Origin of the sequence: Sphingobacterium sp. UBA7038 (assembly GCF_002494055.1) — a bacterium.
Taxonomy (GTDB): Bacteria; Bacteroidota; Bacteroidia; order Sphingobacteriales; family Sphingobacteriaceae; genus Sphingobacterium; species Sphingobacterium multivorum.
Map to the genome: position 1 here is coordinate 288,357 of NZ_DLAV01000015.1, position 57,671 is coordinate 346,027.

The 57,671-nt window shown below is 38.8% G+C and carries 55 protein-coding genes and 1 tRNA gene (2 of these 56 cut by a window edge); 34 read left to right on the forward strand and 22 right to left on the reverse strand.

Translation table 11 applies throughout. The features are described 5' to 3' along the window. The 3 genes from B3H30_RS10305 to B3H30_RS10315 form a co-directional block, all read right to left on the reverse strand. Nucleotides 1-429: the 5' portion of a hypothetical protein gene (locus B3H30_RS10305; protein ID WP_070567781.1), read on the reverse strand. The gene continues 327 nt to the left of window position 1, outside the view; 429 of the gene's 756 nt are visible here — the first part of the coding sequence; its start codon is at nt 427-429; its stop codon lies beyond the left edge, outside the window. Between the two features lie 116 nt (nt 430-545). Beyond that, entirely contained in the window at nt 546-2,138 is a 1,593-nt protein-coding gene (locus tag B3H30_RS10310; RefSeq protein WP_070567778.1) for an OmpP1/FadL family transporter, read from the reverse strand. A gap of 70 nt (nt 2,139-2,208) precedes the next feature. Further along, nucleotides 2,209-3,399: a hypothetical protein gene (locus B3H30_RS10315; protein ID WP_083296034.1), complete on the reverse strand. Its 1,191-nt coding sequence runs from the start codon at nt 3,397-3,399 to the stop codon at nt 2,209-2,211. Nucleotides 3,400-3,577: 178 nt separating this feature from the next. On the opposite strand from B3H30_RS10315, the gene proS reads away from it, so the two are divergent. From proS to agaR, 3 genes are all read left to right on the forward strand, one after another. Beyond that, entirely contained in the window at nt 3,578-5,050 is a 1,473-nt protein-coding gene (gene proS / locus B3H30_RS10320; RefSeq protein ID WP_046675471.1) for a proline--tRNA ligase, read from the forward strand. 15 nt (nt 5,051-5,065) lie between these two features. Then, nucleotides 5,066-5,854 (forward strand): hypothetical protein, encoded by a 789-nt coding sequence (locus tag B3H30_RS10325; RefSeq protein WP_070567772.1) that lies wholly within the window; start codon nt 5,066-5,068, stop codon nt 5,852-5,854. Between the two features lie 220 nt (nt 5,855-6,074). Continuing rightward, nucleotides 6,075-6,836: a transcriptional repressor AgaR gene (gene agaR / locus B3H30_RS10330; protein ID WP_070567770.1), complete on the forward strand. Its 762-nt coding sequence runs from the start codon at nt 6,075-6,077 to the stop codon at nt 6,834-6,836. 108 nt (nt 6,837-6,944) lie between these two features. On the opposite strand, the gene B3H30_RS10335 is transcribed toward agaR, so the two are convergent. The 3 genes from B3H30_RS10335 to rpoN all read right to left on the reverse strand — a co-directional run bounded on the left by B3H30_RS10335 (nt 6,945) and on the right by rpoN (nt 10,533). Continuing rightward, nucleotides 6,945-8,021, reverse strand: coding sequence for an agmatine deiminase family protein (locus B3H30_RS10335; protein WP_070567768.1), 1,077 nt, complete (start codon nt 8,019-8,021; stop codon nt 6,945-6,947). Between the two features lie 89 nt (nt 8,022-8,110). Next, nucleotides 8,111-8,986, reverse strand: coding sequence for a carbon-nitrogen hydrolase (locus B3H30_RS10340; RefSeq protein ID WP_070567766.1), 876 nt, complete (start codon nt 8,984-8,986; stop codon nt 8,111-8,113). An 80-nt stretch (nt 8,987-9,066) separates the two neighbouring features. Beyond that, complete coding sequence (rpoN, locus tag B3H30_RS10345; protein WP_070567764.1) at nt 9,067-10,533, reverse strand: RNA polymerase factor sigma-54; 1,467 nt, start codon at nt 10,531-10,533, stop codon at nt 9,067-9,069. Nucleotides 10,534-11,051: 518 nt separating this feature from the next. Between rpoN and B3H30_RS10350 the strand changes: the two genes are divergently transcribed. Continuing rightward, a complete protein-coding gene (locus B3H30_RS10350; RefSeq protein ID WP_312352068.1) occupies nt 11,052-13,313 on the forward strand; it encodes a penicillin-binding protein 1A in 2,262 nt (753 codons plus the stop codon). 68 nt (nt 13,314-13,381) lie between these two features. Here B3H30_RS10350 and B3H30_RS10355 read toward each other — a convergent pair whose 3' ends face one another. Continuing rightward, nucleotides 13,382-13,705 carry a hypothetical protein gene (locus B3H30_RS10355; RefSeq protein ID WP_070567759.1) on the reverse strand — a complete coding sequence of 108 codons (324 nt, stop codon included), beginning with the start codon at nt 13,703-13,705 and terminating at the stop codon, nt 13,382-13,384. Between the two features lie 102 nt (nt 13,706-13,807). On the opposite strand from B3H30_RS10355, the gene B3H30_RS10360 reads away from it, so the two are divergent. The 4 genes from B3H30_RS10360 (at nt 13,808) to infB (ending at nt 19,786) form a co-directional block, all read left to right on the forward strand. Further along, entirely contained in the window at nt 13,808-14,584 is a 777-nt protein-coding gene (locus B3H30_RS10360; RefSeq protein ID WP_070567758.1) for an XRE family transcriptional regulator, read from the forward strand. A 237-nt stretch (nt 14,585-14,821) separates the two neighbouring features. Beyond that, nucleotides 14,822-15,286, forward strand: a complete 465-nt coding sequence (gene rimP, locus B3H30_RS10365) for a ribosome assembly cofactor RimP (RefSeq protein ID WP_070567756.1) — start codon at nt 14,822-14,824, stop codon at nt 15,284-15,286. 5 nt (nt 15,287-15,291) lie between these two features. Next, nucleotides 15,292-16,533: a transcription termination factor NusA gene (nusA, locus tag B3H30_RS10370; RefSeq protein WP_070567754.1), complete on the forward strand. Its 1,242-nt coding sequence runs from the start codon at nt 15,292-15,294 to the stop codon at nt 16,531-16,533. A 103-nt stretch (nt 16,534-16,636) separates the two neighbouring features. Then, nucleotides 16,637-19,786 (forward strand): translation initiation factor IF-2, encoded by a 3,150-nt coding sequence (gene infB / locus B3H30_RS10375; RefSeq protein WP_070567751.1) that lies wholly within the window; start codon nt 16,637-16,639, stop codon nt 19,784-19,786. Nucleotides 19,787-19,850: 64 nt separating this feature from the next. Here the strand turns inward: infB and B3H30_RS10380 are convergent, their stop codons facing one another. The 4 genes from B3H30_RS10380 to B3H30_RS10395 form a co-directional block, all read right to left on the reverse strand. Continuing rightward, nucleotides 19,851-20,243, reverse strand: coding sequence for a VOC family protein (locus B3H30_RS10380; protein WP_070567749.1), 393 nt, complete (start codon nt 20,241-20,243; stop codon nt 19,851-19,853). A gap of 89 nt (nt 20,244-20,332) precedes the next feature. After that, the gene (locus B3H30_RS10385) at nt 20,333-21,394 is read right to left on the reverse strand and encodes an NADH:flavin oxidoreductase/NADH oxidase (protein WP_070567747.1); all 1,062 of its coding nucleotides are present in this window, start codon (nt 21,392-21,394) and stop codon (nt 20,333-20,335) included. A 120-nt stretch (nt 21,395-21,514) separates the two neighbouring features. Continuing rightward, entirely contained in the window at nt 21,515-22,231 is a 717-nt protein-coding gene (locus B3H30_RS10390) for a 3-ketoacyl-ACP reductase (protein ID WP_070567745.1), read from the reverse strand. Nucleotides 22,232-22,289: 58 nt separating this feature from the next. Beyond that, a complete protein-coding gene (locus B3H30_RS10395; protein ID WP_236560231.1) occupies nt 22,290-22,877 on the reverse strand; it encodes an NUDIX domain-containing protein in 588 nt (195 codons plus the stop codon). A 22-nt stretch (nt 22,878-22,899) separates the two neighbouring features. On the opposite strand from B3H30_RS10395, the gene pyrE reads away from it, so the two are divergent. After that, on the forward strand, nt 22,900-23,550 hold the full coding sequence (gene pyrE, locus B3H30_RS10400; protein ID WP_070567741.1) for an orotate phosphoribosyltransferase: 651 nt from the start codon (nt 22,900-22,902) through the stop codon (nt 23,548-23,550). A gap of 19 nt (nt 23,551-23,569) precedes the next feature. Beyond that, nucleotides 23,570-23,968, forward strand: a complete 399-nt coding sequence (locus tag B3H30_RS10405) for an SRPBCC family protein (protein ID WP_070567739.1) — start codon at nt 23,570-23,572, stop codon at nt 23,966-23,968. Nucleotides 23,969-24,021: 53 nt separating this feature from the next. Here the strand turns inward: B3H30_RS10405 and B3H30_RS10410 are convergent, their stop codons facing one another. Further along, nucleotides 24,022-24,738, reverse strand: a complete 717-nt coding sequence (locus B3H30_RS10410) for a superoxide dismutase (RefSeq protein WP_070567737.1) — start codon at nt 24,736-24,738, stop codon at nt 24,022-24,024. 261 nt (nt 24,739-24,999) lie between these two features. On the opposite strand from B3H30_RS10410, the gene B3H30_RS10415 reads away from it, so the two are divergent. Together B3H30_RS10415 and B3H30_RS10420 are read left to right on the forward strand one after the other, a co-directional pair. Next, complete coding sequence (locus B3H30_RS10415; protein WP_070567735.1) at nt 25,000-26,046, forward strand: ferredoxin--NADP reductase; 1,047 nt, start codon at nt 25,000-25,002, stop codon at nt 26,044-26,046. 122 nt (nt 26,047-26,168) lie between these two features. Continuing rightward, nucleotides 26,169-28,097, forward strand: a complete 1,929-nt coding sequence (locus tag B3H30_RS10420) for an acetoacetate--CoA ligase (RefSeq protein ID WP_286709868.1) — start codon at nt 26,169-26,171, stop codon at nt 28,095-28,097. An 86-nt stretch (nt 28,098-28,183) separates the two neighbouring features. Here B3H30_RS10420 and B3H30_RS10425 read toward each other — a convergent pair whose 3' ends face one another. Further along, nucleotides 28,184-29,791, reverse strand: coding sequence for an acyl-CoA carboxylase subunit beta (locus B3H30_RS10425; RefSeq protein WP_070567731.1), 1,608 nt, complete (start codon nt 29,789-29,791; stop codon nt 28,184-28,186). A 153-nt stretch (nt 29,792-29,944) separates the two neighbouring features. Here B3H30_RS10425 and B3H30_RS10430 point away from each other — a divergent pair, with 153 nt between their 5' ends. From B3H30_RS10430 to B3H30_RS10440, 3 genes are read left to right on the forward strand one after another with little or no spacing between them, the layout of a single operon-like run. Further along, on the forward strand, nt 29,945-31,093 hold the full coding sequence (locus B3H30_RS10430) for an acyl-CoA dehydrogenase family protein (RefSeq protein ID WP_070567729.1): 1,149 nt from the start codon (nt 29,945-29,947) through the stop codon (nt 31,091-31,093). A gap of 3 nt (nt 31,094-31,096) precedes the next feature. Beyond that, nucleotides 31,097-31,939, forward strand: coding sequence for a hydroxymethylglutaryl-CoA lyase (locus B3H30_RS10435; protein ID WP_112376131.1), 843 nt, complete (start codon nt 31,097-31,099; stop codon nt 31,937-31,939). An 11-nt stretch (nt 31,940-31,950) separates the two neighbouring features. After that, entirely contained in the window at nt 31,951-32,727 is a 777-nt protein-coding gene (locus B3H30_RS10440; protein ID WP_070567727.1) for an enoyl-CoA hydratase/isomerase family protein, read from the forward strand. On the opposite strand, the gene B3H30_RS10445 is transcribed toward B3H30_RS10440, so the two are convergent. Next, the gene (locus B3H30_RS10445) at nt 32,728-33,204 is read right to left on the reverse strand and encodes a hypothetical protein (RefSeq protein ID WP_083296033.1); all 477 of its coding nucleotides are present in this window, start codon (nt 33,202-33,204) and stop codon (nt 32,728-32,730) included. Between the two features lie 720 nt (nt 33,205-33,924). On the opposite strand from B3H30_RS10445, the gene B3H30_RS10450 reads away from it, so the two are divergent. From B3H30_RS10450 to B3H30_RS10465, 4 genes are read left to right on the forward strand one after another with little or no spacing between them, the layout of a single operon-like run. Beyond that, complete coding sequence (locus B3H30_RS10450; protein ID WP_070567725.1) at nt 33,925-34,776, forward strand: ATP-binding cassette domain-containing protein; 852 nt, start codon at nt 33,925-33,927, stop codon at nt 34,774-34,776. Continuing rightward, a complete protein-coding gene (locus B3H30_RS10455) occupies nt 34,760-35,569 on the forward strand; it encodes a hypothetical protein (protein ID WP_139145036.1) in 810 nt (269 codons plus the stop codon). The genes B3H30_RS10450 and B3H30_RS10455 overlap by 17 nt, the downstream gene beginning before the upstream one ends. Before the next feature lies 1 nt (nt 35,570). Next, nucleotides 35,571-35,954: a GntR family transcriptional regulator gene (locus B3H30_RS10460; RefSeq protein WP_070567719.1), complete on the forward strand. Its 384-nt coding sequence runs from the start codon at nt 35,571-35,573 to the stop codon at nt 35,952-35,954. Next, nucleotides 35,951-36,796, forward strand: coding sequence for a hypothetical protein (locus B3H30_RS10465; RefSeq protein WP_070567717.1), 846 nt, complete (start codon nt 35,951-35,953; stop codon nt 36,794-36,796). Before B3H30_RS10460 ends, B3H30_RS10465 begins: the two co-directional genes overlap by 4 nt. A 95-nt stretch (nt 36,797-36,891) precedes the next feature. Here the strand turns inward: B3H30_RS10465 and B3H30_RS10470 are convergent, their stop codons facing one another. The 3 genes from B3H30_RS10470 to prmC all read right to left on the reverse strand — a co-directional run bounded on the left by B3H30_RS10470 (nt 36,892) and on the right by prmC (nt 39,225). Continuing rightward, nucleotides 36,892-37,929 carry a LacI family DNA-binding transcriptional regulator gene (locus tag B3H30_RS10470; protein WP_070567715.1) on the reverse strand — a complete coding sequence of 346 codons (1,038 nt, stop codon included), beginning with the start codon at nt 37,927-37,929 and terminating at the stop codon, nt 36,892-36,894. Between the two features lie 247 nt (nt 37,930-38,176). Further along, a tRNA-Lys gene (locus tag B3H30_RS10475) sits at nt 38,177-38,249 on the reverse strand. A gap of 115 nt (nt 38,250-38,364) precedes the next feature. Next, the gene (gene prmC / locus B3H30_RS10480; RefSeq protein WP_070567713.1) at nt 38,365-39,225 is read right to left on the reverse strand and encodes a peptide chain release factor N(5)-glutamine methyltransferase; all 861 of its coding nucleotides are present in this window, start codon (nt 39,223-39,225) and stop codon (nt 38,365-38,367) included. Nucleotides 39,226-39,259: 34 nt separating this feature from the next. Between prmC and ribD the strand changes: the two genes are divergently transcribed. Further along, complete coding sequence (gene ribD, locus B3H30_RS10485; RefSeq protein WP_070567711.1) at nt 39,260-40,306, forward strand: bifunctional diaminohydroxyphosphoribosylaminopyrimidine deaminase/5-amino-6-(5-phosphoribosylamino)uracil reductase RibD; 1,047 nt, start codon at nt 39,260-39,262, stop codon at nt 40,304-40,306. Nucleotides 40,307-40,370: 64 nt separating this feature from the next. Next, a complete protein-coding gene (locus B3H30_RS10490) occupies nt 40,371-41,654 on the forward strand; it encodes a DUF2851 family protein (RefSeq protein ID WP_070567709.1) in 1,284 nt (427 codons plus the stop codon). Here B3H30_RS10490 and B3H30_RS10495 read toward each other — a convergent pair. After that, entirely contained in the window at nt 41,651-42,301 is a 651-nt protein-coding gene (locus B3H30_RS10495; protein WP_070567707.1) for an ankyrin repeat domain-containing protein, read from the reverse strand. The two genes, B3H30_RS10490 and B3H30_RS10495, sit on opposite strands and share 4 nt — an antisense overlap. Nucleotides 42,302-42,650: 349 nt before the next feature. Between B3H30_RS10495 and B3H30_RS10500 the strand changes: the two genes are divergently transcribed. From B3H30_RS10500 to B3H30_RS10540, 9 genes are all read left to right on the forward strand, one after another. Further along, on the forward strand, nt 42,651-43,220 hold the full coding sequence (locus B3H30_RS10500; RefSeq protein ID WP_070567704.1) for a UbiX family flavin prenyltransferase: 570 nt from the start codon (nt 42,651-42,653) through the stop codon (nt 43,218-43,220). 215 nt (nt 43,221-43,435) lie between these two features. After that, nucleotides 43,436-44,704, forward strand: coding sequence for a dihydroorotase (locus B3H30_RS10505; RefSeq protein ID WP_070567702.1), 1,269 nt, complete (start codon nt 43,436-43,438; stop codon nt 44,702-44,704). A gap of 4 nt (nt 44,705-44,708) precedes the next feature. After that, entirely contained in the window at nt 44,709-45,383 is a 675-nt protein-coding gene (locus B3H30_RS10510; RefSeq protein WP_070567700.1) for a hypothetical protein, read from the forward strand. A 5-nt stretch (nt 45,384-45,388) separates the two neighbouring features. Next, the gene (locus B3H30_RS10515; protein ID WP_070567698.1) at nt 45,389-45,991 is read left to right on the forward strand and encodes a DUF4199 domain-containing protein; all 603 of its coding nucleotides are present in this window, start codon (nt 45,389-45,391) and stop codon (nt 45,989-45,991) included. A 98-nt stretch (nt 45,992-46,089) separates the two neighbouring features. Further along, complete coding sequence (locus tag B3H30_RS10520; protein WP_046674669.1) at nt 46,090-47,040, forward strand: glycosyltransferase family 2 protein; 951 nt, start codon at nt 46,090-46,092, stop codon at nt 47,038-47,040. A 6-nt stretch (nt 47,041-47,046) separates the two neighbouring features. Next, nucleotides 47,047-48,174, forward strand: coding sequence for a glycosyltransferase (locus B3H30_RS10525; RefSeq protein WP_070567696.1), 1,128 nt, complete (start codon nt 47,047-47,049; stop codon nt 48,172-48,174). A gap of 86 nt (nt 48,175-48,260) precedes the next feature. Beyond that, entirely contained in the window at nt 48,261-48,533 is a 273-nt protein-coding gene (locus B3H30_RS10530) for a hypothetical protein (RefSeq protein ID WP_070567695.1), read from the forward strand. Beyond that, nucleotides 48,530-49,297: an MBL fold metallo-hydrolase gene (locus tag B3H30_RS10535; protein ID WP_070567693.1), complete on the forward strand. Its 768-nt coding sequence runs from the start codon at nt 48,530-48,532 to the stop codon at nt 49,295-49,297. Before B3H30_RS10530 ends, B3H30_RS10535 begins: the two co-directional genes overlap by 4 nt. Nucleotides 49,298-49,375: 78 nt before the next feature. After that, entirely contained in the window at nt 49,376-49,531 is a 156-nt protein-coding gene (locus tag B3H30_RS10540; RefSeq protein ID WP_104382583.1) for a lmo0937 family membrane protein, read from the forward strand. 4 nt (nt 49,532-49,535) lie between these two features. On the opposite strand, the gene B3H30_RS10545 is transcribed toward B3H30_RS10540, so the two are convergent. Both B3H30_RS10545 and queA read right to left on the reverse strand, forming a co-directional pair. Further along, nucleotides 49,536-50,219: a 2-C-methyl-D-erythritol 4-phosphate cytidylyltransferase gene (locus B3H30_RS10545; RefSeq protein ID WP_070567691.1), complete on the reverse strand. Its 684-nt coding sequence runs from the start codon at nt 50,217-50,219 to the stop codon at nt 49,536-49,538. An 84-nt stretch (nt 50,220-50,303) separates the two neighbouring features. Next, nucleotides 50,304-51,353 carry a tRNA preQ1(34) S-adenosylmethionine ribosyltransferase-isomerase QueA gene (queA, locus tag B3H30_RS10550; RefSeq protein WP_070567689.1) on the reverse strand — a complete coding sequence of 350 codons (1,050 nt, stop codon included), beginning with the start codon at nt 51,351-51,353 and terminating at the stop codon, nt 50,304-50,306. Nucleotides 51,354-51,538: 185 nt separating this feature from the next. Between queA and B3H30_RS10555 the strand changes: the two genes are divergently transcribed. The 3 genes from B3H30_RS10555 to B3H30_RS10565 all read left to right on the forward strand — a co-directional run bounded on the left by B3H30_RS10555 (nt 51,539) and on the right by B3H30_RS10565 (nt 54,343). Beyond that, nucleotides 51,539-52,783 (forward strand): ABC transporter permease, encoded by a 1,245-nt coding sequence (locus tag B3H30_RS10555; RefSeq protein WP_175442026.1) that lies wholly within the window; start codon nt 51,539-51,541, stop codon nt 52,781-52,783. Between the two features lie 79 nt (nt 52,784-52,862). Continuing rightward, nucleotides 52,863-53,432, forward strand: coding sequence for a DUF2306 domain-containing protein (locus tag B3H30_RS10560; protein WP_236560230.1), 570 nt, complete (start codon nt 52,863-52,865; stop codon nt 53,430-53,432). Beyond that, the gene (locus B3H30_RS10565; RefSeq protein WP_070567683.1) at nt 53,429-54,343 is read left to right on the forward strand and encodes a YARHG domain-containing protein; all 915 of its coding nucleotides are present in this window, start codon (nt 53,429-53,431) and stop codon (nt 54,341-54,343) included. The genes B3H30_RS10560 and B3H30_RS10565 overlap by 4 nt, the downstream gene beginning before the upstream one ends. Nucleotides 54,344-54,436: 93 nt before the next feature. Here the strand turns inward: B3H30_RS10565 and hisD are convergent, their stop codons facing one another. Then, a complete protein-coding gene (gene hisD, locus B3H30_RS10570; RefSeq protein WP_070567681.1) occupies nt 54,437-55,726 on the reverse strand; it encodes a histidinol dehydrogenase in 1,290 nt (429 codons plus the stop codon). 22 nt (nt 55,727-55,748) lie between these two features. Next, nucleotides 55,749-56,600, reverse strand: coding sequence for an ATP phosphoribosyltransferase (gene hisG / locus B3H30_RS10575; protein ID WP_070567679.1), 852 nt, complete (start codon nt 56,598-56,600; stop codon nt 55,749-55,751). A gap of 579 nt (nt 56,601-57,179) precedes the next feature. Between hisG and B3H30_RS10580 the strand changes: the two genes are divergently transcribed. After that, nucleotides 57,180-57,671: the 5' portion of a phosphatase PAP2 family protein gene (locus tag B3H30_RS10580; RefSeq protein ID WP_070567677.1), read on the forward strand. 99 nt of this gene lie beyond the right edge of the window; only the first 492 of its 591 coding nucleotides appear in the window; the start codon lies at nt 57,180-57,182; its stop codon lies beyond the right edge, outside the window.

Genomic DNA, 57,671 nt, shown 5'->3' on the forward strand with positions numbered 1-57,671 from the left:
ATTTTTGCTTTCAATCAACATCGTTTGGAGATTCAAAAATAGTTGTAATCCCTCTGCTATTACTTTGGGTCTAATAAGTAGTCCTTGGTCAACCATATTGATAAAAGTATAGTTGAACCAGGTTTCTTGTTGTTGTGGATTGTAACAATTGATTAGTTGTATGCCTGCATCAATTGGTGAATTATGCGCAATCTTCTTTAGTATCAATTTTTTACATTGGATTCCGCCTAATACCCATTCTTTGGCAATTGCCTTGAAGTCCCGTAAAACGTAAGTTCCTTCAAAAGTAATCACATTAAAATAGGGCAGGGTATCATCTGGATTTCTTGTCTCTACCGCAATCAATTTATTCTCCGCATCGATTTCGATCCGCCAAATCGGGTATGTAAAAATGAAATTGAATGCTTTTGAAATTGTGTGATTCGCCATGTAATTTTCAACCAAGAGGGCAAATTTACTAAAAGCTTTTAAATTATGGTTGCTGGGATGGTGATTAATGAAAAACGTCCAGACAAGCTGGACGTTTTTTCTGAGAAAAGGATCTCTTAAAATTTAGAGCCAATTGTCAATACCACATTGGTTCGTTGATTTTTTATATTGGCTATTGGACTTGTATTGCCAAAGTACTGTTCATCTATAAGGTAAGGTCTTTCTTCATATTTTATGGCATTATAAGCTCCTGTCAAATCAATATACATTCCCCGACCGAGTTTCGCACCAATACCTAAAGAAGCCGTATAGTTGGTATAATCTACATCTTTATAAGGATTGCCACTATAATTGAAACCAGCTCGACCACTTAATACATTATCAAATAAAACTTCACCACCGATTCGCGCATTAAATGCACCTTGGTAAGTATCTTTAATGTTTTGGTTCATGTTCTTTTCTAAACTTTTACTGTAGTTGCCAACATCTTTAAAACGCATGGCGGCATAATCTACCCATTCAACATCTGCGGTTATTAATCCTCTTGAAAAAACTTGACTAGCACCTACAGACAATTTATAGGGTGTATTCATATTGTATTCCAGGTAACTATGTCCTGCGTCATCACTGGTTCTGTATTCCTTGAAAGATTTATCTTCATCCCGATTAAAATAGCGGAATTCCGAATTGCTATAAGTTTCATCCCGAATACTCATAAATGTTGGCGACTTGGCTGTAAAGCCCATACTGAAAGTAGGTGTGAACTTATAGATTACCCCTAGTTTGAAATCTACACCTGTACCATCAGTTACTTGTATATAGTCATCAAATAACTCATAATCCTTGCCAAGAATTTTATTTTTTTCGACGTTTTTTGGATCTAAATATTCAGAACCTGGATTACGTTTTGCCAAATTTTCGGCGTTCAATGTTCTTCCATATTCAGTATACCAACTTGAATTGTCATAACTATAGGCTGTAAATCCTAAAGCTGCCCCCAAATATAATTTGTTGCTATAGTTTGCACCAAAAGATAATACAGATTCGGATTTACTGCCTTTTTCCAAAATAGAATTTACCTGATCAAAGCCATCCTTTCCATTAAAATTATCAAAGTCAGTAATAGGGAAATATCTTCCGTTATTGCCTGTTTCTTTATCAAATAATAAAGAGTTATTATAAACTTCCTGGCCCCAGCCATTCATACCGCCAGGTGACGATAGCTGGTCAGAATAAGCGTCAGAGATCGAACTTGTGTTATTTACTCCTCGATATTCTAGCAGATTATTATAGACATAATTGCGATTATAAGCAATACCGACATTGAAATTTAACCAGCCTTTATCTAAGTTGCCTCCGTTGCGATAAGTTGGCAAGTGAAAAACAATTCCAGCATTATCCAAGTTGAAATTATTCTTACTGCTATTTGAATTTTGGCCAAAATAGTCGGTTTTATTTTTATTGTTAAGGTATCTGGCTGTTACCGATACGTCAGACTGATTGAAGTAGCCCAAGCCGGCGGGGTTACTCGTAATCGAACTAATATCTCCACCTAATGCGGTAGAAGCGTTTCCCATGGCTTTAAAACGAGCTGTTCCACCATTGTCCCCTTGGGAAAATAAAAGTACATCTTTCGTATATTGCGCTTGAGTAGTCCCTGCTGCACCTAAAACGAATGCAGTTCCAAAAAGTAATTTTTTGATTGTCATATGCTGAAATGTCGTCAATAATAATCAGTAGCATACAAAATGTTGTATGCTACTGTTCAAATGCTTTTAACTATCGAGTACGTCCTCCACTTGATCTTGAGCTACCGCCTCCGGAGAAACCTCCACCCGAAGATCTCGAGCTACCACCGCCAGAGAAACCACCACTAGAAGAGCGGGATGAACCACTATCATAGCTTCTTGTTGGAGGCGTATAGGTTGGTCTTGACGTCGAGCTTGGGTTGCTAGAACGTGTTTCCATGGAACGGCTCATCGGACGAGATACCTCCCCAGAGCTTGTGCGTGACCGCGTGCCATTATTATAGTAGCCACCTGTACTGCGTGTACTATTCGGGTAGGAACCGTTTACTCGCTCGGATGTTCTTGAACGCGTACCGTCTGAATAACCCCTGTTTGATATGCCATCGGAAGTTCTTGTTCTTCCTCCTGTTCTATCGTATGATGAACTACGCGATGAAACTGAACCATCCGTATTTCTCGATCTGCCAGTTACAGATGTGATTCTTCCTCTCGAATCACGCGCTACGCCAGTGCGATCATATCCGCCGGAATTTCGGGCAACGCCGTTACGGTCATACCCGCCTGAAGTCCGGGTTCTTGATGATGAACTTCGCGTATTATAGTTATCTCTGTATACAGATCTACTTGAAGCGTAACGAGGTCTCGAATTGCCCCAATAACCACCACCCCAGTATCCATTTCCGTACCAGCCTGATCCCCAGTAGCCACCGCCATACCAGCCACCCCAAGGTCTATAGCCTCCATACCAAGGAGATCCCCAGCCCCAGCTAGATCCCCAACCCCATCCAAGGCCGATCGACCACGATGATCCCCAACCAGAGTTCCATCCCCAGCCCATTCCAAATGATGGTCCGTATCCGTACCAACCACCGAAGCCATAGCCATACCATGGGTCAAAAAATGGGTCGAAATAGGTCATCCCTGGAGTTGCGTAATAAAAACGGTTGATACGATTAGCGTATTCGAGATCTTCATAGGAATCACTGTTGTAATCCTGATCGGAATATTCATCATCATAATAACCACCTTGTGCCTGTCCATTTGGTTGGGCCTGATCTGCATCCGTGTAATAATAATCTGGGCTTTGGTAAACCTTTTGTCTCGCTTGCCCACTATTGCCATAGACATCGTCGCCATAGATTTGCCTACTCGTACCGCAGGAACCCAGCATGAACGCTCCTGTTATGGCAAGTGCTCCGATAAATAATCTATTTTTTTTCATAATATCCTAAATCGTTATTTTCGATTATACAGCCTTATTTACTATCTTAGACGCAAATTTCTCGACGGGGTTTAATCGAAGTAATCAAAAATACAAATATTTTTTATTGAACGCTTTTCGTATTAGAATTGCAGACGAGATTTAACGTAAGAATGTTACAATAATTTATCAATTTCATATGAGTAAAGGAATAACAAGTCGTGCAGAAGATTATTCGCAATGGTATAATGAGCTTGTGATCAAAGCTGATCTCGCTGAAAATTCAGCTGTACGAGGCTGTATGGTGATTAAACCATACGGGTACGCCATCTGGGAACGGATGCAAGCGATCTTAGATAAAAGATTTAAAGAAACAGGTCATAGCAACGCTTATTTCCCTTTATTCATTCCCAAATCGTTTTTTTCAAAAGAAGCTGCGCATGTGGAAGGTTTCGCTACCGAATGCGCGGTAGTAACTCATTATAGATTAAAAAACGATGGTACAGGTAAGATCGTAGTGGATGAAGAGGCGAAATTGGAGGAAGAGCTAATTGTACGTCCGACTTCTGAGACGATTATATGGAATACCTACCGTGGTTGGATTGAATCTTATCGTGATCTTCCAATTTTGGTCAACCAATGGGCCAACGTCGTACGATGGGAAATGCGTACACGTCTTTTCTTGCGTACTGCGGAGTTTTTGTGGCAGGAGGGCCATACAGCTCACGCAACCAGAGAAGAGGCTATTGAAGAAACCGAACGTATGCTTGATGTCTATGCGGAATTTGCTGAAAAGATATTGGCTGTGCCTGTTGTACGTGGTAGAAAAACAGAAAACGAACGTTTTGCGGGTGCCTTGGATACCTATTGTATTGAAGCATTGATGCAAGATGGAAAAGCATTGCAAGCAGGAACTTCTCATTTCCTCGGCCAAAACTTTGCAAAGGCGTTTGACGTGAAATTTACGTCTAAAGAAGGAAAATTGGAGCATGTTTGGGCGACTTCTTGGGGTGTTTCTACACGTTTGATGGGTGCATTGATTATGGCTCACTCAGATGATCAAGGATTGGTATTGCCACCAAAATTGGCACCAATTCAAGTTGTCATTGTTCCGATTTTTAAAACTGATGCAGAAAAAGCACAGATCGATGAATTCGTGAATCAGTTGACAAAAGAATTACGGGTGAACGACATATCCGTAAAATACGACGATCGGGACACTCAACGTCCGGGCTTTAAATTTGCAGAATGGGAGTTAAAAGGTGTTCCTGTACGTGTCGCAGTCGGGGCAAGAGATATGCAAAATGGTACGGTAGAATTAGCGCGACGTGATACCCAAACGAAGGAAACGGTTGCTCAGGAGGGCTTGGCCGGTACTATTGTACAATTGCTAGATACTATACAAGAAAATATATACCAAAAAGCATTAAATTTCAGGACATCGCATTTCACTGAAGTGAATTCGTATGATGAGTTTAAAGAAGTGCTGGAAGGTAAGGGTGGTTTTATCTCTTGTCATTGGGACGGAACAACAGAAACAGAAAAACGCGTAAAAGAAGAAACCAAGGCAACAATTCGTTGTATTCCTTTGGATGCGAAAGAAGAGGAAGGTGTTTGTATCTTTACCGGGAAGCCTTCAAATCGTCGTGTACTCTTTGCAAAAGCCTATTAATAGTCTTATCAGAATATGAGGATACTCATTTTGGGATGTGGTTGGCTTGCAGAATCTTTTGCGCTACATATGAAGTATCAAGGCCATGAGGTTTGGGCTAGTACGACAACATCTGAAAAATACCATCGGTTGAATGCCGATGGTATTTTTTCATTTATTCTAGACTTTGATTATGAAAACTTTCCAGCAAGGATAGATTTACCTACTCAATTTGACTTCGTATTAAACAGTATTCCGGCAAGTCAGAAAAATAGTGTATCGATTCTTGAAAACAGATTTTCGAATATTAAATCATTTTACAGGCACATTACTTGGAAGAAACAAGTCTTTCTGAGCTCTATTGGAATTTATCCGGATAAAGATGCTGTATTTGATGAATTCTATGCAGATACAACCGAGCTCTCATCAAAACTCTTGCTTGCTGAAGCATGCATGTTGGGATTGGCTGATACCATAATTTATCGATTAGGAGGTTTGTTTGGTAAAAACCGTGTTTTTGCCAAATATTTTTCCGAACGTATTTGTACGACGGGTGAACAGCCAGCCAATTTTGTTCATATCGATGATGTGATCAGACTGTTAGAGGCGGCATCTTGCAATGTGCTTAAACATACTGTATACAATGTTGTTGCTCCCTTACATCCTAAAAAAAAGGACGTAATTCTAGCGTCGGCAAAAAAATATGGCTATATTTTGCCACTTGCATTCGAAGCAACTAATACGATTCAAAAAATAGTTAGGGGTGAATTACTTCAAGAGGAACTGGAATATGAATATGTCCTGCCTGATCCTTTGCAATTTTAATTCATTTTTATTTTAAAAAGAAAAATGAATTTGTGACTACCAAGGTGAAAAAATTAAATAATTTCATTATTTTAACATCAATTCTACTATGGGAAATTTAAGTAGGGGGTCATATTTGCGGGAATTTACCCATATCGAGAAATTTTTGCCAGATATTGGTGTTTTCCTTTGAACAAACCGATAATAGATTAGTATTTTAACAGCATATTATAATAGAGCCATGACAAATGTAGAGAGACATCAATATATCTTAAAACAATTAAAGGAAGTCGGCGTAGTTCAGGTAATTGATCTATGTGAGGAATTGGGCGTTTCCTCTGTGACCATTCGGAAGGATTTGACCTTGTTGGAAGATAGTGGATTGTTGTTTAGGACGCATGGCGGGGCAACACAATATAATCCTTATACGACTGATCGTACCGTATTTGAAAAAGAGAAACTTCGTTCGGATGATAAAAGCAGGATCGGGAAAAAAGCGGCTGAAATGATTGAGGAAAATGATTCCATCATTATAGCTTCAGGAACGACCATGCAGTCGCTAGCAAAGCAGATTGTTCCTAAAGGAAATATTACTGTAGTGACTTCGGCATTGAATGTTGCAATGGAATTGATCAAATATCCTTCGGTTGAAATCATGCAGATGGGGGGGACGCTTCGCAAGACCTCAACATCCGTAACGGGAAAGTATGCAGAAAATATATTACAGGATTTTTATTGCAGTAAATTGTTTTTGGGTGTAGACGGGATTGACCTGGAGTACGGGGTATCAACGTCAAGTGCGCAGGAAGCTCAATTAAATCGCATTATGATCGATACGGCTCAAAAAGTTGTCGTTCTTGCAGATTCTTCCAAATTTGGAAGAAGAAGTTTCGGACGAATTTGTGGTTTTGATAAAATTGATATATTAATTACCGATGACAAAGTAAATACAAGCTTTGTGGAATCGTTAGAAAAAGCTGGGGTAAACGTCATAGTTGTTTAACACAGTTTAACAAAAAAAACTCAAAACTATGCTCGACTTTTTATCATAAAAAATGTCCCCAAAAGAGTGTTTAACTTTTTGGGGACATTTTTTCTATGGATAGTTTTTTTAGCTCAGTGCCGGCTCCTGCTGGCTTAAACAGTGGAAACTTCCCAGCCCCCAAATAATGTCAACGGAATTTATACCGATGACTTTACGTGTAGGGAAACAGCCTTGGATAATATCCAGTGCTCTTTGGTCATTTTTATCGTTGAAGATCGGTACAACAACGATATCGTTTGCAATGTAGAAATTAGCATAAGAAGCAGGCAATCTTGTTTCGTCATAGATGACCGGTGCTGGCATTGGGAGCTCAATGATATGCAGTGGCTCGCCATTTAAGAGCCTAAATGAACGAAGTGTTGCTAGATTTTCTTGAAGTATCTCGTAGTTTTCATCCGTTGGATCTTCCTCGACAACTGTTAAAACGGTGTTTTCGTTGACGAAACGTGTGATATCGTCAATGTGTCCATCTGTATCGTCTCCAACGATACCGTCTCCAAGCCATAAAACCTGTTCCTGACCGTAAAATTCTTTTAAATAAGTTTCTATCTGCTCTTTTGTCAGGTGTGGATTTCGGTTTTTATTCAATAGACAAGCCGTTGTTGTCATGATTGTTCCTGCGCCATTAAACTCAACTGAACCGCCTTCCATGACGATATCAGGGACAAATAGAGGAAGGTTGAATGTTGTGGCAATACGTGTCGGAACAATATCGTCCAGGTCGAAAGGAGGGTATTTTCCACCCCAGGCATTATAGCCCCAGTCAACTACTGCTTTTTGATTTGTTGCTTGGTTAATAATAAAAGCGGGACCGTGGTCTCTACACCAAGCATCGTTAGTCGGATTAAAGTAGAATTCGATATTGCTAAAATCTGTTGTCACTTCTTTGAGTGCGGTAATAGCAAAATTTTGCATTTCCTCATTAGCGACGTTAATCCTTACTTTTTGCCCTGCTGCTACGGCTTTAATAAATTCGCAATAAGGTTTGTATATTGTTTCGATCTTCCCGGGCCAAGATTCCTCTTTATGTGGCCAGCTCAACCATAAGGCTTCTTGCTTTGCCCATTCTGCAGGAAAAGAGAAGCCCTGTTGTTTTGGGGAATTGTCAAAATAGTCCAGGGTGAATGTTTTTTTTTGTTCCATACTTATTTTAGCGGGATTAAAAAAGCCATTTCAGTTTGTTTCAGCACAGTGGTATGCCTTCGAAACTGAAATGGCTAGCATATCCAATATTAGTCTTCGTCAATAAAACGTTTGGTGATCGGCGCGTATGTTTCGATTCTTCGGTCTCTCAAAAATGGCCAATGTTTTCTGAAATAGTCCGATTCATTTAAATCTAGTTCGACGACCTCAATTTCTTCTTTGTCATGTGAAGCAAGGTAGAGTAATTTACCTTGTCCATTCGTCACGAAGCTTCCACCCCAGAATTTCATTGCACCATTTTGTTCAAATCCCACACGGTTAACGGATACAACAGGAACGCCGTTTGCAACGGCATGGGAGCGTTGTATTGTTTGCCATGCATTATATTGATCTTTGTTGGTTTCTTCATCTTGGTCTGTTGCCCATCCGATAGCAGTAGGATAGAATAAAATTTCGGCACCCATCAATGCGGTAATTCGAGATGCTTCCGGATACCATTGATCCCAGCAAATTAAGATGCCTATTTTTCCAAATTTTGTTTTGAATACTTTGTAGCCTAAATCGCCTGGTGTAAAATAGAATTTTTCGTAAAACGCAGGGTCATCTGGAATATGCATTTTGCGATATTTTCCTAAATAGGAACCGTCTGCATCCAATACAGCGGTTGTATTATGGTACAGTCCTTCTGCTCTTTTTTCAAATAATGAAGCGATAATGACGATACCTGCTTCTTTAGCAACAGCCGATAGGGCGTCCGTTGATGGACCCGGAATAGCTTCAGCCAGTGCGAAATTGTCATAATCTTCCACATCGCAGAAATATAAAGAGGTAAATAGTTCTTGCAGACACACAATTTGCGCACCTTTTGCAGCGGCTTCTTTTACTTTAGCGATAGCTTTTTCGAGATTCTCTTGTTTGCTTGCGGTACAGCTCATCTGTACAACTCCAACTTTTACTTTGCTCATTCTTTAATGCTTATTTTAATACAGCACAAAGATACTATTCTTAATTTGGATTTGGTCGGTAGGAAAAACAAAAAGAGCTCTTAGAGCTCTTTTCGTAATCTTGCTACCGGAATGTTCAATGCTTCCCGATATTTTGCAACCGTTCGCCGCGCAATATTGTAGCCTTTTTCTTTGAGAATCTCAGTGAGTTTCTCGTCAGCCAAGGGTTTCCGTTTATTTTCTTTTGCGATGCACTCCTCCAATATTTTCTTAACCTCTTTATTGGATACTTCTTCACCAGAATCCGTTTGAATAGCTTCAGAGAAAAACGATTTTAAGAGAAATGTTCCAAATTCTGTTTGTACGTATTTTGAATTTGCTACCCGCGACACAGTTGATATATCCATATCGATTTTGTCGGCGATGTCTTTTAATATCATTGGTTTTAGCTTACGATCATCACCTGTGAGGAAATACTCATATTGGTATTCCATGATTGCATTCATTGTTTTTAGTAGGGTTTGTTGACGCTGTTTTATTGCATCAATAAACCATTTGGCTGAGTCAAGTTTTTGTTTGACAAATTGCACAGCCTCTTTCATTTTTTTATCCTTTTGATCCGATTTCTCGTAATGTTCAAACATGTGTTGGTAATCACGACTTATGCGGAGCTCAGGTGCATTTCGGCCATTTAAAGTCAAATGCAGTGTTCCATCATTATTGCTGATATGGAAATCCGGGATAATATGTAGTTGCTTGCCTGCTACTGCGCCAGAATCTCCTGGTTTTGGATTAAGTTTTAGAATTTCGTTGACTACGTTTTTTAAATCTTCTGATGAAACGCCTAAAGATTTTTCTAATTTATCATAATGCTTTTTAGTGAATTCTTCCAGGTAATTCGCTACGACTTTAATAGCGAGTTTGATTGTGGGATTTTGTGTGTCCTTTTTTTGTAATTGGATCAATAGGCACTCTTGCAGATCTCGTGCTCCAATTCCTGCAGGCTCAAAATCTTGAATTACCTTTAGCATATCCAATACTTCCTGTTCATCGGTCATTACATTTTGGCCAAAAGCGAGGTCGTCGACAAGATTGATGATGGGCCGGCGTAAATAGCCGTCATCGTCCAGACTGCCAATAATTTGCTGGCCAATTAAAAAGTGCTTGTCATCTAAAGCTAAAAGGTCTAATTGTTGTTGTAACTGCTCATAAAAGGAGTGCTGAATTGCAACAGGCATTTCTTTTCGGTCGTCATCGTCATCTCCGTAGTCATAGCCATTGCCATAATCTTTGAAATCATCTTCCTGGATATAGTCTTCTAAACTAAAGTCTTCTGAATCGAATCCGTCTTCATTGTCAAAGTTGTCATCTGGATCTTTATCGGGGTATTCTTCTATAGGATCGGTCATATTAGTCAAGCTACCATCTTCTAACGCAGGGTTTTCTTCTAATTCTTCCTTGATTCTCGCATCTAATGAAACAGTCGGAACCTGCAACAATTTTATAAATTGTATTTGCTGCGGGGACAATTTCTGTAATAGCTTTTGTTGTAATGTTTGTTTTAACATGCTAATAGTTGACTTTTTTACATCTAAATTTAAACAAATATCATTATTATTTTAAAATAAAATCGATAATAAATAAAAAATGGGTATAATATTTGTGGAACGCGGGAAAAAGTTGCAAAGAAATTTGAGACTAGGCCTTTTTCTACCTATAGGTCTTTTGTTGTTTAATCGTGGCTGTAATTTCCAAAATCCACCCTTTCGAATTATGTCGTATTTTACAGTTGTTTGGCAGGTGTTTTTTATTGTTAAAAAATGTAAATAGTTGATTACAGCGATTTATTTAGTTGTATATTTAGCCCCTGAAAATAGATAAAAAGGCATATTGGACAGGTGTAAAACCTTTTGCTGGTCGGATGTGTTGAATATAAGATAAATTTCCATTTATGTTTAAACGTATTAAGAATAGGATTCTTCGTTATCTTGTTATAGCAGTATATTTTATCATTATATTGGTGTGTGCTATACAATTGAATTTTTTGTGGCTCTTTGGTTATTCTCCAACAAAAAAGGATATCGTTATGCCTAGTGTTAATATCTCTACGGAATTATACACGGCAGATAGTGTTTTAATTGGACGGTATTTCGACGAGGACAGAAATCCAATTCCATTTGATAGTATTCCGAAGTCTGTTACTAATGCGTTGATTGCAACTGAGGATGTTCGTTTTTATAGCCATAATGGTGTTGATTTTTTTGGTCTAGGATCAGGTATTATCTCTACATTAAAAGGGGATAAACGAGGCGCGAGTACAATTACGCAACAGTTAGCTAAAAATCTTTATCGTACTCGTTATAATAAGGCCGGTGGATTGTTGACGCGTCTTCCCGTGGCGGGTCTAGTGATCACGAAGTTTAAGGAGTGGATGACGGCTTATAAATTGGAGCAACGTTATTCCAAAAATCAGATATTGGAGATGTATTTAAATACAGTATCCTTCAGTAATAATGCCTATGGGATTGAGACTGCTGCAAAGCGCTATTTTTCGAAAGGAGCGAATCAATTGAATCAGACCGAAGCTGCTGTTTTGATTGGCATGTTAAAAGGTACGACTTTATATAATCCTATTCGTAATCCCGAAAATGCTTTTGTGCGAAAAAACACCGTTTTAAGTCAAATGTATAAAGGTGGTTTTCTGAAAAAAGAAGAGTATGATAAACTGGTTAAGGAGAAGATTGTTTTGAATACAAATAGTCAAGATCTTAATGCGGGTGGAGATTCTTACTTACGTGCTGCAGTAGCTAAATGGTTGGAAAAATGGTCTGAGGATAACAATTATGATATCTATACAGACGGTTTGAAAATTTACACGACGATAAATTCTAAACTTCAAAAGCATGCTGAAGAGGCTGTGGCGAAACAAATGATTGAATTACAGCAACGTCTAAATAACACCTGGGAGGGCCAGGAGCCTTGGCGTGATTTATCAGGTAAGGTTATACCCAACTTCTTGGATAATTTGGCAAAGAAAACTCCTTATTATGCTTTTTTGAGTAAAAAATATGCGAATACCCCTGATAGCATCAATTACTTCCTAAATAAAAAGAAGAAGATCGAAGTTTATAATTGGAAGGATGGTGGTAAGATCCAAAAGGATATGTCTACAATGGATTCTTTGAAATATTATGCCATGATGTTAAATGCAGGCATGATGTCTATGGATCCGTACTCGGGTGAAATTAAAGCATGGGTGGGTGGGATCAACCACCAATATTTTAAGTATGATCACGTGATGCAGGCGAAGCGACAAGCGGGGTCTACATTTAAACCTTTTGTATACTTGGCTGCTTTGGAGTCAGGGATGTCTCCGTGTGATAAGATTACGGATAAACCTGTTACGATCAAGATTGATAAAGGAGATTCTGTTGAAGTTTGGGAGCCTAAAAATGCAGATTGGAATTTTTCCTATCGTGAAATGTCGTTGCGTCATGCGATGGCGCGTTCCATTAATTCGGTTACGGTTCAGTTAACTGATATGGTTACGCCCGCGAAAGTTGTTGATGCGGCACATCGTTGTGGTATTACAAGTAAATTAAATCCTGTTGCCTCTGTGGGGTTAGGACCTAATGATGTTTCTGTTTTTGAAATGGTGAATGGGTACTCGACGATGATGAATCACGGTGAGCGTGTCTCACCTTTATTGGTGTCTAAGATCGAGGATCATGATGGTAATGTTATTGCCACTTTTCAGGCGGAGCGTAAACAAGTGGTGGATAAACAAGATGCCTGGTTGATGACGTATATGCTGCGGGGTGGTATGGAAGAACCTGGAGGTACATCTCAGGGATTGTGGGAATGGGATTTATTTGATAAGGAAAATGAAATCGGAGGAAAGACAGGTACTTCTTCCGAATATGTAGATGGTTGGTATATGGGAGTGACTAAAGATTTGGTGACAGGTGTTTGGGTTGGCTGTGACGAACGGAGTATTCACTTTAAAAATTCTCATTCGGGAGAAGGTTCTCGTACAGCATTACCAATATTTGGGGTGTATATGGAGTCTGTTTATAAAGACAAACAATTGGGATATACGCAAGGTAAGTTTCCTAGTCCTACTGTTGAAATTACGAAATCTTACAAATGCGAAACTCCGCGTTATAGTGATCCGGAACCAGAGCAAAGTGATTCGACACAAGTAGAAGAGCCCGCTGATGAAGGATTTATCGGGCCTGAGGAAGAGGGAACGGAGCATCCTGTTGAGCGTAATCATACTGAAGGTGCTGATAGCGGAACGAGTAGCGTGGGGTCATCCTCGTTGGAGGAGCTTGGTAGTCAAAACTGATAATAGTTAAAGATATATCTAAAAAATAAAGATGGCCGCCTAGTTTAACTAAGGTGGCTTTTTTTATGCTAGGCTGCGTGGTTGGAATCTCTCTTGGTGAACGTTTGGTGTTGCTGAGGGAAAAGATTATTCCAATTAGGATTATATTTACGGATGAGCCTTTCGACTTGCATGGTTGTAAAATGTTGCAGTTCACTTATTCTCTTATTGGCGGTCTCCGAATTTGTGAAAGATTCTGTGTAGATTATTCGATTTAAGCTAGGGCCCTGGTTGAAAATAAAATTATTGGACTGCTGTAGTTCCATTACTGTACTTAAGATGTTGGAACTGAGACCGATTTTAAAGTGTTTCCGATTGTTGTCAGTTGATATATATACAATAAAATTGTTCATAATGCTAAATTATTTGGACGTTTAAAATATATTTACTAATTTTATTGGCACAATATTACTAATAAAATTAGTTTTTGCAAAATATTTTTTTGAAAAAATAATATGTCAAATATTTCGTCCAATCTGAAATTCCTTCGAAAAGGAAAAAAAATCACCCAGCAACAATTTGCTGATCTTATGGAAATTAAGCGTGCGTCTGTCGGTGCATACGAGGAAGATCGAGCAGAGCCTAAATATGAGTTATTAAAGAAGATTGCCGAATTCTATGGTTTGACTATGGATGAGTTGGCAAACGATGTTATTGATGACAAATGGAAGCCGGTTCCTAAAAGCAATGCCTCAAATTTAAGGGTGCTTAGTGTGACTGTGGATGCAGATGATCGTGAAAATATCGAACTTGTTCCGGTTAAGGCTAGTGCGGGGTATTTAAATGGATATGGTGATCCAGAATATGTTGCTGAGTTGCCAAAGTTTTCGCTACCTATGTTTGGTCAGGGGACATTTCGTGCTTTTGAAATAAAAGGGGATTCGATGTTGCCTTTACCTTCTGGTTCTATTATTGTGGCCGAATACGTAGAAAATTGGCATGATATTAAACCAGGAAGTACCTATATTGTCGTGTCGAAAGAAGATGGTGTGGTGTATAAACGCGTTGCTTTTAAATTTAAAGAGGATAAAGGTTTGAAGCTTGTTTCTGATAATAAGACCTATGAGCCTTATTGGGTAGAGACTGCTGATATTCTTGAAGTGTGGAAGGCTAAGGCTTTTATCAGTACACAGCTGCCCGAACCTACTCCGGAGCCAACCATAGAAACCCTGACAAGCATGATGGCGCAAATGCAGAAGACGATTAATGCAGTGGTGGATGGTTCTAAATAGTGGAGAATTATCTACGTATTTTTATTATTTAGTCACGCTGTGAAGATGATTGCAAGGACTGAGGAGCGATCGATAGCTTATTTTTATAGGGACTGTAGGTATATTGAATATAAAAACAATCTATCTAAGTTTGTTTTTTATTTTATAAAATGCTATATTTGCATATCTGAAAGGAAGGGGGCTCGTATTGCCCCCTTTTTTTAATTCAATTAATTTAGCATTTCTAGAAACAGAACAATGCAGCATATAGAAAAGAGAGTTATTGAACTCATCGCGGAAAAAATTGCAGATCGCGAGGATTTGTTTATCGTCAGTGTGAAGATGCGCCCAAATAAAATTCTCGAGATTCTTTTGGACGGAGATAATGGTGTGAATATTGATGATTGCGCACAGGTGAGCCGTCATGTTGGTTTCCACTTGGAGGAGGAAAATGTAGTTGATGATGCTTACCGTTTAGAGGTTTCATCTCCAGGTATTGATGCTAATTTTGTTAATATCCGACAGTATCAAAAGAATATAGGTCGTACAGTTCAGGTAAAGTTGAACGATAATACAAAAGTTGAAGGTACATTATTGACCGTAGACGAGATGAAGATCAATGTTCTTCAAAAGATAAAAGAAAAAGGTAAAAAAGCACAAGAGGTAGAAAAAGAACTTCCTTTTGATCAAATAAAAGCAACAAAAGTGGTAATTTCATTTTAATAATAATGAGTAACAGCAACATCAATCTGATAGACTCTTTTCAAGAGTTTAAGGAGTTTAAGAATATCGATAGACCTACTGTTATTACAGTATTGGAAGAGGTTTTTCGTAGTATGATCCGTCGTCGTTTTGGTACGGATGAAAATGTGGATGTTATCGTGAATCCAGATAACGGAGATTTGGAGATTTGGAGGACGCGTGTCGTTGTTGAAGATGAGTTTTCAGAAGATGATGACCTTGAAATCGAATTAGCGGAAGCTAGAAAGCATGATGAAGATTTGGAAGTAGGTGATGATTTTATTGAACAGATCACATTGGAAAGCTTTGGTCGTCGTGCAATTTTAGCGGCACGTCAGACGCTTGTATCTAAGGTTTTGGAATTGGAAAAAGACGAGGTCTTTAAGAAATATAAAGATAGAGAAGGAGAGTTGGTCATTGGTGAGGTCTATCAGATTTGGAAAAAGGAGATCTTGGTATTGGATGAGGACGGGAATGAATTAATTCTTCCTAAATCAGAGCAAATCCCAGCTGACTATTTCAAAAAGGGAGATGGCATTCGCGCAGTTGTGCATAAAGTAGATATGATGAATAATAATCCGAAGATTATTATTTCACGTACTGCACCTGCGTTCTTACAACGTTTATTTGAACTTGAGGTTCCTGAGATTTTCGATGGTTTGATTACGATCAAGAAAATCGTTCGTGAGCCAGGGGAAAGAGCAAAGGTTGCTGTTGAGTCTTATGACGATCGTATTGATCCTGTAGGAGCTTGTGTTGGTATGAAGGGGTCTCGTATTCATGGTATCGTTCGTGAGCTGCGTAATGAGAATATTGATGTAATTAATTTTACAACAAATCATTCGTTGTACATCGCTCGTGCTTTGAGCCCTGCAAGAATTAGCTCAATCAAAATCGATGAAGAAAATAAGACTGCGGCTGTATATTTAAAATCGGATCAAGTTTCTTTAGCCATTGGACGTGGGGGACATAATATTAAATTGGCTGGTAAATTGACTGGTTATGAAATAGATGTTTATCGCGAAAATGACGAGTTTGATGAAGATGTCGATATCGAAGAATTCAGCGATGAGATTGAAAGCTGGGTTATTGATGAATTGAAGCGTGTCGGCTTGGATTCAGCGAAGTCGGTGTTGTCTCTTAGCGAGGAAGAGCTGGTTAGACGTACCGATTTGGAAGAGGATACTGTTCGTGAGATTGTACGTATTTTACAAGCTGAATTTGAATAAAATTCAGCTCGTTAATTTTTTTCTATCTAACATTCGGAATAAATTGTTTATGGATGGAAAAAAACATATTTTTGTAATTATATTAAAATAGTTTATATTATAGATGACTGAAGGAAAAGGAACAAACTTGCTTAAAGCAGCAAAGGAACTCAACATCGGGATACATACCGCCGTGGAATGTTTAGTGAAAAAAGGATATGATGTAGAAGCAAAGCCTAACACTAAATTGAGCGGAGAGATGTATGGTGTGCTGTTAAAAGAGTTTCAGGGAGACAAATCACTGAAAGATGAAGCTAAACAAATTGTGATTGGCAAAATTCGTCGTGAGGAGTCGCCGTCCTCTTCTCCTAAGGAATCATCTAAGAATGAGGATTTCGAAGATCATGATGAATCCAAGGAAATCTTGGTCAAGAATACAGTAGAAATCCCTTCTGTTAAGGAAACTACTCCTGCAAAAGTGGAGGAGCCCGTTCATCAAGGTGGTATGAAGGTGGTTGGTAAGATTGATCTTGACGCATTGAATAGAGGCGGAAGTAAGGTCAAGAAGGAAGAACCTGTTAAGGAGGAACCAAAAACCATTAAAGAAACGCCTGTAGAGGCTAAAGCTGAAGCTAAGGTGGAAGAAAAGAAGGAAGCCGAAGTCAAAGCGCCTATTGTTGAAGCGAAAAAAGAAGAACCAAAGGTTATTGAAAAGAAGCCGGAAGTTGTTGTACCAAAAGCTGAAATAGAAAAACCCGAAGTAAATAAAACTGAAGTAAAAGCAACTCCGGTTGTAGAGACAAAAACTGAACCTGTGAAGGTAGAAGACAAGAAAAAAGAAGAAACAGCGCCGAAAGCTGTGCCAGTAACTCCAATAGTGGAGCCTGCGAAAAAACAAGGAGATGAAATTATTTCTGCTCGTGCGGAAAGATTGACAGGTCCTAAAGTCATTGGTAAAATTGAATTACCATCTGCTAGACCTTCCCACAAACCAGTGGCTTCATCTTCAAATGCTGGAAATAATAATGAGAAACGTAAGCGTAAGCGTACGAATCCAAATGGTCCAGTAAACCCAAATGCGGGGCAAGGTCAAGGTCATAATAATCAAAACCGTGGACCGCGCGATGGTAACAATCCCAACAACCGGGACCAACAAGGAGGTAACCGAGGTGGGAATCATGGCCCTAACAACAACCCGAACAATCGTCAAGGGCAAAACAACAACCAACACCCAGGTAGACCGGGACAAGGAGGTAACAACCAACACTCAGGTAGACCAGGACAAGGTACGAGACCGCAACACGGTAATCGTTTTGACAATAGAGGTAAGGGAAGACCTGTTGAGAATAAGGAAGAACCTACTGAAAAGGAAATCCAAGATCAAATCAAAGCAACACTTGCTCGTTTGAGTGGTGCAGGTAAATCTGGTAAATTTGCGCAACGTGCCAAATTGAGACGTCAGAAACGTGATGATGTTGCTCAACATGCGGAAGAAGCTGCAATGGAGCAAGAAATGATGGCAAAAGTATTGCGTGTTACAGAGTTCGTAACTGCAAACGAATTAGCTAATTTGATGGACGTTCAGGTAACCCAAATTATTGCAACTTGTATGAGTTTGGGTATGTTCGTGTCAATTAATCAGCGTTTAGATGCGGAAACTTTAACCATTGTAGCGGATGAATTTGGTTATCAGGTAGAGTTTATCAAACCTGAGGATGAGGAGACTGCTGAATTGGAGGAACCGGATACAGAAGAGAACTTGATTTCAAGAGCGCCTATTGTAACGGTCATGGGACACGTCGACCATGGTAAGACCTCTTTACTGGATTATATCCGTAAGGCGAACGTTACTTCTGGTGAGGCGGGTGGTATCACCCAACATATCGGTGCATACGCGGTGAAATTGGAGGATGGTCGGAAGATCACTTTCTTGGATACTCCTGGTCACGAGGCTTTTACAGCGATGCGTGCCCGTGGTGCCAAAGTAACAGATATTGTTATTATTGTTATCGCAGCTGACGACGCCGTCATGCCGCAAACAAAAGAAGCGATCAACCACGCGCAGGCAGCAGGAGTTCCAATCGTATTTGCATTTACTAAAGTAGATAAACCGGGAGCAAATCCTGATAGAATCCGTGAGCAGCTTTCTGCGATGAATATCTTAGTTGAAGACTGGGGCGGTAAGTTCCAAGCGCAAGAGATTTCAGCAAAAACGGGGGAAAATGTTGACCTATTATTAGAGAAAGTTCTATTGGAAGCTGAGATGTTAGATCTAAAAGCTGATCCGAAAAAACGTGCTGTTGGTTCAGTAATTGAAGCAGCTTTGGATAAAGGTCGTGGTATCGTGACAACGGTGTTGATACAAAGTGGTACATTACGTGTTGGAGACCCTATTTTAGCGGGATCGCATTCAGGTAAGGTGAAGGCTTTGACTAATGAAAGAGGTGAACGTGTTAAAGAGGCGGGACCTTCTGTTCCAGTGCAAATCTTGGGTATGGCCGGCGCACCAACAGCAGGGGATAAGCTTTATGTTCTTGAAAGCGAGTCTGAAGCTAGAACTGTAGCTAACAAACGTCTTCAGTTACAACGCGAGCAAGGCATGCGTGCAACTAAACATATTACCTTGGATGAAATCGGTCGTCGTTTGGCTATCGGTAACTTTAAAGAACTTAATATTATCGTTAAAGGTGATGTGGACGGTTCTATTGAAGCATTATCAGATTCATTATTGAAATTGTCTACTGACGAAATTCAGGTTAATATCATTCACAAATCAGTGGGTGCAATCTCTGAATCAGATGTATTGTTAGCTTCTGCTTCCGATGCGATTATCATAGGTTTCCAAGTACGTCCAACACAAAACGCACGTAAGTTGGCAGAGAACGAGCAAATTGATGTACGTTTATATTCGATCATCTATGATGCGATTGATGAAATCAAATCTGCGATGGAGGGTATGTTGGCGCCGAAATTTGAAGAGAAAATCGTTGCTGAGGTTGAAATCAGAGAAACCTTCAAAATTTCTAAAGTGGGTACGATTGCCGGATGTATGGTTAAAGAAGGTAAGATCAATAGAAATAATGATATCCGCATAATCAGAGATGGTGTTGTAATTCATACTGGTAAACTGGCATCGTTGAAACGTTTTAAAGACGATGTGAAAGAAGTTTCAATGGGTTATGAATGTGGTTTGAATATTGACCGTTTCAACGATATTCAAGTAGGAGATATTGTTGAAGCTTACGAACAAGTTGAAGTGAAACGTAAATTGTAATCACTTAGTGGTACACTAATAAAACAGAAAGCGGCATTGATTTTAATCAATGCCGCTTTCTGTTTTAACGTTCGTATAGTTCTATTGGAACCTGATCAGGATCAAAGAAGAATGTAAAGCGTTTATTTGTTAACTCGTCTATTCTGATCCCTTCATGTGATACACCTGCTTTTTCGAGCTTATTTAATTCGATGTCGAGATTATCGACTTCGAATGCAAGATGTCTTAAACCGGCAGCTTCTGGAAAGCTGAGCCGATTAGGCGGTGATGGGAACGAAAAAAGTTCTATAATGTAATGATCGTTGAGTTTGAGGTCCAGTTTGTAAGAATCACGTTCCGCACGATAATATTCTCTAGCAATCTCCAGGCCCAGTATGCCCGTGTAGAATTTCTTTGAACGTTCATAATTGCTACAGATAATGGCAATATGATGTATCTTGTTGAGGTTTAATTTCATCTTTAAATACTTATCTCATGGCATTTGTTATATCTTTTGTCCGTTTAGGATATGGAGCATATACAGACTATTTTACCATGTCTCTCCTATTATTTTGCTCTTTCATATTGTTTAGGCCAAGGAACTTCAGCGTCTAATTCTTTGGCAAAATGTAATGGAAGGTGTGGATCATCAAGAAATCCCCGTGCGATTAAGATTAAATCTGCTTGCTTTCGCGTAATGATCTCGGATGCTTCAATAGCAGTTTTAATTAAACCTACAGTGGCAACGTTATTCTTGGTATTCTCCTTAATAGCGGTGGCGAAAGGGAGCTGATATGCTGGTCCTACATCTATTTTTTGATAGGAGACCAATCCTCCACTTGAAACATCAATCAGGTCTACCCCCAATGCATATAGCTGTTGTGATAAGGCTATGGATTGCTTTAAGTCCCAGCCGGCTTCGGCCCAGTCAGTTGCTGAAATACGTACCCATAAACTTTGGCTTGTTATTTCTTGTTTTACTCTTTTCACAATTTCAATAAGAAAGCGTATTCTATTTTCAAAGATCCCGCCGAAAGTGTCTTTTCGTAAGTTGCTCAGTGGTGAAAGAAATTGATGGATCAGATATCCATGTGCTGCATGGAGTTCAATAATTTCATAGCCGGCTTGGATTGCTCTTTTCGTCGCTGTTCCAAATTGTTCAATCAGATTTTCAATGGCGGAAACATCAAGTTCCTGTGGTTCATAATCTCCTGCATGGAAAGCTATTGCAGATGGAGCAACTGTTTGCCAGCCCTGAGGGTCCGTTGGTGAAAATTGATTCCTGCCAAGCCAAGGTTTATTGCTGCTTGCTTTGCGGCCTGCATGGGCAAGTTGTATGCCAGGTATGGAATTATTTGCTTTAATGAACTCGGTTATTTCTTTTAATTTTTCGATATGCTGGTCGTCCCATAAACCAAGGTCTCCATCACTGATTCGACCGTCAGGGCTAACTGCTGTTGCTTCTTGTATTACTGCTGCAGCTCCGCCGATTGCAAATTGGCCCAAATGAACCAAATGCCAGTTATTTGCAAAACCATCTTTTGCCGAGTATTGACACATTGGGGATACAACCAAACGATTTTTCAATTGTAAATTTCCGATGTTTACTGATGAAAATAATTGACTCATAATTGCTTGTTTATAGAAGATAGGAGCAATGAAAGCTCCTATCTTAATCAATTTCTTTGTATCATAAAAGAAAGCTATTAAAAGGGCTGTATTTGACCCTGATGAATAGCTATTCGATTATTAGGGATTTGTAGACCATAAAGAAGCTGATTTTAACATGGCTCTTCTTGGTAGTTTTAAATTAGCAATGATCAGCTCCGCGAAATCTTCAGGCTGAAGAACTTTTTCTGGATCACCATCGGTAAGTCCAAGATCTTTGGACATATCCGAGGCAATCGTACTAGGCATAAGTGTACATACCCGAATATTGTTTTTCCGTACTTCCCGCATTAAAGAATCGGCGAAGCCGATGACGCCAAACTTCGATGCACTATAAGCGGAAGTGGTGGCTGCGCCATTTAATCCGGCAGTCGAAGATACCATTATGATATCGCCTTGATTTTTTTCAATCAGTTGCGGAAGAATAGTTTTTGTAACAAAATATGTACCCAGGAGATTCGTTTGAATGATCGATGTCCAATCGGCAACATCCATGTCGAGCACAGTGGAAAACGATGCTACTCCCGCATTGTTAACTAATATGTCAAAGCTACCGAAGGTATTTTTCAATCGCTCGATCTCCTCCTGTACTGCACTATAATTTGATACGTCAAAGACGGCATAAGTGACCTCAGTGCCCAGCTCGGCAAGTTCCGTGGCCGTATCCTTTAAAGCAGCTTCATTTCTACCGGTAATCGCGATATGAACACCTTCTTTCGCTAATGCATAGGCAATCGCTTTCCCCAATCCTCGCGCACCACCCGTAATTAAGGCTCTTTTTCCTGTTATATTTTCCATAATATAAAAATAGGCATGATCTTTTTTATTCCTGTCAGATGATCCTAAGAAAGGCAATTTATTTTGCCTTTTTTAGGATATTTTCGATAATGGGGTAAGTATTGTTGCGTATGTCTTCAAATTGGTCCACATGACGCCATTCTGCTTTTGTGATATCTTCTGCAGTTTGCGGAATCAATTTAGGGACTTTGTTGACTCCCATTTCATACCAGTTCGTTGCTTTTAAGACGAATTCTCCATTTCGCAAAAAATAGGTATGGTATGATGTGGTGATTTTTTTTCCTAAGTAGTTGATTTTGATGCCACATTCCTCTTCAACTTCGCGTACAGCTGCTTCCCGCATTTTTTCATTTTCTTCCACTTTACCTTTCGGAAGATCCCATTTTCCTAATCGGTAGATAAAAAGATAGTCTCCATCACCATTTTTCACCAGCCCACCTGCAGCTTTAATGAGCTTAATTTTATTTTTTAAGTTTTGAAATACGGTTTCAAAATCCTTGTTGATGTAGAGATATGTTTTTGGAACTTTATCAATTTCAGATTGTTTGAAAAGTTTTTGGAGGTCAATCTCTTGAAAACTAATTGTTTGTGGGTTTTTGATTTTCGATGGAACAAAATCTGCTAAAATTAGCACGGTTTCGTTCATATAAATTTTATAAATTTGCGCCATGAATAATTTAAATGAGGTTGAACAAAAAGTTGCTGAATCCTTATTGCAAATTAAAGCAATAAAATTGCAACCTAAAAGTCCTTTTACATGGGCGTCGGGTTGGAAGTCTCCAATTTACTGTGATAACCGTATCACTTTATCTCATCCTGCGATTCGTACATACATTCGTCAAAAGCTTTCTAAGCTTATTCAAGAAGAGTTTGGATCAGTGGATATGATTTCTGGAGTTGCTACGGCAGGTATTCCACAAGGCGTTTTGGTAGCACAAGATTTGGGACTACCATTTTCTTATGTCAGAAGCTCAGCTAAGGATCATGGTCGTCAGAATTTAATTGAAGGTGAAGTAGTTAGCGGTCAACGCGTAGTTGTAATTGAAGATCTAATTTCGACAGGTAAGAGTAGTTTAGTGGCTGTAAAGGCGTTACGTGAGGCTGGCTGCAATGTTGTTGGCTTGGTGTCTATTTTTACTTATGGATTGCAACAAGCTACTGATAATTTTGCTGATGCAAAATGTCCTTATTTCAGTCTATGTAATTATGATGCTTTGATTCAGGTCGCTGCTGAAAATAGTTATGTATTGGAAGAGGATATTGAGATCTTGAAAAAGTGGCGATTGAACCCGGCTACTTGGGGCGACAATTTTCAATAAAGAGGATTAATTTATCGTTATGACTACTATTCAGAATACAACAGAAATCAACAAAAATGTCGGCGAGGTGTATGCGTTTTTGGCGGATCTCAACAATCATGAGCAGTTGATGCCTGAAAATATCTACAATTGGTCTTCGACTACGGACGAGGCGCGATTTACAATACAGAATATGGCAAAATTGGCTCTTCGCGTAGAAGAGCGTGTTGAGAATCATCTTATTAAGTTGACTCCTTTAGAGAAGGCACCTTTTGACGTAACTCTTCGTTGGGAATTGCAAGTTATTGCTGATACAGTGACAAAGGCAACCTTTATCATAGATGCTGATCTCAACATGATGATGAAAATGATCGCTTCTGGGCCGCTTCAAAAATTGGTTGACTTTCAGGTCAACAAATTAAAAGAAAAGCTAGGGTAGGTTGGTTCATAGCGAATATAAAAAAAGCTCGATTAGTAATAATCGAGCTTTTTTTATGCTAGTCTTTCATTGACTTTTTTCCAATTCACAATATTCCACCAATTTTTAATATAATCAGCTCTTTTGTTTTTATAGTGCAGGTAATAAGCATGCTCCCATACATCAAGACCTAAAATGGGAATACCTTTTACCTCTGCAACATCCATTAAAGGATTGTCTTGGTTTGGAGTAGAGCTAATTTTTAAGTTACCTGAGTCATCCAAAAGCAACCAGGCCCATCCCGAACCGAATCGTGAGGTTGCTGCAGCGGCAAACTGTTCTTTGAATTTGTCTAGAGAACCAAATGTCTTATTGATCATAGTCAATAATTTTTCGGATGGCTGGCTCGGCTTATCGGACAGACTTTCCCAAAAAAAGTTATGGTTCCAGGCTCCTCCAGCATTATTCCTTGCTTTTGGAGAGTACTTAGATATGTTTGCTAGAAGTTGCTCCTCTGAGGCTTCCTTGATGTTTTCAGCAAGAATGGCTTCGTTAACGGCATTAATATAGGCCATATGGTGCTTTGTATAATGGATTTCCATCGTCAACGCATCAATATTAGGCTCCAAAGCGGCATAACTGAATGGTAATTTTACTTGGGAAAACTTTAAGGTAGCGGCATGTAATTCAGTAGCTTTCGCGGAAGCAATATCTTGTAATATTGATCCAGATACAGCGATGCCTAGCGTAGCTTTTGCTGCATTTTGAAGGAAGTTTCTGCGTGTTTGCATATAATCTTATTGTGATTAGTTTTGATATAAATATAACGTGAAATTTTGCAAATATTGTCCAAGAATTGTCTGTTAATTGTAATACAACAAAATTGTTATAAATTCATCTGTAGAGCAGCATACTTTGTTTCGAATTTTGATGTACGGTAATTTTGCTACCCCTAATTTCTATTGTTTTAAAGGCATTTCATGGCAGTTATAGGACAGGTTGGCTAAAGAATTATAATTGTTTATAAAATCAAATTTAGCTAAGTTTGATCTATGTATACATTAAGGATTTCAAAAATCATCCCCCAACCTAATAATAACCTTACTTTTCAGCTTGAGTCTATAGCAGGAGACTATCCTTCCTATAAAGCTGGGCAGTTTATTACGCTTTCTTTTGTGTTTGGTGACCGTGAGGTACGTCGTTCTTATTCTTTTAATAGTTCGCCGGATAATAATGAGCCCTTAAGCATCACTGTTAAGCGTGTCGAAAATGGGGAAATATCTCGACTGCTCCACCATACTATTGTGGAGGGGGATATCGTCAACGCGATGGAACCTCAGGGTTTGTTTGTATATGAACCTGAACCGGAAAAGATTCGGACCTTATTTTTGTTTGCTGCTGGAATTGGCATCACACCCTTGTACGCTATTCTCAAAACAGCGCTTCTTGCGGAAAGTAAGTCTAAAATAGTGTTAATTTACAGTAATAGTACGCTGGAATTAACACCGTTTCGATCCGAATTGGAGGGTTGGGCAGACCGATTTCCTGATCGTTTAACAATTGTGTGGATTTACTCCAATAGTAAAAACTTGATGAAGGCCAGGTTGAATAGAGATTATATACATGCTATTGTTAACGATCATTTGTTTGGAAATAAGGAAGATGCCTTGTTTTATACCTGCGGTCCTGTGATTTATATGGATCTATGTCGTTTTACCCTTTTGGGGATGGGATTTGATTCCAATCAGATAAAACGAGAGACATTTCTATTGCCCCAAAATGAAGAGGATGATGATGACGAGACCGAAAAGGAAGTTGATACAACGACCTATGCTATCGAATTATATTTTCAAGGTAAAACCTATAATCTTGAAGTGCCATATAACAAATCTATTTTGGACATCGGGCTGGAACATAAAATTAAGTTGCCGTATTCTTGTAAATCCGGTATGTGTAGTACCTGTATTTCACAGTGTACAAGAGGTAAAGTAAGAATGGATTATAATGAGGTTTTAACAGATCGCGAAGTTGAACAAGGAAGGATACTTTTGTGCACGGGGCATCCGGTAGAAATGAATACGGCTATTGAAGTATTATAATTTAACATCTGTATTTAATCCGAAAATACAGTGTGTTGTTATAGGGCGTTATAGCTATTTAAAATTGCATATACACGTAAATTTACCTAAGTTTGAATATAACCGTTTTATAGCTAACTATTATGGGAAAATTACTCTGGAGCCCAACAGAAGAGCAAAAATCTCTAGCTGAGATCAATAAGTTTAAACAATATGTGGAGAATGAGCATGGCTTATTCTTTCCATCCTATCAGGACCTTTGGGCATGGTCAACGACGGAACTGGCTAATTTTTGGAAGAGTATAGCCGCCTATTTTAATTTAAAATTTCATTCAGCTCCTACAAACATTGTCGAGTTACCGGCAGATTCCACAAGCTTTATTGGGACAAAGTGGTTTAGTGGGGCTACTTTGAATTATGCTGAACACGTATTTCGGAACACAACGGAAAAGCGTCCTGCATTAATCTTTCAATCTGAACAGCATGCTAAAAGAGAGGTGTCATGGACTGAGTTGGAATCCATGGTTCTCAAACTCCAAGTCTATTTGAAAGAATTAGGTGTACAAAGTGGAGATCGTGTAGCTGGTGTATTGATTAATGGCATCGAAGCAGTTGCGTTATTTTTGGCTGCTAATTCCATCGGTGCGGTTTGGTCCTGTTGTTCGCCCGACTTTGGGGAGGCAAGTATTCAGGAACGTTTTGAGCAGATTGAACCCAAAGTACTCTTCGCAAATTCCAGTTATTACTATAATGGACGTCTTTTTGAAAAGGCGGAAAGTATTCAGCAACTTTCGCAGCGGCTACCATCATTAGTGGCTTGTGTTTTGATTGATGATCCTATTTGGGAAGAGATTCTGAAAAAGGATCTTACACAAGTTAAGCTCCAATTTACGGCAATGCCTTTTGATGCTCCAATATGGATTTTGTATTCTTCGGGAACTACCGGGAAGCCTAAAGCCATTACACATGGAGTTGGTGGTATGCTGCTGGAACATATGAAAGCACTTGGACTGCATCAAAATGTGCAAGACGGCGATCGATTTATGTGGTATTCTACTACAGGATGGATGATGTGGAATTATGCGCTTTCGGCCCTTTTAATGGGAAATACATTGTGTATATATGATGGAGCTACGAATTATCCCGACAAATTGAGTTTATGGAGGTTTGCACAAGAAAGTAAGGTGGATCATTTTGGCGTTGGGGCTGCTTATCTCATCTCCTGTCAAGATCAAGATTTAAAATCCATGGCTTATCAGCCGAAAACAATAGGGTCAACAGGCTCACCACTTCCGCCAGATGTGTTTGAATGGCTAAATGTACAGTTTCCAAAAAGTCAAATTGTCTCATTAAGTGGTGGTACAGACGTTTGCAGCGCCTTTCTTTCGGGGTGCACTTTGCGTGATGTTTATGCAGGAGAGATTCAATGCCGCACCTTAGGAGCTAAGATAGAAGCATTTGATGAGAATGGTCATCCACTTTATGGGGAGGTTGGAGAACTCGTTATTTTAGCTCCCATGCCCTGCATGCCCATCTATTTTTGGAACGATGGGGCGAATAAAAAATACTTCGATAGTTATTTTGATAAATATAGCGGTGTTTGGAGTCATGGTGACTGGATTAAGATTACTGACCATGATGGAGTAATTATGTACGGGCGTTCAGATGCAACTCTGAACCGTGGCGGCGTACGTATTGGTACTGCGGAGATCTATAATGTTTTAAATAGAACCGAGGGGGTCTTGGATAGTTTGGTTATTTGCGTAGATCATGAAAATGGATCATCTGATATGTTGCTTTTTGTTCAATTGGACACTGGCTTATTGAATGACATGTTAAAAAGTGAGATTAAACGGGTGCTTCGGCTGCAATATAGTCCGCGACATGTGCCTGACGATATTTTTCAAGTAGCGGCTATTCCTTATACGTTAAGCGGCAAAAAACTGGAGCTGCCTATTAAGAAAATCTTTTCGGGGATACCCGTAGAAAAAGCGGTGTCAGTAGACATTATGCGGAATCGAGAATCTTTGTTGGACTTTGAAGCGATTAGCAAAATCTGGAGAAGATCCTAAATATAGCTATAAAATAGCTAATTTAAAAACCCCTCAGATGACGAAGTTTGCCGTTTGAGGGGTTTTCGAATTTAACTTTACTCCACTCAGACCTGTATAACACCTACATTATACCGGTCTAAGATAGGTTTTTCGTTGGCAGCTTCAATTCCCATGCTGATAACTTTTCGTGTTTCTTCAGGTGCTATAATTCCATCAACCCATAGTCTCGCAGCAGCGTAATATGGGCTCAATTGCTCGTTGTACCGGTCTTCGATGGATTTAAGGAGGTCGTTTTTCTCTTCTTCATTAATTTCTTGACCTTTGGCCTTTAAAGCTGATTCTTGGATTTGAAACAGTGTTTTGCCTGCTGCGGCACCGCTCATGACTGCCATTTGGGCGGTAGGCCAAGCGTAGATTAGTCGTGGGTCATACGCTTTTCCACACATTGCATAATTTCCTGCGCCATAACTGTTTCCGACAATAAATGTAAATTTTGGGACTACGGAGTTGGCCATTGCATTGACCATTTTTGCGCCGTCTTTGATAATCCCCCCTTGTTCAGATCGGCTCCCTACCATAAAACCAGTGACGTCCTGAAAAAAAACAAGTGGAATGCGCTGCTGGTTGCAATTCATGATGAAGCGCGCCGCCTTATCTGCTGAATCACTATAGATAACCCCGCCCATCTGCATTTCCATGGTGTTGCCAGGTTTTTTGGCTTTAATGATCTCGCGTTGATTAGCAACGATCCCGACAGCCCAGCCATCTATGCGGGCGAGGCCGCATACAATGGTTTTTCCATAATCTGGCTTGTATTCTTCTAAAGTCTCTGCGTCTACAATTGCATTCAGGATATCCTGCATGCGATAAGGTTTTGTCCTGTCTTCGGGAAGAATCTCTACTATTTTACTCGGATCAGTTTTTGGGGGTAGGCTTATCTTTCTGTCGAAATTAGCTTTTAGATTTCCACCGATTTTATCGATAACATTTTTTATAGCATCTAAACAACTTTGGTCGTCGGGAAATTTATTGTCTGTTACGCCGGATATCTCCGAATGGGTAGAAGCTCCGCCGAGTGTTTCTGCATCTACAGTTTCACCTATCGCAGATTTGACCAAGTAAGGGCCTGCTAAAAATACAGATCCCGTTCCTTCGACGATAAAGGCGTAGTCGGACATAATAGGTAAATAAGCGCCACCTGCTACGCAACTTCCCATAATTGCTGCAATTTGAGGTATTCCCATGGAGGACATTCGGGCATTGTTACGGAATATACGTCCAAAATGTTCTTTGTCCGGAAAGATTTCATCTTGTAGCGGTAAAAATACACCGGCGGAATCTACTAAATAGATAATTGGCAAGTTGTTTTCCATAGCAATTTCTTGTGCGCGTAGATTTTTCTTGGCAGAAATTGGGAACCATGCCCCAGCTTTGACAGTCGCGTCGTTGGAGACAATGACGCATAGTTTGGATTTTACATAACCCAGTACCGCTGCGCATCCTGCGTTTATGCATCCACCATGTTCTTTGTACATTCCTTCGCCGGCAAACATGCCTATTTCAAGATACTCACGGTCTGGGTCCAGTAGATATTCTATTCTTTCCCAGGCTGACATTTTGCCTTTTTCTTTCAGTTTTTTTATTTTATCGATGCCGCCACCGAATTTTAAATTTTCTCTTTTTTGGCGAAGTAATGCGAGTAGCTCCTTCATAATTTATAATCTTGGTTTTAAAAACTGTTAAATTAAGAATTTCTTATTTTTAGATAAATTTAAAATAAAATTTTAAAATATTTGCAATTTTATTCCTAAATATTTTGATATATTTGAATTGAATTACCGATTGTAAATTTAATATTCATGCTTATGTTTATTGAAAATAAACAACAAATGGATATGATCAGACAAAGTGCACGAGATTTTGCACAGTATCATATCAAACCTTATGTGATGGAATGGGACGAAGCCCAAATATTTCCAATAGAAGTTTTTAAAAAGTTAGGCGAACACGGTTTTATGGGAGTAATCGTTCCTGAAGAATATGGCGGATCAGGGCTCGGGTATCAGGAATACATTACCGTTTTGGATGAAATCTCCAAGGTATGTGGTTCAATCGGACTTTCTGTGGCGGCGCATAATTCCTTGTGCACAAATCATATATTAAGCTTTGCCAGTGAAGAACAGAAGAAACGTTATCTTCCAAAGTTGGCGACAGCTGAATGGATCGGTGCCTGGGGGCTTACAGAAACCGGTTCCGGTTCTGACGCCGGTGGAATGACGACATTTGCGGAGAGAGATGGTGATCATTACGTGTTAAATGGTTCTAAAAATTTTATCACGCATGCCATCAGTTCTAGTGTTGCTGTCGTTATTGCACGAACTGGGGCTAAGGGGGATAAAAAAGGGATGTCGGCTTTCATTGTTGAGAAAGGTACACCTGGATTTACTGCGGGAAAGAAAGAAAATAAATTGGGGATGCGTGCCTCAGAAACTGCCTGTCTTTTTTTTGATAATTGTCGGATTCATCGGGATCAACTCATCGGTGAGGAAGGACAGGGCTTTGTACAGGCTTTAAAATTATTGGATGGCGGACGTATTTCGATTGCGGCACTTTCTTTGGGTATTGCCCGCGGAGCTTACGAGTGTGCGCTGAAATATGCACACGAGCGTGAGCAATTTGGGAAAAAGATTTACGAATTTCAGGCAGTTTCTTTTGCACTTGCAGATATGGCTACACAAGTAGAGGCAAGCGAATTGTTAACGAGGCAGGCGGGCTATTTAAAGGATCATGGGGACCGTGTTTCTAAAATTGGAGCGATGGCTAAACTTTATGCGTCGGAGGCTGCTGTTAGTGTCTCGAATGAATCTGTGCAGATCTTTGGTGGTTATGGATTTACAAAGGACTATCCTGCCGAGAAGTTTTTTAGAGATGCTAAACTATGTACCATAGGTGAAGGGACTTCAAGTATTCAGAAAATGGTGATCGCCAGAGAGATTGAGAAAGATATTTTATAGCATATGATGAGGGATCAAGTTGTATTGGTTGATTGCCCAAGAGACGCTGTTCAAGGGCTTCATAACTTTATTGAGACAGATAAGAAAATTAAACATATCAATACGTTAATCGAAAGTGAGCTGTTTGATGTTATTGATTTTGGATCTTTCGTTTCGCCGAAAGCAGTTCCGCAGTTGGCGGATACAAAAGCAGTCCTGGAAGGAATCAGAAAGAATGAAAAAGTGAAGTTATTGGCGATTGTCGCCAATCTTCGGGGAGTAGAAGAAGCCGTTCTAGAGGAAAAAATCGACTTTTTAGGGTATCCATTTTCAATATCGGAAACATTTCAACGTCGAAATACCAATATGGGCTTGGCGGCTTCTTATCAGCAAGTAAAAGAAATGAAACTTTTGGCAGACGCTAATCATAAATCTTTAGTTATTTATATTAGCATGGCTTTTGGGAACCCATACAAGGATCCGTGGTCCCCACTTTTGGTAGAAGAATGGATTGGGAAATTATACGATCTGGGTATCCGGGAATTTTCTTTGGCAGACACAACTTCAGAAGCCGATGCGAATCAGATTTCAGCATTATTCACTTTTGTTAAAGCCAGTTTTCCAAAACTGGAAATAGGTGCACATTTTCATGCGAGGCAAGCGGAGAGTCTTGCTAAGATTGAAGCCGCTTATCTCGCAGGTTGCCGTAAATTTGAAGGCGCATTGCTTGGTTATGGCGGTTGTCCATTTGCAAAAGATGATTTGGTTGGCAATATACCTTCAGAACTCTTGTTGCGTTATTTTGGACGAGGAACTGATGCTGAAATACTCGGATTGGAGCATAGCTTCAGGCAAATGATTTTGTAGGGATTTTTGAGATGGAAAAACTGAATTTTATAAAGGTGCACGTTGAGCAGCATGTGTTCAATTTGACGCTAGCTCGTTCGGATAAAAGAAATGCTTTTAGTCCGACTATGGTGAACGAAATTGCCTATGCATTGAATCTGGCGAATAGCAATCCCGATATTCGTTTAGTACAAATAGAGGCTGAAGGTCCGGTGTTCTGTGCGGGTATGGATCTTAAAGCTTTTGAGGATCCTACAGTAGATATTGGTAATCCGGCAATTCCAAAGGTTGAAAAGTCTTTGGCAGAAATATTTGCCTGTTTAGATAAGCCTTCAATCTGTGTTGTTAGGGGAGATGTTATTGCAGGTGGTTTTTTGATTGCATTATCTTGCACTTATTTGTTTGCACTGCCACATGTACGTTTTTCTTTGCCAGAAGTAAAAATCGGACTCTTTCCATTTCAGGTGTTGGCCTTGCTAATGGAATATATGCCTGAAAGAAAAGCGATGGATCTTTGTATCAGGGGAGATTCTTTTTCTGCGGGAGATGCGCTGGATAAGGGTATTCTGTCCGGAATTTTGGATGTTGAAGAAACTGCCTTGGTTGAATTGAGAGAAACTATTCTTAAAAATGCTCCTTTGGCTATATCGAGAGGTTTTGTTGCACTGCGAAGGCTAAAAGAGCAAGATTATGATGATAAGTATAACTTTCTCTTAGAGAGCTTGGCAGATTTGCGTAAAACCAATGATTTCAAGGAGGGAATGGATGCCATGCGTAATAAAAGAAAAGCCAACTGGAAAAATAGCTAATTAAAATGATCGAAAACTCGGTCTGCTTGTCAAGGGAGAGAATTCCCAAGGAATAGAACTAAGGATAATCAGTAAAGCTAGTCCAAACCAGATTAATAATGTTTTAAAACGTCGATCGTTTGTATCGGCGTTTTTGCTTTTATGGGCACCCAATGTCAGGCAAATTGCAGCCATAATCATCATGCTACTGTGCTCCATACTGAAGAAGCGAATTTGCCTCAGGTGGACTGCTTCGTCGAAATGTCGTAGGAAGTACTGTGTGATGGGGCTCAGTATATAGAGATTAATACCTAAAACTAGCTGAATATAGAAAGAAATAACCGTGGTTTTTACAAGAAATTGATCGATAGGGGAGAATAGAAGCTGCTGTTTTTTCTTATAAAAAAAGGTTGAAAGACTAATTGCTAGTATAATCAGTACTTCCCATCTCCATAAAGAATGCATCGCTAGAATGAAGGGATAAATGTAATTCATCATGAAAACAAAGATGGTAATAAAATAGATTTAAAGCTATTTTAAACTATACCAGCTTATAGAATAGATGCTGGTTTTTCATTAATTGTCTACGTCTTCTGATCAAAGGACTTGTATTTATATGTATTTTTACTTTATATAAGTACTTTATTGTTTTGGTTATTAGGTTGCTTTGTGTTGTTTTTAACTCTTGGTTAATGCTGTTGTTATGTGTAATTTGCCGTTTATCTATCAGGCGGAGAATAACGATTAGCTGGACCAAATAGGCCGTCCAAATGATCGAGAACGAAGGTATTCGCTTGTGAATAACTAATGATCGTCTGTATGCTTTATTTTTAGTTGTTTTTAGCCTCTCTGAGGTGATGTTTGTCATTCCCGAAGGGTTTGTGTGGTTTTGATTTGTTTTAGCTGAGAATGCGGCTATTTCGGGTTTTTGAAGGTGGTTGCGATTTGCGTGTTGTTTTTAAGGATAATGCACATCGATAAAAATGATGTTTTATTCGATTACGAATTTCATAATTTATTATAATAACAATTTGTTTATCATTGCATTATGTTTATTACATAGATTGAGTGTTTATGTTGTCCTATGCCCGATTGGCGCTATTAAAATAAAGTAATGCCTGAGCGTAAGCAAAGCCCTGCCTGTATTTTTTTAAAATATTTTTGGAATTATATAAAATTCGTTTCTATATTAGTGTATTAATTAAATAATACAGTAGTATGGTTACTATCCAAAATCTAAATTTCAGCTATAGTAAATCAAGGCCACTCTTTCTTCATATGGATCTTGAATTGAAGCAGGGGCATATCTATGGCTTGTTGGGGAAGAATGGTGCTGGTAAATCAACTTTGCTTAAGAATATTGCCGGTTTGGTATATCCTGTTTCGGGGCGAGTTGATGTGCTGGGGCATAACCCTAATCGAAGGGAACCTTCCTTGTTAAGAGAGATTAGTTTTATTCCGGAAGAGTTTTATCTCCCTGCCGTAAAATCGGAACAGTTTCTGAAGGCTAATGCAGGGTTCTACCCCAACTTCGATCAGGTATATTTCGATCAGCTTATTCGTGAGTTCGATATTCCTATTGAGCAAAAATTAGCAAACATGAGTTATGGACAGAAAAAGAAATATATTATTTCTTTCGGTTTAGCGTCTAACACGAAAGTGATCATCATGGATGAGCCAACGAATGGTTTGGATATTCCTTCTAAGGTTCAGTTTCGAAAGATCATGGCTTCTGCCATTACTGACGATCGATGTGTAATTATCTCCACACATCAGGTGCGTGATCTGGATAATCTTATTGATGCTGTTATTCTGCTTGATGATCATAAGGTTGCACTCAATGCTCCGATGCATGTGATTACTGATCGTTTATGCTTTAAAAAAGTAAGAGAATTGCCTTTGGATACACTCTATTCCGAAGAAGGAGTAGGCGGTTTTAATGTTATTCTCCCAAACTCGGTGGTAGAAGATTCGAAACTGGATTTGGAGTTGTTATTTAATGCTGTGTTACAGTGCAAGGAAAAAATTACGGACCTTATTAAACTTGATGAATATGTCAAATCTATTTAATGCTACGCGTTTTTTTGGACTGATTCGAAGACAATGGATTGGTTTTGGACGAATTTATCTGATGTCAATAGGGATTATTGCCGGGGTAATTTTTGGTTTTTATGCGGTTAATTTGGGGTCAAATTATGATGACATCAAAAAGAATACTGTTTATTCGTTGCTAAATTTCAGAGCACCGTTGTTTTGTATCTTGGGACTCTTTTTTGTAACGGTTATCTCGAGCAGTTATTTTGCTGATTTAGGGAAAAAGACCCGGGCGATTTTTGAGCTGATGATTCCGGCGTCACAATTGGAAAAGTTTCTGGTCAGCTTATTCTATACGGTTGTCGTGAGTATTGGTTCATACTTATTGGTCTTTTATTTGATCGATCTGGCATTTGTTTCTTATTTGAGGAGCGTTGGTTCTGTGGTTGTAAATGAAGTGCAGCCATCAGGGGAGACGGTCAGTGTGGATCTATGGCAGTACTTTTTCAAGATTCAATACCCTGAACCGGCTTATTATTTTTGTTTTATACCAATTCTTCTAAATGCAATTTTCTTACTTGGTGGGATCGTCTACCAAAACTATCAATATGTAAAGACGGCTATTTTTCTTGTGCTTTACTGTGTTGTTTGGATGTGTCTTTTTGTTTACTTAATGAAGACTCAGACCCAGGATACCGTAGGTACAATGGATAATAACTATTGGTCTGATTCAAATCATATTTTTGCATTGATCGGCGCTGTAGGAGTGTTACTTACCATAATGATTTGGGCGGTTGCTTTTTTAAGGTTAAAAGAAAAGGAGATTTAATATGGAGTTCAATGCAAATAAAGCCATTTACCTTCAGATTGCTGAGTATGTATGTGATCATATTTTGCTAGCGACCTGGAAAGTGGATGAAAAACTCCCCTCAGTAAGGGAATTGGCAGTTCAGATGGAGGTTAACCCCAATACTGTTATGCGGACCTACGATATGTTGCAGCAGAAAGAAATTATAGCCAATAAGCGCGGGATCGGTTTTTTTCTGACACAAGAATCGGTGAAGAATGTGAAGTTATATAGAAAGGCAATTTTTCTAGAAGAAGATCTTCCCTTGTTTTTTCGTAATATTTATTTATTGGAAATCGGTCTGGATGAGTTAGAGCAACGTTATAGACGGTTTGTAAGTCAGAATTTTAATCAAAATGAGTCATGAAATTAAGTACAAAAATAATAATGGGATTAGCAATAGGCTTATTCGCGGTTCCGATGCTTGTCGCGTCCTACCTTGTTCGTATAAATCGAGTGGATGCGAAAAAATATAATGCTGATGTTGAGCAGGAGGTATCTAAGCCAGGTGCGAAGGATGTTTATTACCGGTCGTTCCCCTTGGCAGCTTTCGATAAGCTTTATATTGTAGGTGCCAATGCAAGCGGTGTAGGGTTGTACTGGGTGAAAAGCGATAAGTTTATGGTTAAAGTTAATAAAAGTCAAGCCGACTTTGTGAAAGCGAATGTTGATCAATCTGGCAATCTTACCTTAGATCTTTTATCAGGAGGAGAGGGGTTTTATAAGTCAATCTATATTTTTTCACCTGATCTTAAGGTTTTAAAATTAAAAAATGCGGGTATTAACGAGTTGTCGGCCAAGTTGAACGAGTTGACTGTTGTAGGTGATAGCGTTGAGGTATTTTCCCTTGCGGAGAAATCCGTTATAAATACGTTGAACCTGAACCTGACAAATTCCACTATTGATGATCTTGGCGGGACGGACAGTAAGGGGAATTCTCTTGTTGGTCGTTTATTTGTTAACACGACGAATAGTGTTTTGGGACTTCCGCGTACGAATTATCAAAGTGCAGATATTGTGGCAAACAATTCAGAAGTTTATTTCAATAGGAAAGGACCTGAAGCCAAAGTTGGTCTTCTGAATATCAAAACTGAAGGGAAATCATCTGTCCGTTTAGATAGTTTGCAATGGGGAACATTGAACGGGAATCTATCCAATGATACTAAAATAGATTTGCCTGTCCATGCATTGCGATCATTGATTAAGTAAGGTTTAATTGGTGGATGTTGCGGTCGATCGTTAATAGTAGAGATCGGTATTTTCTGAAAAGGTCAAAATTCCGCTATGGAATTTTGACCTTTTCTTTAAAGGGATGATGTGGATTTTCGGTGTTCGATACTGCAGTCCAAAAAATACGTCTCGAATTCGAAATAATTCTTTTTGTTCTTTTTCTTTAACATCTGCAAGAGGAGTTCTACCGATTTTTCTGCCATAAGCTGTGTTGGTTGGGTGATTGTTGTTAGAGATGGATTGAGACTGTTGGCAAAAGGGGTGTTGCTAAAGCCAATTAAGTTCATGTCATCAGGAATTTTCACCTTCAATTTATTTAATATGTGCAAAACTTTTAGTGACAAGGTGTCTGTCGTTGAGAGGAGCGCATTTGGTGCTAGTGGCCCGTTTATTAGTGTGCTTATTTTGCTTTCCAGTTCATCATCGATATTGTCCTTGGGACTGGAATAAGAAATTTCTATAATATTTTCTTCTTTAAAGGGTACGCCGGCGTTGAAGAGTGCATCTTTATATCCTTTTATTCGGCTTACATTGCCACCGATATCTTTACATAGTAGAAGGATGATATTTTCTCTTCGGTTTCTGATCATTTCTTCTGTTGCCTGGTAGATGACCTTATTGTTTTGGATTCCGATTTTGAATGTGTCGAGCTGATGGTTTATTCGGTCGAAGATAATAACAGGACAAATCTGTTCCATCATATAAAACAAGAGTGATAAACTTGAATCATTTTTTACAGGAGAAATGATTACACCTTCGATATTGCTTTGTATACAAAGTTCTAGGGCTTCTTTTTCTTTTTTCTCATCGTTAAAAGTCTGTAATAGGATCAGTTTATAATTCGTCTGCGACAGGATGTGGGAAATCTCTTCATAGAAATCAAAGAAAAATGAGCTTGAGATAAACGGAACAATGATCGCTAATGTGTTTGAGCGCCCCGTCTTTAGGCTTTTTGCAGAGAAATTTGGTATATAATTGATTTTTTTTGTAAAATCTAAAATTAGTTTTTTTGTTTCTGCACTTATTTCATGGCTGTCGTTTAATGCTTTGGAAATGGTTCCTGGAGATAGGTTTAGCTGTTGGCCAATCTCTTTTAACGTAAATCTCTTCATGTGCTCGATCCTCTTTCATTGATTTCAAATGTTCTAGCGTTACTTTGATGGTGAAATAGCGCCAGAATTATTTTTGAATTATCGGTTGCTTTTTTGCTGTACTTAGTCCGTAAATTCTTGAAATTATAAAGATAAGATAAAAAACATGTTTTCAAATGGAGATCAAGAAAAGCGTTGTTGATGAAAAAGAAGTTTTCCGCAAGTGTTAAACAAAAAAAAGCTAATCCTGCGATTAGCTTTTCTTTAGTGATCCCGCTGGGATTCGAACCCAGGACCCATACATTAAAAGTGTATTGCTCTACCAGCTGAGCTACGGAATCCTTTCTGTTTTTGAAAGTGATGCAAAGGTAGAATTTCTTTTGATATATGCCAAATTATAGCATGCAAATTTTGACGAAAAGGCCTTAACTGTTAATAAATAAACGGATTATTTTTTTATCGCGCTTTTTTTGCATGGATTATTCGGTCTGCTCCATTGATATCTTTTATGAGTTTGACCTGTTCAAATCCTTTTTTGACCATAAGTTCCTTCATTTCTGGACCGAGATATTGATTGATTTCAAAATATAGATCTCCATCTGGGGTTAAATGTTTCAAAGCAAAGGATGAAATAACATCATAAAAAATCAATGGAGCGCTTTCTTCAATGAATAATGCGAGCTCAGGTTCATAAGCCAATACGTTTTGATTCATGTGCTGCTTTTCTCCCGGGGTTATATAGGGCGGATTGGATACAATGATATTATAGTGTTGGTCGGAGAAAATGTATTCCCATTCAAATATATCCGCATTGATAAATTGAACCTGAGTTTTTAAATTCTTAGCATTTTCTTGTGCTGTTTTTATCGCCTCTTTTGAGATGTCTATCGTTGTTACTAGGGCATTATTGAGATGCTTTGATAAGGTGATCGGGATGCAGCCAGAGCCAGTTCCGATATCTATAATTTTTAGGTTTTGAGAAGATTTGTGGTTTTTGATGATCAGATCGACAAGTTCTTCAGTTTCCTGGCGTGGAATGAGGACCGATTCATTGACCTGGAAAACTTCACCATAAAAATCTGCTTTATTGAGTATGTACTGTATAGGTCTGTGCTTTTTTAGATTCTGAAGGATGCTAAGTACTTCAGCCTTATCCGCCTCCTTGACGATATCTGTTTTTCTCAATTGATAATTGGTTCTATTTAACCCAAACTTTTCGGCAACAACCACTAAGAATATTGCTTTTATTTCATCCTCATCATATAACCCCTGAAGCTCATGTTGAAATAATAATTCGAAATCTTGAAGTATTTTCATGTGTCAAAGGTACGATTTTCATAGATTTGTATCCATGGATATGCACAAGCAATATATGCATCGTTGTTTGGAACTGGCCCAAATGGGCGCGGGTTCAGTGAGTCCCAATCCAATGGTTGGGGCTGTCATTGTTTTGGACGGTAAAATTATCGGTGAAGGATATACTTCTCCATATGGTGGACCACACGCTGAGGTCAATGCGGTACAGCAGGTTGTACAAAAGTATGGGGAAGAAGCAAAACGGCTTATCGAGGGAAGTATTTTTTATGTTAGCCTTGAACCTTGCGCGCATTATGGAAAGACACCGCCATGTGCCAATATGATTGCAGAGCTAAAACCCTTAAAAGTCTATATCGCTTGTTTGGACCCTTTCGCCAAGGTGAATGGCAAGGGAGTTGAGATACTGCGCGAAGCAGGTATTGAAGTTGAAATTGGTTTACTGGAAAAAGAGGCTGTATGGCTCAACCGTCGGTTTTTTACACGTATTGGTCAATTCCGCCCCTATGTTATTCTAAAATGGGCGCAGTCGAAGGACGGTTTTATGGGGATGCAAAATAAACAAATTTGGTTAAGCAATGCTGCTAGCCGACAGTTGGTTCACCGCTGGAGATCAGAGGAAGATGCTATTTTGGTCGGTACAAATACCGCAGTTGTAGATAATCCCAGTCTGACCGTAAGAGAATGGCAGGGTAACAACCCATTGCGTATTCTTTTAGATAGAGATCTTGCCATTCCACTAGATGCCAATATTCTAGATGATCAAGCTGATACAATCGTCTTCAATGCTAAAAAGACAGATTGGACATCAAATGTTAAGTATATTGAGCTTGAAAATTACGGGTTGTATCTGCCGCAGAATATTCTTTATCAACTATATTTAATGGATGTTCAGTCAATCATCATTGAAGGAGGGCGTGCTACGCTGCACATGTTTATCGATGCGGATCTCTGGGATGAGGCGAGGGTGTTTGAAACCGAAACAAAGCTATTTAATGGAATTACGGCTCCACAATTTAGTGGACAATTGCTTGAAAGTAAATTGGTTTCCAATGATCTTTTAAAGATCTATAAGAAACAGTGATTATTAAATTGTATATTTAGGGAATTAAGCCATAGCCGGTTAATTTAATTCTTAAATTACAATTATGTTAGTTACAGAAAACTTAATGCAGTTTATCTGGAAACTTCGGCTATTCCGTGCAAATGGGTTGCATTCTACGGATGGTGAACCCTTGGCCGTTGTTCATGTGGGGCAATACAATACAGATTCAGGCCCCGATTTCCTCATGTCACATATTAGGTGTAAAGATAATGATTGGTTTGGTCATGTCGAGATGCATATCCAATCTTCGGATTGGGATCGACATTGTCATCAAGAAGATACCGTTTATAATAACGTTATCTTACATGTGGTTTGGAGAAACGATAAAGTTATTTACCGAAATGACGGTACATCAATACCGACATTGGTGCTTTCGGAATATGTCGAACAGCATCTGTTGGAACGGTATTCAACGATGATGAACGCAAAAAGTTCGATACCTTGTGAGTTTCAGCTTGGTTCAATTGATCTTTTTAAAAAATCCATGTGGCTGAGTACTTTAGCTGTTGAACGCCTAGAAATGAAGGTTCAACAAGTTTTGTTGATTTTAGATCAATTTAATACGGATTGGGAAAAAACGTTATGGGTATGGATTTGCAGATGTATAGGATTAAAAGTTAATGCCGATACATTTCAGGAGCTTGGGGAGAAATTACCTTGGAACATTTTACAAAAATATCGTTCAAACCTATTTAAAATAGAAGCTCTTTTCTTTGGGGTTAGTGGGTTGTTAATTCAGGAGTCAGGAAGCGAGTATATGAAGCAGTTAGCCGGTGAATTTGAGTATCAAAAGCATATACACGGTATAGAGGTTGTTTATGGGGTTTGGAAGAGGATGAGAATGAGACCATATAATTTTCCCGAACGGCGAATTGCTCAATTAGCTGTCTTGTTTAGCAAGAACGAGTTGGGCGTTGCCAAGATTTTGGCTGTCGATGATTTGGAAAGAGCTCGAAAATTATTTAAGATAGCGTCTCTAAGTGATTATTTTGACGGACATTTTTCCTTTGGTACAAAAACGAAGATAAAAGAAACACTTCGGTTGGGTAATGAAACTATTGACACGCTTGTTATTAATGTGATTATTGTTTTTCTTTTTTCATACGGTAAATATTTCAGTATTCAGACCTATATTGATAGGGCCCTAACTCTTTTGGAGCAGCTTCCTTCAGAAAAAAATATGGTTGTGAGACAGTTTGCCCAATATGATTGGCAAGTTCAAAGCGCATTGCAAAGTCAGGGGATTTTACAATTAAAGAGATTTTACTGTGATCGGAAACGCTGCCTTCATTGCAGAATCGGATGCGAAATTTTAAAAAGAAATTAATTTTTTAAGATCTCTGCGATCTCTTTATGGCCTTTTTCAAAGGCCAGGTCCATTGGAGCTAACCCTGAAATATTGATGATTCTGGTGTCGGCTCCATTTTCGAGTAAGGCAACAATAAAATCGATATTACCATATTGGGCAGCGAAATGAAGTGGAGTTTCGCCAGTCGCTTGAATGGCATTGACATTAGCATTGGCCTCGATTAGCAACTTACCGATCTCTTCATTGTTGTTTGCAGCGGCAATATGTAGCGCAGTGGTGAGTTGTTCATTTTTGGTTACGACATTCGGATTGACTTTTTTGGACAGTAAAAGACGTACAATGTCTGTTTTGTTGAAATATGTTGCTAAAGTTAATGGCGTAAAGCCCTGTGACGACCATTCATTGACAACAGATGGTGCTTGCGAAATAATGGCCTCCAAGTATGAAGTTAACCCAGCCGCGCAAGCCTCATGGATAGTCATGGATTTGGTGTGTTGTAAAAGTATCCGTATGATCTGGGGTTTGTTGTAATAGCAAGCCAATAGTAGGGGAGAAATTCCATGACTCGTTGTTTCTTGTAAAAGTTCGGGATTCCCAATCAATAATAAGTCGATATCATGGCTTTTGCCTTCTTCAATATATTGTTCTAAAACGGAAAGGTTCATGTCTTAACAAATTGTCTAACGTTGTTACTAAAATAGACTTTATTGATGAGAATAAGCGTTTGATTTGCGAAAATATTTGTATTTAATTTTCCTTTGGATTGAACTGAAATTTGGAAGAAGTTTTTTTTTGCGGGGTGAATTGGATCTTAAAATCTGGGAAAAAGGAATTTTTAGGGTATTTTATATACACAAATGTGTAGTAATGCGCATAATGTTTTTGTAAATTAAAAAGTAGATGTACTTTTGTTAAGCCCCTCCCAAGGGCATGTTTTTCATAGGTAGATGTAGGGTCGGGTGTTTCTCACTACGACCCTTTTTTTATAGCTTTGTTTTTATTATTTTAAAAGAGATGTCTAAGAGAAAAATTGTTGTTGCCATTACTGGAGCTAGCGGCTCAATCTATGCTAAAGTTTTACTTAAAAAACTATTGGTATTAAAAACACAGATCGCAGAGGTTGGGATTGTGATGTCGAATAATGCGAAGGATGTATGGCGTGCGGAGTTGGGCGATGAGAGTTATCAGGATGTGCCGTTCAAGTTTTATGACAAGGGTGATTTCTTTGCTCCTTTTGCATCAGGATCGGCTCGCTATGATACGATGATTGTCTGTCCGTGTTCAATGGGGACATTATCAAGGATAGCCCACGGTGTGTCTTCTGATTTGACAACCCGAGCGGCCGATGTCGTGCTAAAAGAACGACGAAGATTGATTTTGGTTACCCGTGAGACACCACTAAGTATTATACATATCCAGAACATGAAATTGGTGACAGAGGCCGGAGGTATCATTTGTCCGGCATCACCTTCATTCTATAGCTTACCAAAGACTTTGGACGAAGTCGCAGAAACCGTGGTTGATCGGATTTTGAGTCTTGCTGGGTTTGAATTTAAACATTATCAGTGGGGAGAAAATGCCTAGTTATTCCTCGTTGAAATCTATTTTTAATGTTCTATAATAAATTTGTATTTTGTAACTTTGTTTCTCGAAATGAAGCAATCACGAGCATCACGCGAAAAAGTTATTTATAGCTATATGATTTATAGTGATAAAGCCACTGTCTGTCCATTCTTACTGCGCACGCTACCCGCTTCGATAAATAAGTTGTATCCTTTTAATTTCAATCACATTCATATATGAAAAGCTTATTGATTACTTCTGTTAAAGTAATTTTACCTGGTAACGAATTTCATCAGCAGCAAGTTGATGTATTTATCGAAAAGGGAAAGATTGCACAGATTGGAAAATCTGTCAAAGTAGCTGATAAAAACATAGAAACCTTAGATGGTGCCGGAAAAGTTTTAGCGCCAGGTTTTTTTGACCTACATGCCAATTTTGGAGAACCTGGATTAGAAACCAAAGAAGACATCGTTAGTGGAAGCGCAGCAGCTGCTGCTGGAGGATTTACTGGAGTAGCCGTAATGCCTAATACCGAACCGGCGATTCAAAGCCGTTCCGAGGTTGCACTTATTGTCAATACAGCGAAAGGAAATATTGTTGATGTACATCCAATTGGAGCGATCAGTAAAAAGAGAGAAGGGAAAGAACTGGCCGAGCTATTTGATATGAAGCAAACGGGTGCTGTCGCTTTTAGTGATGGAAACAGGAGTGTACAGCAGGCGGGATTAATGAGCAGAGCGTTGTTATACGCTAAGGGATTCGATGGATTGATTTTTTCACATGCTGAAGATGAGTCTATGGCAGGTGGAAACAAAATGAATGAAGGTGCGATGAGTACTTATTTGGGAATGAAAGGTATTCCTAACCTGGCCGAATCGTTAATGGTTTCTCGTGATCTGTATTTAGCGGAATATACTGGAGCTCCAATTCATTTTGCATCCATCAGCACTCCAGAAGCTGTCGATCTGATAAAAAAAGCGAAAGCAAAAGGTCTTCCAGTAACATGTGATGTTGCTGCACATCAATTGGTGTTTACTGACGATGATATTGTCGGTTTTGATAGTAATTATAAGGTAAGCCCCCCATTACGCACAAAGGCAGATCTGAAGGTATTACTTAAAGGCGTTAAGGACGGTACTATCGATGCTGTCGTTTCGCAACACACACCGCATGAAATAGAATTTAAGAATGTTGAATTCCATATTGCAAAAAATGGAATTATTGGACTGCAGACCGTATTACCACTCTTGGTTCGTGCTGGATTAAATGAAGAACAAATTGTCAATAGTCTTTCAGTTAGACCCCGGCAGATTCTAGGACTTGAAGTTCCTCTTATTGAGGAGGGAGCAATAGCCAATCTTGTCGTATTTGACCCTGTGAAGACTTGGAACTTCGATGAAACAACAAATAGATCTAAATCTAAAAATTCTCCATTATTTGGACAGACTTTAAAAGGTGCTGTCGAATTGATCATCAATAATAATCAAATCATAAAAAACGATTAAAACCATGGAAGCAAATATTAAAGCAGCCGTTGAGGCAGGTATATTAAATTATGGCAAGGTTGATGGGATCTCGACTGCCCCGGAATTTCTTGAAAAGATTATTGCCGTATTCAATACGGAAGCAAGTTATTTAGAGAAATTAGAACTGTTGGATCAATCTTTTGATGATTATCCACTTTTTGATGAGTTGCGTGAGGTTTATGTAGACCTTTTACTCATGAACTTTTTCTCCAATGATGTTTTAAAGCTTGAAGATGACTATTTGGATTCCGAGGAATGGGAGGCTATAGAAGATGAAACTATAGATAGGGGAACAGAATTGTTGAATATTTTTCTTTATTTAGGGGAATGCAAGGACGATGAGATTGAACCTGAATTGGATGATTTCTTAAAGGAATTTTTATTAGTTGATGAAGATGAATTTCAGGATGAGCATGAAATTTATGAAGATATCATTGCCAATCAAATTGTAGTAGATAGCCCGTATGCTGAAATTGCAAAAGTAGGAAAAGGATTAAATCCGAGAAGTGAAGTCTACGAACTTTTTTATCCTATCATGAGCTTCTTTAGTGAGTTGAAACCATCTGAAAAACAATTTGAAGAGTATGCAGAAGCGTCTTCCAATAAGGCATTTGATATTGCACTTTACCAAATAATTAGTACTTACTATAACAAATAATTTTTATGGCAGATTCAATCAACCAAAGTAATGTAGGATTTGATGCGGTAATTGACAAAAAGAAAAGTATTATTTACGGTGTTATCCTGGGAATAATTTCTTTCATTCTCGGATTAGTCGTCTTGTTTGTTGTCAAAGACTTAAATTCCTTTTGGGGGGTAATGTCGATGTCATTTATTGTTAATACTGGTCTTTTTGTTATTATTTCTGCGCTTTTCGCTTTCTCTCTTAGGAAAGCAAATGGCGGATACTGGAATTTTTCTATAGCATTAAAATCCATATTTATGATGCTTGCTATTTCCACTATTATTTCAACAATTGGGACACAGGCGTATGTTAATTTCATTAATCCAACTTTACAAGAAAAGGTGGAGACACATACAATTAATGTTACAATTGAGTATATGGAAAAGAACAATGTGCCGGATGAGGTTATCGATTCAAAAATCGCGGAACTTGAAAAGCAAGTTGATGCTATTGGAAAGATAACGTTAGGGCAGGTGCTCAAAGGGTTGGCTATCACGCTGATGTTTCAATTTGTTTTTGCATTACTATTATCAGCCTTGACAAAACGAGAAAAATTGGTGATCAAACAAGAGACCAATTAGTGTTTAATAAAATAAAATTGACCCTATAAGGTATTACTGAAAAAGTAATACCTTTGTTGGTATTATAATACTACATTTTTAGCATGATTAACATTCACATGGATATTTCTGTTGTTGTTCCTTTATTTAATGAAGAAGAATCCTTACCCGAATTGACAGCTTGGATCGACCGCGTTATGGCGGCCAATCATTTTTCCTATGAAATTATTTTAGTTGATGATGGGAGTAAAGATAATTCTTGGAAAGTTATCGAAGAGTTGAAGTTAAAGAACACGAATATTTCTGCGATAAAGTTCCGACGCAATTACGGAAAATCTGCGGCTTTAAATGTAGGCTTTGCTGCTGCACAGGGCGATGTGGTTATTACAATGGATGCAGATCTACAGGATAGTCCAGATGAGATTCCTGAACTGTATGATCGGATCGTGAATAAGGGAGCGGATTTAGTATCGGGTTGGAAGCAAAAACGCTATGACCCATTGACCAAAACAATCCCAACCAAATTATTCAATGGGGTGACAAGATCGATGTCTGGAATTTATAACCTGCATGATTTTAATTGTGGTCTTAAAGCTTATAAGAAAGATGTTGTCAAAAACATCGAAGTTTATGGCGAGATGCATCGTTACATCCCTGTTATTGCAAAATGGGCAGGATTTACCAATATACAGGAACAGGTAGTACAGCATTACCCACGTAAATATGGTACCACCAAATTTGGCCCGGGTCGTTTTGTGAAAGGTTTCTTAGATTTATTATCCATATTTTTTGTCGGGAAATTTTCGAAAAGACCGATGCACTTTTTTGGTGTTATGGGCGTGATTAGTTTTCTTGCAGGTTTATTTATCTCCATTTATTTAATTTGCCACAAATTGATGAGTATCGCCAGCGGCACACCATTTAGAGATATAACAGATCAACCTTTATTTTTCTTTGCGCTGACAGCGATTATTTTGGGAACACAATTATTTCTGACTGGTTTTTTGGCTGAATTAGTGTCTAGAAGCAGCTCCGATCGGAATGATTATCAAATTGAGAAAGTCATTTAATTAATTATGCGAATTGTGATTTTAGGGTCCGCTTATCCGTTAAGGGGCGGTGGGATAGCATCTTTTAATGAACGATTGGCATTTCACTTTCAGGAAGCAGGGCATGAAGTGGACATCTATTCTTTCAGCTTACAGTATCCTAATTTCCTTTTTCCCGGAAAGTCTCAATATTCGGATGAGCCAGCACCAACTGGCCTTCATATTAAGACCACGGTCAATTCCATTAATCCATTTAATTGGATTAAGGTAGGTAAAGAACTAAAAAAGGCAAATTATGATTTGCTTATTGTACGATTTTGGATGCCGTTTTTTGGACCTTGTTTGGGAACAATTCAACGACAAGTTCGAAAAAATAAACATACTAAGATTGTATGCATCGCTGATAATATCATTCCTCATGAACAACGGATAGGGGATAGCTTATTGATTCGTTATTTTTTAAAGTCTGTTGATGCTTGTCTCACCATGAGTAAAAGTGTGCTGGCAGATCTGAAAATGTTAAGCCCGAAAATGCCAGCGGTATATACGCCGCATCCACTCTATGATAACTATGGTGTACATCAGAGTAAAAAGGAAGCACGTCGATTACTTAAGATTGCCGAGGGGGATAAAGTCGTATTGTTTTTTGGTTTTATTCGTCAATACAAGGGTTTGGATATCCTCCTGGAGGCATTGGCTGATCCCAGAATACGTACCCTTGGGGTGAAATTGCTGCTCGCAGGCGAATTTTATGGTGACCCTGCTCCTTATTTGAACCTTATAAAAAAGTATAAACTGGAAGAGTTTATTTTTATGCATACTGATTTTATTCCTAATCAGGAGGTCGGAAGGTATTTTTCAGCGGCAGATTGTGTGGTCTTGCCCTATCGGAGTGCTACACAGAGTGGAATTACGCAGGTTGCTTATCATTTTGATTTACCGATGATTGTCAGTAACGTTGGGGGATTGCCTGAATTAGTTCAGCATGAGTATGTTGGTTATGTCGTGGAACCTGATGCCCGTCAAATGGCCGACGGTATTTTTTCATTTTACCACTACAATAAAGAAGAGCAATTTAGAACAAATATTATTGACGAGAAAAAGAAATATAGCTGGGATACTTTTGGCAATGAACTCCTTAAGTTGGTCGATTGATTGACATTCGTGATTTTATTTGTATATAAAATCAAATTTATCTAAGTTTGGGAGACTGAGGTAGAAATTTAAAAGGAGGAGAGATTTTGTTACCGTTTACACAAAGCAGTTTAACGAAAATAGAGGAGTTTTTCAAAGAGCAGGGGTATAAAGTGAGGTACGAGAAAGGTTCCTTTCGTACCGGTGCCTGTATGTTGCAGACGACAAAAGTGGTCGTAGTCAATAAGTTTTCGAATCTTGAAATAAAAATCCAGTCACTGTGGAATATATTACTGGATATTGATATTGATTCGGAGGTTATTTCTGAAAAATTTCTTCCACTATATGAAGATGTGTTGAAATCAAAAATTGTAGCTTGAGAATAACATTTTTAGGAACCGGAACATCACAAGGGGTGCCAGTAATAGCATGCCAATGTCAGGTCTGTCAATCTGAAGACAAACGTGATAAGAGATTACGTTCTTCTATTCTTATTGAATACAATCAGCATACATTGGTTGTCGATACCGGTCCTGATTTTAGATACCAGATGCTGCGCGAGAAAGTTATGCATTTGGACGCCGTATTAATGACGCACTCACATAAAGATCATATTGCGGGACTGGACGATGTTAGAGCGTTTAATTATCAGCAGCATAGTTCTATTTCAATTTACGGCACCGAAGCACTTCATGAAGCACTAAAGCGTGAATTTTATTATGCATTTACGGAAATTAAATACCCAGGAGCGCCTAGACTGGATTTGGAAGAGATAAAGGCTGGTGTGCCATTGTCTTTATTCGGAAAGGAAATTATGCCTATCGAAGTCCTGCATTATAAAATGCCTGTGTTGGGCTTTAGAATTGGAGATTTCGCCTATATTACTGATGCGAAGTTCATTTCTGACGAATCAAGAAAATTATTGGAAGGAGTAAAGATTCTTGTCGTAAATGCTTTACAGAAGGAATCTCATATTTCACATTTAACGTTGGAAGAGGCGATTGAATTTGCCGATGATATTCATGCCGACAAAACCTATTTTACACATATTGGGCATCGAATGGGATTGCATGAAGTTGTTTCAGGAGAATTGCCCGAAAATATGTTTCTAGCCTATGACAGATTACAGTTGGATATAACCTAATCTATTTAATATAAAACTATAGTCCTTTTTTCGTTGTTATACCTATAAAAAATAAATTAGGTATTAAATTATAAGGAAATGGGAAATTTACTGTACATCATCGCCGTTATTTTAGTTATCATTTGGGCGATAAGCTTTTTTGGAGGTTATGCGGCTGGAAATAATATCATCCACATTCTTTTGGTGATTGCAATTATCGTTGTATTACTACGTGTTATTCGTGGCAATGCTTAACCATTTAAATTAGTTTTAAATAAAGTTGGGCAATTTGTAAGTCTTGGGGATAGGTGATTTTTATATTCTTAGAATCACCTTCAACAATATAAATACTTTTGCCCGTTTTTTCGACCACTGAAGCATCATCTGTAAAAAGTGGATCTTCATCTTGTTGGTAGGATTTTAACAACAATGCTCCGAGGAAGACTTGTGGAGTTTGTATCAGCCAAATCTGATTTCTATCTGTGGCGGTATTTGTGGATATATTTCCTAAACGCACCGATTCAACACTCTTTTGTGCCAATACAATTGCTTGGTGTTCGTAAGCTCCCTGAAAAGCCTTTCTAATTAAATGGTCCGAAATAATCGGACGAGCTCCATCGTGTACGGCGATGTAATCTTTAGGACCAATGTCGAAGTTTTGTTTAATGTAGTCTATACCGTTCTTTACGCTTTCGAAACGAGTTTTTCCGCCAAATGCAATATGTATTGGTCTGTCAAACTGATACTTTACACATAACTGGTTCCAATAGCTTTCCATTGCTTCACTGATTACCAAGATAACTTCTGAAATGGTGTTGGATTGATAGAAGCGATCAATAGTATGCATCACGATCGGCAGCCCATCCAAGTTAAGAAACTGCTTTGGAAGATCGCTTTTCATCCTGTTTCCGATTCCTGCAGCAACGATTATGGCAAAATTCATGGTATTATTGAAGGGTTTTTATTTAAAAAAAACGTGGATAGTTATGAAGCCATCCACGTTTTCTGTTTTTGTTATATCAAATCATTAGATAATTAACATGGCATCACCATAGCTATAGAATCTGTATTTTTCTTTTACTGCAACTTCGTATGCATTCATGACGTTTTCGTAACCAGCGAAAGCAGCAATCATCACCAAAAGTGTAGATTCTGGCGTGTGGAAGTTTGTAATCATCGAGTTTGCAATACTGAAATCGTAAGGAGGGTAGATGAACTTACTGGTCCAGTCAGAAGCCGCTTTTAAGTGATGGTCTGCAGAAACAGAAGATTCTATTGCACGCATAGAAGTCGTTCCTACAGCACACACACGACGTTTGTTATCGATAGCTTTATTAACAACGCGCGCAGCCTCATCAGTGATGATAAACTGTTCGGAATCCATCTTATGTTTGGTTAAATCTTCGACTTCAACGGTACGGAAAGTTCCAAGCCCAACGTGAAGAGTAACTTCTGCAAAATCAACGCCTTTTAGTTCCAAGCGTTTCATTAACTCTCTGGAGAAGTGAAGTCCCGCTGTAGGTGCAGCGACAGCCCCTTCATTTTTTGCATAGATTGTTTGATAACGGAATTTATCTTCCGGTGTAGCTTTACGCTTGATATATTTAGGAAGCGGAGTTTCACCTAAGATTTCGATATTACGGCGGAACTCTTCATCGGTACCGTCAAATAAAAATCTAATTGTACGACCACGAGAAGTTGTATTGTCAACCACTTCGGCAACCAATAAATCATCATCACCGAAATATAATTTGTTGCCTACACGGATTTTACGCGCAGGGTCTACCAATACATCCCAAAGACGAAGTTCATTGTTCAATTCACGCAACAAGAAAACTTCAATCGTCGCTCCAGTTTTTTCTTTATTACCGTAAAGGCGCGCTGGAAAAACTTTAGTATTGTTTAAGATCATGACATCCTTGTCATCGAAATAATCCAATACATCTTTGAAAATTTTGTGTTCAATTTTACCAGTATCTCTATGTAGGACCATCAAGCGTGATTCGTCACGATTTTCAGAAGGTTCAGAAGCAAGTAATGATTCTGGTAAGTTGAATTTAAATTGAGATAACTTCATCTTTAATAATAGTATATATTAATATCTGCCTTTCAGTGCATTACAGTGCACCAAATACCAGGCTGCCAAAAGCATACAAAGTTATAACTTTTTCGGGTATGGAAGAGCCATATTTCTAATTAATGTATATATTTTTGGGGATTTTGACATTAAATCAAAACTATATTGTATTTTAGAATACAATTATGCTATTTTTTAGATTGATATTGGAGAGTTGTCAGTTTGCTTTTTCGGCATTGAAAGACAATCGTACTCGCACCTTACTTTCGCTGCTGGGTGTGACCATCGGTATTTTTACGATTATTGGTGTATTTTCTGCAGTAGATACCCTACGGAATAATATAGAGGAATCAGTCAAGAAGATTGGCAGCAAAACACTGTATATCGAAAAATGGCCCTGGGATGGCGGCCCAAATTTCCCTTGGTGGAAATACTTGAATAGACCCGAACCCACATACAATAATTACCTGGATTTAAAAAGCCGGATGACGACGGCTGAGTATATGGCGTATATGATCAATATCGGCAATACGACTATTAAATATAAAAATAATTCGGCCCAAGGCTCATCGGTTAATGCTGCGACTTACGAAAATCTTTACATTCAAAATTTGAATATTATAGATGGTCGTTACTTTGCTGAAAGTGAGTCGAGGGGTGGAGCTCTTGTAACTGTGTTGGGCGCAAATATTGCAGAGGGGCTTTTTCCTAATGAGGAACCAGTTGGCAAATATATCAATATGTTAGGCCGAAAAATTCAGGTTATTGGTGTATTAAAGAAAGAAGGAAATGGTGTATTGATTAATACCTCTCCGGATGATACAGCCTTTATTCCGTTTGAGCTGGCTAGAAATTTGGTCAACTATGATAATTTCTCACCGAGTATAGCGATGGTTATTAAATCGAACTACACGCTTGGCGAGGCTGAGAGCGAAGCGAAAACACTTATGCGGTCGATTCGTCGTATATCACCACAACGGGAGGAGAATTTTTCCATTAACCAGACAACAATGATCACAGGTGCATTGGATCAGCTTTTTGGTATCATTAATCTGGCGGGTTTTTCAATTGGTATTTTTTCAATTTTAGTCGGCGGTTTTGGCATTGCCAATATTATGTTTGTAAGTGTCAAAGAACGTACACATATCATCGGAATTCAGAAAGCGCTAGGAGCTAAAAATTTCTTTATTCTTTCACAATTTTTAGTAGAGTCTATTGTACTTTGTTTGTTGGGTGGAGGGATTGGTCTCGTTGTCGTCTATTTTTTGGCTTTTGTGGTACAAGCTGCGACTGGCGTTGCTATTGTGGTCAGTTTGAAAATGGTAATGCTTACTGTTTCACTTTCTACTTTTATTGGGTTAATATCGGGCATTGTTCCAGCTTTAATGGCTTCTCGACTGGATCCGGTAGAAGCGATTCGGAGTAAATAAAAAAGGTATGTTTAAAAGGGCTCAATTTTCGATATTACATGGATTTTGGCTTTTAATCTTTGCTTACAGCTGCCTGTTGATGGCTGAAATTACTTTTCGCTATCGCGGCTTCTCTCTCGATGCTAATTTCTTGATGATTAAGCAGACCGAAATAGAATCACTTTGGTGGTATCGCTACGTTTTTTATATCCATGTTTGCACGGCTATCTTTGCCTTGCCTGCCGGCTTTACGCAGTTTAATACTTATCTATTGAATAAATATCCGCGAGTCCATCGAAGTATCGGGTATTTATATGTATTCGCCATTTTGGTTTTTGCCGCTCCTTCAGGTTTGCTTATTGGATCCGTGGCGAATGGCGGGTTAACCGCTATTATTGCCTTTGAATTATTGGGGCTTGGATGGTGCTATTTTACATGGCGGGCAGTTCGTTTGGCGAGTCAGCGAAAATTTGATAAACACCGTGATTTTATGATCCGTAGTTTTGCATTAACCTGCTCGGCATTGACCCTACGTTTTTGGAAGGTTGCTTTAGTATACTTCTTTCAGCCCAATCCCATGGATGTTTATCAAATTATTACATGGCTGGGATGGATACCTAATTTGTTGCTGGCGGAATTTATTATTTATCAAAAAAATCATAAATTATGAAGAAAAACCTTTGTTTACTGTTATTGCTTGGAGCAGTCCTTGGTTGTAAGGATGGGAAAAGTAAAAAGAATGAAACTGCCGAAATAAAAGATACTGTTGCCGTCGAGCGTGAGGCCCATCAGGAACTTTACGGTAATTGGGTTGGCGACTTTGTCGTTGATGAAAGAACACTTGGAGAAGATGAGGGTTTGCCAACAACGGATTACGCTCCGAAGATAAATCTGACGATAAAGAAAATTACCGATAAAGGAGGTGTTTATGGACAGAATGTTGTAAAGGGGAATCTGCGCTCTTTTGTGGGGAAGTTGGAAGAAAACGGTGCTGATATTCGCTTATTATTGGATGAACCTGGAGACAGAAAATCCGACGGGCGTTTTGAAATTAAGCTTAATCATGACACGCTAATTGGTAACTGGTCTGCGTATGACCAGGGTGTAAAGATCAAAAAGCGAAACTTTAAATTGTTGAAAAAACAATTTGCCTATAATCCAAATCTGATGCTTAAAAATCAGGATGGAGAGGAGGGGACGTTGGTTGACTGGATTAATGAAAAAAGAAAAGAGGAAACTGACGTGGATGGTGACTCAACGTATACATACATTATACAATATTATAGATCTGCATCTCCCGCAGTCTTTACTGTAAATGCGTCTAAGCAAAAGTTGACAGAGAAAGATCTGAAAAACCTCAAGAAATTAGATTTGGAAATTATTCGGAATACCATTTTCGCCCGACATGGCTATGCGTTTACTAAACCCAGCATTCGCCAATTTTTTGAGCCTGTAGATTGGTATGTACCTATTTCAAAAGATGTGAGTGCAGACTTAAGTCAACTGGAAAAAGATAATATAGCCTTGCTGACTAGGTTTGAAAGATATGCAACAGATAATTATGACACCTTTGGAAGATAATTCAGTTGGCATTACGAGACAATATTTATGCGATCAATCACACAAAAAAGGCTTTACATTGTAAAGCCTTTTTTGTGTTTTCAATAGGGATTTTTATCCATTCTTCCGAATGGAAATCGCATTTTTATGCGCCTGTAGTCCCTCGAGTTCAGCGAGTATTTCAACCACTGATCCGATTTGTTGAAGCCCGGTTTCGTTTATATGTTGAAAGGTAACTTTTTTAACAAAAGAATCTACCGATACGCCTGAATAGGAGCGTGCATAACCTGATGTCGGTAGTGTGTGATTTGTACCTGAGGCATAATCTCCTGCGCTTTCAGGTGTTAAGTGTCCTAAAAAAACAGAACCAGCATTGCTGATATAGCGTGTTAAGGATTCCCATTGGTCCGTCTCCAAAATAAGGTGTTCTGGTGCATAATCGTTTGAAAACTGTATGGCCTCCTGAAGCGTCTCAACAGTTACTGCATAGGAATTTTCAATCGCTTTTGAAGCGAGTTCCTTGCGTGGCAAAACCGCTAACTGGGCTACAAGGGCTGTGTTGACTGCATCAACTAGCGCATTGGATGTTGCAACCAGGACTGCTTGACTGTCGGCTCCATGTTCAGCCTGTGCCAAAAGATCTGCTGCCACAAATGCTGGGCTTGCCGATTCATCCGCGACGACCAGCACTTCGGATGGTCCTGCAGGCATATCAATACTGACATTTGCTAGCCCCTGTATGATGGATTTTGCTTTTGTGACAAACTGATTGCCCGGGCCAAAGATCTTATCCACTTTTGGTATGGTCTCCGTTCCAAAACCCATCGCTGCAACAGCCTGAGCACCTCCAACTAAGTATATTCTGTTTATCTTAAGTAATTTTAAACAAAAAGCGATAAAGCCATTGATTTTTCCATTGGATTGAGGTGGAGAACAAACGACGATCTCTTTGCATCCAGCTATCCTTGCCGGGACACCAAGCATTAAAAGCGTGCTTGGTAAAACTGCTGACCCGCCAGGGATGTAAAGTCCAACTTTTTCAATCGGACGGACTTCTCGCCAGCATTTTACACCGGGCATTGTTTCAACCGTACGCTCTCTTTTTAGCTGTGTACTATGGAATTTATGGATATTTTGAAAAGCGATTTCAAGTGCTCTCTGTTGATCACGGCCTATGGTAGACGCCAAAGCGTCGATATCTTCCTCGTCTAAATATAATCTGTCAAGTTCAACTTTATCAAATTTGGCGGCATATTCGCGCAGAACCACATCACCTTGTTGACGTACTTGTTGAATAATCTCCTGAACAACATCCTGAATTGCATTGTTGGGGTCCATATTTCGGGCAACTAATTGTTGTATTTCCTCTTTCCCTAGGGTCTTGTAATCATATTTTTTTAACATAGTCGTACCTCGCGTGTCAAGTTTAAAGGATGATTTTTTCAATTGGCATTACAACGATACCTTGGGCACCTTCAGCTTTTAACTTATTGATCTTATCCCAAAAGTCATCTTCCGTGATAACAGTGTGTACAGCAACCCAACCTTCTTCTGCCAGTGGAACAACCGTAGGACTCTTAACACCGTGTAATAAAGAAGTAATAGCCGGCAAATTTTTCTTTTCGACATTCAATACCACATATTTAGTTTCTTTTGCTAAAAGAACAGATTCGATACGTTGCACTAATTCCGCCAAAACTTCATTGCCTTCCAATCCCTTTCTTCCGACCAATATGGCTTCTGAATTTTTAACATCAGCAAAAGGCTTCAAACCATTACTTTTTAGTGTTCCACCGGTCGATACGATATCACAGATCGCATCACTAAGACCCAAACCGGGAGAAATTTCAACTGAGCCAGATATCAAACGGATATCTGCATTGATCTTATACTCGTCTAGAAAATTCTTTAGGATATTTGGATAAGAGGTTGCGATTGCTTTGCCGTTAAGGTCTTTAACGTCTTGGATGGTGCTATCTTTGGGAATAGCCAGTTTCAACGTACATTTTCCAAAACCAAGCCTCTTGATGTATTCTACTTTGGATTCGGTCTCATCAATGATGTTTTCACCGACGATGCCCAGGTCGGCTATACCTTGTTCCACATATCCCGGAATATCATCATCTCTCAGAAATAATATTTCGAGTGGGAAATTCCCAACCGTGGTGATTAAAGAACTTTTGTAGTTCTCGAAGTCTAAACCACAATTTTTCAGTAATTGAACAGATTTTTCGTTTAACCTACCCGATTTTTGGATAGCAATTTTAAGATTTTTCAACGCTTTATAAATGTTAGCAGTAAATTATTAATAATAAGAAATCAAACAAGAGGGAAGGTATTCTACGTAAGAACACATTAAATTAACATATCGCCACAATGGCGATGATGAAAATGAAAATGATGTACGCAAGTATAGACCATGTTTGTATTAATAACTGCAAGCAAATGTATAGTAAATTAATGGGAAATGCAAGACTATCATTTTAAAATTCTTATCCTAATGGACTTGTTGTTGAAATGAATTCAATTTTCTTGAAAAAATTGTAAAAACTAGGTCATTGATTGGGGAATACACTATAATTTAGACAAAAGACAATGCTGATTTCCTATCCTATAGTAAGCTGTTTGAATTACGCCAATAGTGAGCTGTGAAATTTTGTCCAATCGAAATGTTTCTTGATAGGGTGACAACTCTCATAAATTTCCTTATTTTTAAGGATTGGGGAGTGACTTATTAAGTTAATAACGGATAAAAGTGACAATAGTGGGGGGAGAAGTTGTTGTTTAATAAATTGGAGTAGTGTGTTTAGTGGTACCTAATTCAAGGGAATGGTAAATTAGATCAATTATTTGTTAGATGAAAAGATTAGCTTTTATTTTTATTTGTTGGGTTAACTGTCTTTATGGCCCTGTTCTAGGACAAGAAAGTCCAGCGTCTACGTTAGATATCCGGATATTGGAGTCCATAGCTGAGACTCGGACAGCGCCACAAACACAAACATTTAAAGTGCTTTCTGATATCAATAACTATGTTCAGATAGCCGTTCCTGTTGGTTTACTGGTGGCAGGTGCGGTCAACGATGATAAGGCAATGCGTCAGAATGCCCTGTATGTCGCCAGTAGTACGGCTGTAACAGCGCTAGTGAATGTTGGTTTAAAACATATCTTTAAGCGAAGTAGGCCATTTAAAAAATATCCTAATTTCATATCGGTTCGTACAGCCGGTGGGTATTCCTTTCCCTCTGGTCATACGTCATCTGCTTTTGCTACGGCTTCTGCTTTGTCTCGAGCCTACTCGAAGTGGTACGTCGTTGCGCCATCCCTTTTATGGGCGAGTAGCGTGGGATAT

Bases quoted from the DNA above. Each gene is read 5' to 3' on its own strand.
- B3H30_RS10310 (WP_070567778.1), bottom strand. From the start codon at position 2,138: ATGACAATCAAAAAATTACTTTTTGGAACTGCATTCGTTTTAGGTGCA.
- B3H30_RS10315 (WP_083296034.1), bottom strand. From the start codon at position 3,399: ATGAAAAAAAATAGATTATTTATCGGAGCACTTGCCATAACAGGAGCG.
- proS (WP_046675471.1), top strand. From the start codon at position 3,578: ATGAGTAAAGGAATAACAAGTCGTGCAGAAGATTATTCGCAATGGTAT.
- B3H30_RS10325 (WP_070567772.1), top strand. From the start codon at position 5,066: ATGAGGATACTCATTTTGGGATGTGGTTGGCTTGCAGAATCTTTTGCG.
- agaR (WP_070567770.1), top strand. From the start codon at position 6,075: ATGACAAATGTAGAGAGACATCAATATATCTTAAAACAATTAAAGGAA.
- B3H30_RS10335 (WP_070567768.1), bottom strand. From the start codon at position 8,021: ATGGAACAAAAAAAAACATTCACCCTGGACTATTTTGACAATTCCCCA.
- B3H30_RS10340 (WP_070567766.1), bottom strand. From the start codon at position 8,986: ATGAGCAAAGTAAAAGTTGGAGTTGTACAGATGAGCTGTACCGCAAGC.
- rpoN (WP_070567764.1), bottom strand. From the start codon at position 10,533: ATGTTAAAACAAACATTACAACAAAAGCTATTACAGAAATTGTCCCCG.
- B3H30_RS10350 (WP_312352068.1), top strand. From the start codon at position 11,052: ATGCCTAGTGTTAATATCTCTACGGAATTATACACGGCAGATAGTGTT.
- B3H30_RS10355 (WP_070567759.1), bottom strand. From the start codon at position 13,705: ATGAACAATTTTATTGTATATATATCAACTGACAACAATCGGAAACAC.
- B3H30_RS10360 (WP_070567758.1), top strand. From the start codon at position 13,808: ATGTCAAATATTTCGTCCAATCTGAAATTCCTTCGAAAAGGAAAAAAA.
- rimP (WP_070567756.1), top strand. From the start codon at position 14,822: ATGCAGCATATAGAAAAGAGAGTTATTGAACTCATCGCGGAAAAAATT.
- nusA (WP_070567754.1), top strand. From the start codon at position 15,292: ATGAGTAACAGCAACATCAATCTGATAGACTCTTTTCAAGAGTTTAAG.
- infB (WP_070567751.1), top strand. From the start codon at position 16,637: ATGACTGAAGGAAAAGGAACAAACTTGCTTAAAGCAGCAAAGGAACTC.
- B3H30_RS10380 (WP_070567749.1), bottom strand. From the start codon at position 20,243: ATGAAATTAAACCTCAACAAGATACATCATATTGCCATTATCTGTAGC.
- B3H30_RS10385 (WP_070567747.1), bottom strand. From the start codon at position 21,394: ATGAGTCAATTATTTTCATCAGTAAACATCGGAAATTTACAATTGAAA.
- B3H30_RS10390 (WP_070567745.1), bottom strand. From the start codon at position 22,231: ATGGAAAATATAACAGGAAAAAGAGCCTTAATTACGGGTGGTGCGCGA.
- B3H30_RS10395 (WP_236560231.1), bottom strand. From the start codon at position 22,877: ATGAACGAAACCGTGCTAATTTTAGCAGATTTTGTTCCATCGAAAATC.
- pyrE (WP_070567741.1), top strand. From the start codon at position 22,900: ATGAATAATTTAAATGAGGTTGAACAAAAAGTTGCTGAATCCTTATTG.
- B3H30_RS10405 (WP_070567739.1), top strand. From the start codon at position 23,570: ATGACTACTATTCAGAATACAACAGAAATCAACAAAAATGTCGGCGAG.
- B3H30_RS10410 (WP_070567737.1), bottom strand. From the start codon at position 24,738: ATGCAAACACGCAGAAACTTCCTTCAAAATGCAGCAAAAGCTACGCTA.
- B3H30_RS10415 (WP_070567735.1), top strand. From the start codon at position 25,000: ATGTATACATTAAGGATTTCAAAAATCATCCCCCAACCTAATAATAAC.
- B3H30_RS10420 (WP_286709868.1), top strand. From the start codon at position 26,169: ATGGGAAAATTACTCTGGAGCCCAACAGAAGAGCAAAAATCTCTAGCT.
- B3H30_RS10425 (WP_070567731.1), bottom strand. From the start codon at position 29,791: ATGAAGGAGCTACTCGCATTACTTCGCCAAAAAAGAGAAAATTTAAAA.
- B3H30_RS10430 (WP_070567729.1), top strand. From the start codon at position 29,945: ATGTTTATTGAAAATAAACAACAAATGGATATGATCAGACAAAGTGCA.
- B3H30_RS10435 (WP_112376131.1), top strand. From the start codon at position 31,097: ATGATGAGGGATCAAGTTGTATTGGTTGATTGCCCAAGAGACGCTGTT.
- B3H30_RS10440 (WP_070567727.1), top strand. From the start codon at position 31,951: ATGGAAAAACTGAATTTTATAAAGGTGCACGTTGAGCAGCATGTGTTC.
- B3H30_RS10445 (WP_083296033.1), bottom strand. From the start codon at position 33,204: ATGATGAATTACATTTATCCCTTCATTCTAGCGATGCATTCTTTATGG.
- B3H30_RS10450 (WP_070567725.1), top strand. From the start codon at position 33,925: ATGGTTACTATCCAAAATCTAAATTTCAGCTATAGTAAATCAAGGCCA.
- B3H30_RS10455 (WP_139145036.1), top strand. From the start codon at position 34,760: ATGTCAAATCTATTTAATGCTACGCGTTTTTTTGGACTGATTCGAAGA.
- B3H30_RS10460 (WP_070567719.1), top strand. From the start codon at position 35,571: ATGGAGTTCAATGCAAATAAAGCCATTTACCTTCAGATTGCTGAGTAT.
- B3H30_RS10465 (WP_070567717.1), top strand. From the start codon at position 35,951: ATGAAATTAAGTACAAAAATAATAATGGGATTAGCAATAGGCTTATTC.
- B3H30_RS10470 (WP_070567715.1), bottom strand. From the start codon at position 37,929: ATGAAGAGATTTACGTTAAAAGAGATTGGCCAACAGCTAAACCTATCT.
- prmC (WP_070567713.1), bottom strand. From the start codon at position 39,225: ATGAAAATACTTCAAGATTTCGAATTATTATTTCAACATGAGCTTCAG.
- ribD (WP_070567711.1), top strand. From the start codon at position 39,260: ATGGATATGCACAAGCAATATATGCATCGTTGTTTGGAACTGGCCCAA.
- B3H30_RS10490 (WP_070567709.1), top strand. From the start codon at position 40,371: ATGTTAGTTACAGAAAACTTAATGCAGTTTATCTGGAAACTTCGGCTA.
- B3H30_RS10495 (WP_070567707.1), bottom strand. From the start codon at position 42,301: ATGAACCTTTCCGTTTTAGAACAATATATTGAAGAAGGCAAAAGCCAT.
- B3H30_RS10500 (WP_070567704.1), top strand. From the start codon at position 42,651: ATGTCTAAGAGAAAAATTGTTGTTGCCATTACTGGAGCTAGCGGCTCA.
- B3H30_RS10505 (WP_070567702.1), top strand. From the start codon at position 43,436: ATGAAAAGCTTATTGATTACTTCTGTTAAAGTAATTTTACCTGGTAAC.
- B3H30_RS10510 (WP_070567700.1), top strand. From the start codon at position 44,709: ATGGAAGCAAATATTAAAGCAGCCGTTGAGGCAGGTATATTAAATTAT.
- B3H30_RS10515 (WP_070567698.1), top strand. From the start codon at position 45,389: ATGGCAGATTCAATCAACCAAAGTAATGTAGGATTTGATGCGGTAATT.
- B3H30_RS10520 (WP_046674669.1), top strand. From the start codon at position 46,090: ATGGATATTTCTGTTGTTGTTCCTTTATTTAATGAAGAAGAATCCTTA.
- B3H30_RS10525 (WP_070567696.1), top strand. From the start codon at position 47,047: ATGCGAATTGTGATTTTAGGGTCCGCTTATCCGTTAAGGGGCGGTGGG.
- B3H30_RS10540 (WP_104382583.1), top strand. From the start codon at position 49,376: ATGGGAAATTTACTGTACATCATCGCCGTTATTTTAGTTATCATTTGG.
- B3H30_RS10545 (WP_070567691.1), bottom strand. From the start codon at position 50,219: ATGAATTTTGCCATAATCGTTGCTGCAGGAATCGGAAACAGGATGAAA.
- queA (WP_070567689.1), bottom strand. From the start codon at position 51,353: ATGAAGTTATCTCAATTTAAATTCAACTTACCAGAATCATTACTTGCT.
- B3H30_RS10555 (WP_175442026.1), top strand. From the start codon at position 51,539: ATGCTATTTTTTAGATTGATATTGGAGAGTTGTCAGTTTGCTTTTTCG.
- B3H30_RS10560 (WP_236560230.1), top strand. From the start codon at position 52,863: ATGGCTGAAATTACTTTTCGCTATCGCGGCTTCTCTCTCGATGCTAAT.
- B3H30_RS10565 (WP_070567683.1), top strand. From the start codon at position 53,429: ATGAAGAAAAACCTTTGTTTACTGTTATTGCTTGGAGCAGTCCTTGGT.
- hisD (WP_070567681.1), bottom strand. From the start codon at position 55,726: ATGTTAAAAAAATATGATTACAAGACCCTAGGGAAAGAGGAAATACAA.